This window comes from Hyphomicrobium denitrificans ATCC 51888 (assembly GCF_000143145.1).
In the GTDB taxonomy this organism is placed as follows: domain Bacteria; phylum Pseudomonadota; class Alphaproteobacteria; order Rhizobiales; family Hyphomicrobiaceae; genus Hyphomicrobium_B; species Hyphomicrobium_B denitrificans.
This window is the reverse complement of the sequence record NC_014313.1, coordinates 168,061-224,839: the sequence shown is the minus strand read 5'-3', so window position 1 is coordinate 224,839 and position 56,779 is coordinate 168,061. Positions and strand designations below refer to the sequence as shown.

Here is a 56,779-nt window from a genome sequence, read left to right as displayed (position 1 = left end):
GAGGCAAGCATCGTCGCCCGCCTGCGTGAGAATGCAGACTACCGCACCGCCTTCGCCGCGCTCTACGGCGATGATGCGCTGGCCAGCACGCCGAAAGCGATCGCCGCGCTCAAAAGCGCCCTCGCAGCATTTCTCGACACGCCCGAATTCGCGCCGTTCACCTCCAAGTACGACCGTTCATTGCGCGGCGAAACTTCGCTTTCGGAAACCGAAGCACGTGGCCGCGACCTGTTCTTCTCCAACGACGGTGCAGGCTGCAATCGCTGCCACGCAAGCGCAGCCGCCGGTGCCCGCGATGAAGTGTTCACCAACTTCGGCTATTTCAACTTGGGCGTGCCGCGAAACGCCGTCACGCGGCGCCTGAACGACAGCAAACCACAGCGCGTTGATCACGGGCTCATGGAGAATCCCGCGGCCACGCACGGCGAGTTCGATGGAAAGTTCAAGGTTCCGATACTTCGCAACGTCGCCATCACCGGACCCTACATGCACAACGGTATTTTTCAGGACCTGAGAACCGCCGTGCTTTTCCACCTGCGCTCATCTGATACCGCCATCGCCAAGACCAATCCCGAAACAGGTTCCGTTTGGGACGATCCCGAAGTTTCCGCGAACATCGCCGATCTCGGATCTCGCTCGCTCAGCTCCTCAGATGTCGACGCTCTCCTAGCGTTCCTGAAAACGCTCACCGATCGCAAATACGAGAACCTGCTCTCGAACTGATCGAGCAGATGCTTCTGAATAGCGCGCCTCTTTCATCGGCCAGCCGCTAGCGATGGACATGGAGATCGCCACACCAATATTTCTTCGCGACACAATCCAAAAAGAATAATTAAGCGTCATCCTCAAAAACTTGTTCTGCAAAGTGCGCTCACCGCTCCGACGGTTCGCTCCTGACTGCGACGCAATGCGGCCGAAACTCTACAAAAGGCACGCGCATCGCAAATCCAAAACGGAAAGAAAAGGAGGAGACGTTATGACGAATTATTCAAAGCCTCAGCGTCAGGTTCCGCTCATCCTGCTCGCAAGCGCTCTCTGCATTTCTTCTGCATTTGCCCATGGCAAGAAAAATGATGACCTCGGCCCCTTCATCGTGGGTGAACAAGGTGTCCTTTACGAAGGCGGCGTTTATGACGTTCAGCCATCGGCTGGCGCTCCGACCACAATGTCCGGTCAGATGCATGTTTTCTATCAGCTTCCGCTGTCGCCAAACAATCACTCGTGGAATTGGAAACGAACCAGCCGGCTTCCGATCATCATGATCCATGGCAGCCAGCAAACTGGCGCAAACTTTCTCGGGACACCTGATGGTCGTGCCGGCTGGGCATCATACTTTGTCGCTCACGGATGGCCTGTCTACGTTATCGACCAGCCGGGCCGTGGCAAATCCGGCTATTTTCCAAATGCCTACGGACCTCAAGCGGCGAACCCAAGTCCAACGACCGTCAAGCAGCAATTCACTGCACCGGAATTGACGTCGCCATTGGGCTGGCCGCAAGCGATCAAACACACCCAGTGGCCGGGCGGCCCGAAAAGCGGCGTTCCTGGAAACTATGCGTTTGATCAATTCTTCGCATCGCAGGTCGCCAACATGCCGAACGGCGATCAGGCACTTGCCCTGACGACGGCCGCCGTCACCGCACTTATCAAGAAGATCGGCCCTGCGATCATCATGACACATTCAATGTCCGGTCCGGAAAGCTGGTTTATTCCGCAGGCAAATCCCGGCATGGTGAAAGCGATCATCGCAGTTGAACCATCAGGTAACTCCAGTCTCACTGGAGATACGGCACCTGCAACGACCTGCGGTTTGTCGAATGTCTGCCTTGCGTTCAATCCGCCGGTCGCAAGTCCCGCCGATCTTGGATTGACCAAAACACCTCCTCCCGCTGCAGGCGTTCAGGGACAACCGGCCGCAAACTTGAAGAGCTGCTGGCTGCAATCGGGCAAGGTCATTCACCAGCCAACGGGCTTGAAAGGCATCCCGATTCTCATTCAAACGGGCGAAGCTTCATATCACGCTGGATATGATTATTGCACCTCGGCGTTCCTCACCCAGGCAGGCATACCGAACACATATTTGTACCTGCCGACCGCAAAGATTTACGGCAACGGGCATATGCAGATGCTGGAGATGAACAACCTGGACATCGCCGCTCTTGACGAGCAATGGCTAAGCAAGGCTCTCAAGGTTCACGACAACGACATAGCTTGGGGAAGATAGAGTCTCCGCGAATACAAAAAAGGCGGCCGCGCTCAGGTTTGCGGCCGCCCACGAATAACGAGCGATCAGACTTTACCAGCAGGCCCCCACGCGATGCGGGCCGCAGTTACATGGAAAATGCCTATCGCGATCCACGTTTCGGACAATCCAAGTCTGAAGAATGTCCGCAAGCTCGAGATTGTTGTTGTCCATCATCAGCATGTGACTGTTGCCCTTGATGCCGAGATCCGGCAGCAGCAGGAACTGCGCATTGCCACCCGCTTGCTTGAACGACGCGACGGTAGCTTGGCATCCTTGCCGCCGATCATCGCCGTTCGCACCCACGGCGCCCACACTGTGGTCGCCCCAGAACGACAAGTACGGCACTTTTGAAAAGGCGTTCTTGATATCTGCGTCGGCGACGGGCGTGCATCCGCCTTCAACCGAAATCAGACCTTTGACAAGGTTAGGACGCTTGACGACGGCGCCGAGACCCAAGACTCCGGATTGCGAGTGCACGATCAAAATCGCCGGCCCGACTTTATCCAACAGCAAAGCAAGTGCATTCGTGGTGTTGGCAGTACCGCCGTTCAACGTCACCTCGGTGTTAGGAACGAGCTGAGATTGATATTGGTCCATCGCCTGCAGCGGAAAACGCTGATCGGGCCATGCCTGACCGTAAGCAGGTCCGAATAGGAAATTCACCCATGCTCCCTCACGCGGGTAAAGTTGAAAACCGGCTGCGGGGATCGACGCCAGATTATTCTGCGCAATCGCCTGATTGACCGCAGTGGGATTGAATCCAGACCGGCCTCGACCTGCTTGATCGACGACGTAAACGGGATAGCCGTGGCGAACGAAATACGTTGCCCATCCTTCCCGCCCATCAGGAGTCGTTTCATAGGTATTGCCGGTATGATTTGACCCATGCACCATAATGATCGGTAGCTTCTTGGAGCCAGTCGCCGGGATGCGGTAATGGACGAACATTTGATTGATGACGTACGTCCCGGGCGCATTCAGGCCCGTTGGCGTGGAACTCGGAAAGTCGCTATGGGCTTGCTCTCCGCCGATGAAAAACGTGCCCTCGTCAAGCAACGTCATGGGCTTGGCCAACGTATAATGGGGTCGACTCTGATTCCTTTTGTCGTTGTCACGCGACGAAGACGACGCCGCGCCGGCCGTCATGCTCAGTAGCGCCGAGCACACCACTGCTGCTCCCACAGCAAATCTTCTATCAAAATGTTTCTTTGTCATCTGTCTCTCCGAGTTGCGTAAGCTCTTATTCTGCGGGATCGCAACGGAGCGTCTTGGGGGCTTGTGAACTCCACTTGGCGCCAAGTGTATTCGGCGATTGAGCACGCCAAGCCTGCAACGACGTGAAGCGGAAGATGAGACCTATTTTCGGAAATCCCTTCGCAGGAACTCCAACAGCACCTATTGCATTGCAGCGAAGAATGCCGTCAGCATGGGGACGATTGGCGCGCTAATAACCTTGTAAAATCTCGCGAACATGAAATCTTCTGCGATACGAAAAATCAGACTGCCCGCATCCCGAAAGCGAACATGATCAAGGTCGAGATTGATCCGATATGGCGTTTCCAGCACGACGGCGACGCCCAATCCATGAAGATCATGCTCGAATTCCTCACCGAAATTCGCGCGACCGGTAAGATTACGGCAGCGGCCGACAGAGCCGGCGTTTCTTACCGGCACGCTTGGAATTTGATTGAGAAGTGGTCTGATTTCTTCAAGATGCCGCTCGTTGTCCGCAAGCAAGGAGCGGGAACACAACTGACCGACTTCGGCGAAAAACTTGTGTGGGCCGGACAGAGATTGGAGGCGCGGCTGCGACCGCTGCTGCAGAACCTCTCGCAAGAACTCGAAACCGAAATCAACGAGCTGCTTCCGAACAGTCCTCTGATATTGCGAGTTCATGCCAGTCACGGATTTGCCGTGCCGAAGCTACGCGAGCTATTGGGTCGCGAACCCAAGATCGGCATCGACTTTCGATATGTGAGCAATCAAAACTCGCTCGCTTCTCTCGCGCACGGCGGATGTGATCTCGCCGGAATGCATTTGCCTCAAGGCAAATTACGCCAGCGCGCGATCACCGCGAACAAGGAATGGCTCAACCCGAACACGCACCGCGTCATTTCCCTGGTGACCAGAGAGATGGGCCTGATGGTTCAGCGCGGAAATCCGCTGCAAATTTCCAATCTCGAAAGTCTTCGCAATCCGTCCGTTCGCTTCGTCAATCGCGAGCCTCACTCCGGAACCCGATTGCTGTTTGATCAACTCCTGGCGCAGCATCGCATGGATGCTTCGTCCATCCGAGGCTATGAGCAGTCCGAGTTCACCCACGCCGCCGTGGCTGCATATGTCGCCAGCGGCTTGGCCGATGTCGCCTTTGGCGTTGAATCCGCGGCACGCCAATTCAATCTCGACTTCGTTCCGATCCTGACCGAGGACTACGTTTTTGTCTGCCGCAAACAGATCCTCAAATTACCGGCGATGCAGCGCGTTCTCGAAATCATGCGCGGGAAGGAATTCCACGCCGCCATTGCGGCGTTGCCGGGCTATCGCGTCAAGGATGCCGGAGCCATAAAGACGATCAGCCAAGTCTTCCGCAATTCGGTATAAAGCGGCGCGCGCTCGAAAAATTTCTAACCCCTCTGGCAGGTTCTCATCGATGAAGGGAATGCTCGCACGGCTCGGCTGGTTGGGCTCCGCGATGCTCGTCATCGTGGTCGCTCTCGCAATTTTTTATGGCTCCGGTCATTTCCGCAAACATGCCTTGCGAGCTTCCATTCTTCAATCTGACCCCGCACGTCTGGAGCGCCTAGGCCGACGGTTGATCGTCGGATACAAGGACGTCGCAAAGATCAAAGCGCTCGTCGAAAAGCGCGCAATCGCCGGCATATTCCTCACCACACGTAACGCGCAGGATCGCACTGCCGATCAGATTCGCTCCGAGATCGAGCGCTTGCAGGCGATCCGAAAAGCTCAAGGCTTGCCTCGCCTCATCGTTGCCGCAGATCAGGAAGGCGGTATCGTTTCGCATCTGTCGCCGCCACTGACGGCTCAGCCTTCGCTTGGCGCGACGATCTCCAACCTGAATTCCGATGACGAACGGGAAAAGGCGGTCAAAGCGTATGCCGCAACTCAAGCTCGCGAACTGCAGACGCTGGGCGTAAACATGAACTTCGGACCGGTCGTCGACTTGCAATCGTCAGCCGCTCCCGCCAACGACAGCGGAAGCCGGATCTACTCACGAGCGATTTCCAGCGATCCCGAGATCGTCGCAAAAGTTGCGGTCTGGTACTGCGAGACACTCGCAGAATTCGATGTCACGTGCACGTTGAAACACTTCCCAGGCCTCGGGCGCGTCGCAAACGATACGCACGTCGTAGCCGGCACGCTCGCGACTCCCGAACCGCAACTCGAGCGCGAGGACTGGCTGCCGTTTCAGCGCCTCAAGAACGATCCCCGTTTCGCTATGATGATCGGTCACGTGCGCGTCGACGCGATAGATCCAACGCTCCCTGCCTCATATTCTTCAGAGATGATCGACGGGCTGCTCCGCTCACGCTGGAAGGTCGATGCCTTGCTCGTCACCGATGATTTTGGAATGGGAGCGATCCTCGAGTCGAAAGACGGCATCGGGGAAGCGGCGGTCAAAGCACTCAATGCGGGCGTTGACCTCGTGCTGCTGTCCAACTCTGACAAGCATTTCGATACTGTGATGGCGGCTCTGCTCGCAGCGGATAGCGGGGGCCTTATCCGCAAGGACTTGGAATCAGAGACTTTTCGCAGGCTTGTTCGCGCTTCAGAGCACCCTTAGCCCCACGCCGCGCCGATGTTCCGGCACCAGATCGTCCGTATCCGTTGTTTCTTCCACTTGATCCAAAAATCCCTTTCATAAAGTCACTGTGTTGTGGATCAAACGATCCACCCCCATTCCGAATCACTAATAGTCGCTCCGTGCATTTGCGGAGCGGGGCATGCTGGGCAAATCTCTTTCAGGCGCCACCGAGTACGTCGAACAACGAACAGCTGCTGCGGCGGTCGCAGCTCGTGACGCGCTGCTGCCTGTCGCATTCACGTTCGCTCTGATGTCGCTCGTCGCCCCCAAGTTCAGCCACACCCTATTGCCGGCCGCGTTCGCTTGTCTCGTGCTGTTACAAGGTCGCTCCGCCCGGCAGACGACGACGCAGCCGATGTCCTTCGGCTCCGGTTTCACGCCCATTTATTTTGTTGCTGCGGCCCTGTACTTGTTCGCTCGCGCAGTGACGGCGCCTCAACCAGCAAGCGCTTTGGCGCTACTTGCCGTTTTCGGCGCGTTCCTGGCGATGGCCTGGCAGATGAGCCGGACGCTCACCGGACTCAATCCGATTGATCAGCGAAAACTCACTCAAGGTCTGCTGGCTGGAACATTAGTCGGCGCCGTATATCTCGTTGCCGAGCTCTTGACCTCGCAATCCATCGTCACGTCCGTTCTCAATCATGTGCCCTTGCTGGCCGGCGGACGAAAAGGCCATTTCATATTTGCAGACGATAGGATCCAATCCGTCCGCACGTATGTTCTCAATCGCAACATCGGCGTTTTAAACCTGCTCTTCTGGCCAATGCTGCTCATCGCGGCAAACGAAGCCGAACGCTTGAAGGACCTCAAAAGCAAGCTTTACGTCTATGGCCTGTTTTTCGCGACGTTCTGCGCAACCTTCCTGTCGGTCCATAAGACATCGAAGGTCGCGCTGTTATTGGCCTGCGCCGTTTTTGTTCTGAGCAAACTATCGAAGCGGGCGGCGTTATCGGCAATGACAGTCATTTGGATGCTGGCAACGCTGGCTGTCGTCCCCGCATCTCGCATCGCCTACGACAACGGCCTGCAAAATTCCACGGTGCTCGCCGGATCGGCGCGAGCCCGCATCGTCATCTGGAATTTCGAGGCCCAGCAGATTCCCGAGGCCTGGCTATTCGGCCGGGGCATTCAAAGCGTGATTTACTACGACCAGCTCCAAGCTCCGACCGCGACTGTGGTTCCCGGCGAGCTGAGCGCGCAACGCAATGGCCACCACTCGCACAACATCTACCTGCAAATCTGGTATGAATTCGGTGCTGTCGGCGCGCTACTGTTCTCGATCGCCGGTCTCCTGATTTTGCGGCGAATAGCATCGATGCCCGCCCGATCGTTCCCATTTGCGATCGCAGCGTTCGCATCAGTAACCGCCATCATGGCATTCAGCTGGGGCCTCTGGCAGCATTGGTATTTTGCGGCGGTATGCATGAGCGCAGCTGCTCTGGCGTTGGCCAAGAGCGCAGGCGAGAGAACAGGCGGAATGCGCGGAACCGCAGAAACGCCTTCGCGAACAACCTCACAGGCTTGACGACGAGATACTTCCGGCTGGGCCGCACTCAGGTTCGAATAAACCGGTGCCGCGCCGGATGGCCAAATATGCCGTTGGTGCCTCAGGAGGGACTCGAACCCCCACACCCTTGCGAATAGCAGATTTTGAGTCTGCCGCGTCTACCGTTCCGCCACTGAGGCTTAGCCGCCCGAAACGGGCGAGAAGGGGCGATCTACACCGGCCTGCACGCCTGCGTCAACGCGTGAGACGGGCTATTTCAGCGTATGAGTGACGCGGCCCGTTCCGTGATGGTGCTCCACGACCTGAATTTCGTCGCCAACCTTGATGCCGCGCGACTTGTAAGCCAGCACGCGGATCAGCGGCCCGTGATCGAGTTGAACGATCACGTTTTCTCCTTCGGCCTCGGCCACGCTCGATTTCGTCACCAGCGGCTCGATGTCGGTCACTTTGCCATGGACGTCTTTGTTGTCGACCTTGGTGTCGAGCGTCTCGTAGCCGAAGGCCAGCCCGATCGCCGCGACAATGCCGAGACCAATTCCAAGGTACTTCGCACGATCGAGCCATATGGCTCGATCCAGTCGCCGCCGAACATCTTCGCGCACGGGTCTCTCTCCCTTGAAGCCGAGCCGCCTGTATCAGAACTCACCGCGCCATGTCATCCACTGCATGGGGGTAAATCTATGATCGGCGACGCCGCGTGGCCGCCGGGCCTGCGAACGTCATCGGTCGGCGCGGCAAATCCACGATAAAAATCAAAGCGAGAATAAAGGCGCGTTAGCTCGACCCGATCGGTACGGCCTCAAGCCGCCGCGCTGGTGTGCTGGTCAACCAGCTGCACGATATCCGCCATGATGTCGTTAAGCTGGAAGTCTTTCGGCGTGTAGACGGCCGCAACGCCGAACGCTTTCAAGGCCTTCTCGTCTGCTGGCGGGATGATGCCGCCGACGATCACCGGCACATCGTCGAGGCCTTCCTTGCGCATCCGCTCCATGACGTCCTTGACGAGCGGCACATGCGACCCGGACAGGATCGACAGTCCGACGACGTGCACCGCTTCGTCGACGGCGGCGCGGACGATCTGTGCGGGCGTCAGCCGGATACCCTCGTAGACCACTTCCATACCAACGTCGCGCGCACGAACGGCGATCTGCTCGGCGCCATTCGAATGGCCATCGAGGCCCGGCTTGCCGACAAGAAACTTGATGCGGCGGCCGAGGCGATCGGACACCTCGTTGACGGACTCGCGAACGGTTGCAAGCTGCGCCCCCTCGCGCACGACGGCCGCCTGCGCGACGCCGGTCGGGGCCCGATATTCGCCGAAGACCTTACGCAGGATCGTGCCCCACTCGCCCGTCGTGACACCGGCTTTCGCGGCGGCAATGGACGCATCCATGATGTTGATGTCTTCCTTCGCGGCCCGCTCGACCTCTGCCAGCGCCGCCGCAACCTTCTTGGCGTCGCGATTGGCTTTCCAGGCCTTGAGGCGTCCGATCTGCTCGGCTTCGACAGCCGGATCGACGACCATGATCGCATCCGTTCCGCCCGACAGCGGCGACGGCTCGGTTTCCTTGAACCGGTTGACGCCGACGACAGTCAACTCGCCACTTTCGATCTGCGAAAGCCGGCCCGTGCCGCTTTCGACGAGCCGGCGCTTCATGTAATCGATCGCCGCGACCGCGCCGCCCATCTTGTCGATCGTCGCGAGTTCGGCCTTGGCCTCTTCCTTCAGAGCCGCGACCTTCTTCGCGATCTCGACCGACCCGTCGAAAATATCGCCGTATTCCAGCAGATCCGTCTCATAAGCCACGATCTGCTGCATGCGGAGCGACCATTGCTGGTCCCACGGCCGCGGCAATCCCAGCGCTTCGTTCCAGGCGGGCAACTGAACGGCACGCGCACGCGCGTTTTTCGACAGCGTCACCGCCAGCATTTCTAGCAGAATACGATAGACGTTGTTCTCAGCCTGCGGCTCGGTGAGGCCGAGCGAGTTGACCTGCACGCCGTAGCGGAAGCGCCGGTGCTTGGGGTCTTCGACGCCATAGCGATCGCGCGCAATCTCGTCCCAAAGCTCGTTGAACGCGCGCATCTTGCACATCTCGGTGATGAAGCGCATGCCTGCGTTCACGAAAAACGAAATGCGGCCGACCACGTTGCCGAATTCTTCCGGCGGCACCTCTCCCGATGCCTTGACGGTGTCGAGCACGGCGATGGCCGTCGCCAGCGCGTAAGCGAGCTCCTGCACCGGCGAGGCGCCTGCTTCCTGCAAGTGGTACGAGCAGACGTTCGTCGGATTCCACTTCGGCACGTTCTTCGTCGAGAAGACGATCGTGTCCTTGATCAGCCTGAGCGACGGCTGCGGCGGAAACACGTAGGTGCCGCGCGACAGATATTCCTTGATGATGTCGTTCTGGATCGTGCCGGTAAGCTTCAGCCGCGACGCGCCCGTCTGATCGGCGACGGCGATATAGAGCGACAGCAGCCACGCCGCGGTCGCGTTGATCGTCATCGACGTATTCATCTGATCGAGCGGAATGCCTTCGAGCAGTGTCAGCATGTCGCCGAGATGCGAAACCGGAACGCCGACCTTGCCGACTTCGCCCCGCGCCAGCTCGTGATCGGAATCGTAGCCCGTCTGCGTCGGCAGATCGAAAGCGATCGACAGGCCCGTCTGACCCTTGGCCAAGTTTTTCTTATAAAGCTCATTGGACTTTGCGGCGGTCGAGTGACCGGCATAGGTCCGAAACAGCCAAGGCTTCTCGCGCTCGACCTTGCCGTCTTTAGCTTTGGCTGGACTTACAGTCTTGGATTCGGACATGCGGACGGCGTCTCTCGGCTCAGGAACAGTCGCTAGGATCAGGGGCTGTAAGGTAATAGAATGTCGCGGAAACGCAAAAACGGCAGTTCGCCGCGTTTTGCCGACTTGATAACGCCCGGCTTATACCAAAATCAAGCTATCGGTTCGACGGCAGACGCCGGGCCGGCGAACGGGCGGCAACCGGCTCGATACGCGCGCGGCGCGCCTGATGTTCGAGCAACAGCGCCCAGAGCCAATTAATACTTACGATCACGAGGAGTGCAGCCACCACCCCGACCGCCACCGTCGCGGCGGTATTGGTATCGCGATCATAAGTCAGCGAGACCATCGCCCTCCGAAATCCGATCGGAGCCAGAATTCCTCCGAGCAGCAAAAACGGCACGGACACAATGGCCAGCAACGGCGCGTGCACGATTTCCCGGATGAACCAGAAGACGGCGGCCACGAACGCTGCAGCGATATAGAACGTGAACGCGTCAGTATCTCTGATCTGCCACAGCAGGTCTTGCATGTCGGATCATCCGGTCGAAAGGCGTGCGGCGAATGTGCCGGTGGCAAAAAGTATCAGTTCTTGTACACGCTAAAACCTAGACGTCCCCGGTTAAGGAGTTCTTGATCCTCGGTTAACGTCTGGTTTTAGCCCCCTTCATTGCAGCGCAAAAACGTGCTTCATACTGCGACCCCCTTTACCGGACCGCAGGGGAAGCGCGAAGAAGAAGAGCCAGAACGGACCCTCATCGCGGGGAAAGTCGGGAGAAGCAATATCAATGGCGAGCCAAAACGTGGCAACAAAAAATGAGGCGGCGGCCGCTGCCCATCCGCTAGAGGCAGGAGTCAAAAAAGACCTCTACGAGATCGGTGAGATCCCGCCTCTCGGACACGTACCGAAGAATATGTATGCCTGGACGATCCGCAAGGAGCGGGAAGGCGAACCCGATAAGGCCATGCAGGTCGAGGTCGTTCCGACGTGGCAGCTCGATAGCCACGACGTGCTCGTTCTCGTTATGGCGGCAGGCGTGAACTACAACGGCGTCTGGGCTTCGCTCGGCAAGCCGATTTCGATGTTCGACGTCCACAAGAACCCCTACCATATCGCGGGCTCTGATGCGTCCGGCATCGTCTGGGCCGTCGGCTCCAAGGTGAAGCGCTGGAAGGTCGGCGACGAAGTCGTCATTCACTGCAACCAGGACGACGGCGACGACGAAGAGTGCAACGGCGGCGATCCGATGTTCTCGCCGAGCCAGCGCATCTGGGGCTATGAAACACCGGACGGCTCATTCGCGCAGTTCTGCCGCGTGCAGGACCGCCAGCTTCTCGAGCGTCCGAAGCATCTGACCTGGGAAGAGAGCGCCTGCTACACGCTGACACTCGCAACCGCTTACCGGATGCTGTTCGGCCATCGTCCGCACGTACTGCGTCCCGGCCATAACGTGCTCGTCTGGGGCGCGTCGGGCGGCCTGGGTTCCTTCGCAGTTCAGCTTTGCGCCACCTCCGGCGCCAACGCCATCGGCATCGTGTCCGAAGACGACAAGCGCGATTACGTCCTGCAGCTCGGCGCCAAGGGCGCGATCAACCGCAAGGACTTCAATTGCTGGGGTCAGCTTCCGAAAGTCGGCTCGCCGGAATACGGCGAGTGGCTGAAGGAAATGCGCAAGTTCGGCAAGGCGATCTGGGACATCACCGGCAAGGGCGTGAACGTCGACTGCGTCTTCGAGCACCCGGGTGAATCGACGATCGCCGTCTCGGTGCAGGTCGTGAAGCGTGGCGGCATGGTCGTCATTTGCGCCGGTACGACCGGCTACAATCTGACGATGGACGCACGCTATTTGTGGATGCATCAGAAGCGCGTCCAGGGCTCGCACTTCGCGAACCTTGCGCAGGCTTCGCAGGCCAACAAGCTCGTCGTCGAGCGCCGCATCGATCCCTGCATGTCGGAAGTTCTGTCTTGGGAGCAGATCCCCAAGGCCCACATGCGGATGATGCGCAACGAGCACAAGCCCGGCAACATGGCCGTTCTCGTCTCGGCTCCGACGACTGGACTTCGTACGCTCGAGGACGTCATCGAAGCCGGTCCACGGCAAGGCTAAGGCGTCCGCGCCGGGGCTTGTGCCTCGGCCCAAAACCAATGCTCTATCCCCTCCCCTCGACGGGAGGGGATAGACCCTCAAGCTCTCAGCTCGGCGAACCACCTTGAAAGGCCGCGCGCTCGGCCGCTTCACGCCGCATCCGCTTCATTTCGCTCACGCCGCGATTGAACTCTGCGCCAAGCAAAATCGTGATCGCCGTGAACTGAAAGAAGATCAGCGCGATCATCAGCTGCGAAAGACCGGCGTAAAATAGCGAGTAGTTGGTAATCGCGAGATACCGCGACCAAAGTCCCGCCAGTGCCAGCCAAAGCACGATCGACAGCAGGACGCCTGGCCACACGTCAGCCAGGCGACGCCGCCCCGCCGCAAGCCATAAATGCAACGCGCAGAGCTGCGCCGCGATCACCGCGCCGGCGAGCCCATATCTGACGCCCGGACCCAGCGCCGTCGAGTCGAAGAGGCGCTTGACCCATTCCGACTCGAACTGCGACGCGATCGCCGGGCCGACGACGCTCGGGCCGACGACGACCGCCCACGTCAGAACGAGCGTCGAAATCGCGCTGACGAAAACAAACAGCATGCTGATCAGAAGGCAAAGCGGATACGGCCGCTTTTCGTGCACGCGATAGGCCCCGTTGAGCGCCGCACGCAGCGTCTCGATCGCGCTCGTCGCGAAGAACAGCGCCAGAAATCCGCTGGCCGTCAGAAGATCAATACGCCGCGATCCCATCACCGCTTCGATTTCCGGCGCGATGCCCTTGGCGACCGGCTCAGGCAGAATGGCGAAAAGCTGGTTGATGGCATCCTGCGCCAGTTCCCGCCCGCCGAACACGCCGGACAGCGCGCCCAAGAAGATGCAAAACGGAAAGATCGACACCACGAAGGAAAACGCGACTGCACCCGCCATGGCGAACCCGGAATGCTCGTAGAGCCGATAAATGGCTTCGAACAATCTGCGCGCGCGCTTCATCGTTTCTTTAGTCTCCCGGCCTGCCGTTCGCCGCGGAACCTAGTTGTTGAGGTTCCAGAGGTCCATAATTCTTAAAGCAGCTCTTCCGCTCGGGCTGCATTTCAGACACAGGTTTTTCTACCTGCGTCCGATCCGTTAACCGCCAGCCCTCGGGCTGCCCCGTGAGGCGGCCGCACGAGCCCCGGACCGCCAAGCTGCGGCTCAGTACCGGTTGCGGCGGACGACCAGTTGGCTTATTTCCGGCCGCTAGTAAACTGTTCGCGGCGTGGCGAATGAGCATCGCGGCTCGAGCCAACGCTCCCAGCTATTTTCAGGAGAAATCCATGTCCGTCGCGCCCTTGAAGGCCGGAACCTCTATTCTGCACGCCGGTTCCGAGAAACTGATCGAGCGCTGCGGCGAAGCCGTCACCGGAGCCGATCGTATCCTGCAGGCGGCGAAAGCCGGCGTCCGCGTCAAGATCCAGGAAGCCGGCGGCATCGACAATGCGCAGCACACCGCGCACGGGCTCGCATGGCTCGCGACCGCCGTCGAAGGCCTCCGCCAGATGCACGACTGGGCGAGCCGCCTCTCCGGCGAAGGACGCTTCGGCGAATTCGAACAACTCCTCCTGATCGCCGCCTTCGCGGAATACGGCGCCCAGATCGCGAGCGGCATTCCGATGAGCCAGCTCGAGATCGCCCGTCCCGACGCGCTCGGCGTGCCGAAGGCCGACCTCCGCCGCTTCGAGGATTCGATCGCCGATCTCGTCGCCGAAGGCGGTTCGGAACCGGTGAAGGCGCGCCTCGGCGAATTGATCGCGGCGCAGCCGGAAGCGATGACGTTCGGCGACACCGGCCTCGACGAAACGCACGCGCAGATTCAGGACCTGATGCGCCGCTTCTGCCTCGATGAAGTTTATCCGCACGCGCACGAGTGGCACCTGAAGAACGAATACATTCCGCTCGACGTCATCGCGAAGCTCGCCGAACTCGGCGTCTTCGGATTGTCGCTCCCGGAAGAATTCGGCGGCATGGCGCTCGGCAAGGAATCGATGTGCGTTGCCTCTGAAGAGCTCTCGCGCGGCTACATCGGCGTCGGCTCGCTCGGCACGCGCGCCGAGATCGCCGGCGAGTTGATCCTGCACAACGGCACGCCCGAGCAGAAAGAGAAATACCTCCCGAAGATCGCATCCGGCGAAATCCTGCCGACCGCTGTCTTCACCGAGCCGAACACCGGCTCCGACCTCGCCTCGCTCAAAACGCGCGCTGTGAAAGACGGCGACGTCTACAAGATCACCGGCCAGAAGACGTGGATCACGCACCCGGTCCGCGCTGACATCATGACCGTGCTGACGCGCACCAATCCGAACGAGCCGGGCTACAAGGGCCTGTCGATGTTCATCGCCGAAAAGCCGCGCGGCTCCGACAAGGACCCGTTCCCGGCCGAAGGCATGACCGGCGGCGAGATCGAGGTTCTCGGTTATCGCGGCATGAAGGAATACGACATTTCCTTCGACAATTTCGAAGTCCCGGCAGCCAATCTTCTCGGCGCCGCCGAAGGCCAGGGCTTCAAGCAGCTGATGAACACGTTTGAAGGCGCGCGCATCCAGACCGCAGCCCGCGCCGTCGGCGTCGCTCAGTGCGCGATGGATCTCGGCCTCAAGTACGCGCTGGAACGCAACCAGTTCGGCAAGGCGATCTACGCCTTCCCGCGCGTCCGCAACAAAGTCGTGATGATGGCCGTCGAGACGATGATCGCGCGCCAGCTCACCTACTTCTCGGCACGCCAGAAGGACGCCGGACGCCGCTGCGATCTCGAAGCGGGCATGGCGAAGCTGCTCGGTGCTCGCGTCGCGTGGGCCAACGCCGACAACGCGTTGCAGATCCACGGCGGCAACGGCTTCGCACTCGAATATCCGGTGAGCCGCGTGCTCTGCGATGCGCGTATTCTCAACATCTTCGAGGGCGCCGCCGAAATTCAGGCGCAGGTCATCGCGCGCCGCTTGCTCGAAAACGCCAACTGAGTGAACAGCTTTACCAAGGGAATGAGGAGCCGAGACCGATGAAATTCACAACGGCAATCCTCATGGCGGCGCTGACCTTTGCAGCCAGCGCCCCCACCCTCGCCGAAGATGACGAAGGCGCGCCGGCAGCCAGCTGGACCGCCGTCGAGCTCAACGGCAAAGCCGTCGATGGACTGACGCTCGACTTTACGTCGGACAAAGCCTCCGGAACCGGCGGTTGCAATCGCTTCACCGGTCCGATCAGCATCGAGGACGACGCGATCCAGATCGGACCGTTGGCCTCGACGAAGATATTCTGCGAAGGCAAATCCGAAACGGAAGCGCAATACTTCGCCGCTCTCGAGGCCGCCCGGTCGTTCACGACCGACGGCGCTCTCGTCAGCCTCAAGGACGAGAGCGGCAAGGTGATCCTGAAGTTCAAGAAGTGACCTTCGCGCCTAAAGCCGTTCCGACCCCGCAGAATTTTTGCGGCTTTGCAGTTGCGTCCGTGAGCCTATACACGAGGACGAACACCGTCCTCGATTCACGTTGCTAACCGGGCTTTCATGGCACGCTCAATTCTCATCACCGGATGCTCGTCCGGCATCGGCCTCGACGCCGCCCGAACGATGAAACAGCGCGGCTGGCGCGTAATCGCGACGGCCCGGAACGCCGAAGACCTCACCCGCCTCAACACGTACGAAGGCCTCGAAGTTCTGCGACTCGAATTGGCCGATCCGCAATCGATCGCAACCTGCGCCATTCGCGCCCTGGAACTGACGCACGGACACCTGGATGCGTTGTTCAACAACGCGGCGTACGGTCAACCGGGTGCCGTCGAGGATTTGACCCCAGCGCTCCTGCGCGAACAGCTCGAAGTCAATCTCGTCGGAACGCACGATCTGACGCGACGCCTCATTCCGTCCATGCGCAAGAACGGCGCCGGACGCATCGTCAATTGCTCTTCGGTCTTGGGAATGGTCGTTGCGCCGTATCGCGGGGCCTACTGCGCGTCGAAGTTCGCACTCGAAGCGCTGACGACGTCATTGCGGCTCGAACTCGAAGGCTCCGGCATCGGCGTGTCGCTGATCGAGCCCGGCCCGATCCGCTCGCGCTTCGTCGAGCATTCCGTCGCGCGGCTGCTCGCGACGATCGACATCGACAATTCTCCGCACCGGGACGTCTATCGAACGCGGCTGGAGCAGATGAAGGCCGGCGGCCAGATATCGTTCAAGCTCGAGCCCGAGGCCGTGAGCAAACGCCTGATCCATGCTGTCGAAAGCAGCCGTCCGAAAGCGCATTACTATGTGACCACGCCGACGCTGATCGCAGCCGCGATGCGCCGCCTGCTGCCGCAGTTCGGCATCGACTATTTCGCCCGGCGCTTCTGAGCCGCCAGCGATTCCGCCAATTTAGCCCGCCAAATGCCGAGCTTCTCCTCGAGCGATTTCGTGTAGAGCGGGCTCGACGACGGCAGATCGATCATCGTGCAAACCTGCTCCGGCACATGCCCCGGCTTCACGACATGGCGATGGAACAAGTCGCGCGCCTTCTGACCATTGAACGCGATCGTCCGGATGTTCGGATAGTCGGCGAGAAATGCCGCGAACGGATTGACGGTCGCATTCCGAATGGCGGCGTCCGAGCTTCCGATGCGCTCCGCGCTTTCCAGCACATCCCAAAGCGCGCAACCGTGACGCTTCAGAAGAGCGATCCGCGCAGAATAGTCGGATGGCACGGCCTCGCCGAAAATCGCGGCGATCAGCGGCCAGAAATGATTGCGCGGATGCCCGTAGTATTGCTGCAGTCGCAGCGATTCCTCACCCGGCAGCGTGCCAAGAATAAGCAGATGCGCGTCCGCCGTGACGATCGGCGGAAAGCTGTATTTCGCCTTCGCTCCCGGCATAACGCGTCACGCCCGATGATAAGGATGCCCGGAGAGGATCGTCGCCGCGCGGTACAGCTGCTCGAGCAGCACGACGCGCGCGAGACCATGTGGCAGCGTCAGCGCACCGAGCGATAGCGTCATTCCAGCTGACTTCAAAACCTGCGCACCATGCCCATCCGGACCGCCGATCAGGAACGCGCACGTTTTCACCGCGCCGTCGCGCTTTTCGCCGAGCGTGCGCGCGAAAGCTTCGCTGCTGACGGACTTGCCTGCTGGATCGAGCGCGACGATGAACGTGTCGGCCGCCAGATCCTTCAAAAGCCGCGCGGCTTCATCTTGCTTGCGCTCGTCGGCGCTCGCCTGGCGGCTTTCGTTCAGCTCGCGAATATCGATCGGACCCAATCCGATTGACCGGCCCGCGCCGTTGAAGCGTTTGGCGTAGCGATCAGAAATCGCCCGCTCCTCGGCGTCTTTCAGCTTGCCGACGGCGAGGAGCGAAATGCGCATGAAAACCGCCCGCGGTCACCAAGCGAACCGCGCAAAACAACGAATAGGAGCGCGCCGCGACGCCTGGAGTGCTTCCGGAAAAGTGGGAACCGGTTTTCCGAGAAGAAGCACGACAAAACAAAAACCTAGAGCCGATCCGCGATTCAACGAAAAGCGGAAAGGCTCAGTGCTGCGAGCTGTCGCCGCGCGAGGCATCGGCGGGGATATCCGCCTGCCACATCTTCTCGAGGTTATAGAACTCGCGCACCTCGGGCCGGAAGACGTGGACGATGATATCGCCCGTGTCGATCAGGACCCAATCGCAGGAGTTCAATCCCTCGACCCTCACGCGAGCCTCGCCGCGCGCTTTGAGCTTGTCGCGCAGCTGCTCGGCGATTGCGCCGACATGCCGGTCGTTACGGCCGGACGCGACAACCATGAAGTCGCCGAGTGAAGACTTGCCTTTGAGAGGGATCGAAACGATTTCCTCGGCTTTCGCGTCGTCAAGCCAGTGGACGACGTCTTCGAGGAGAGCGGCCGCATCCGGCGCCTTGGCGGCGGACTGGGCTTGAGAGCTGCCCTTGCGGGCGGCCTCGGCTGTGGTTCGGATCAAGCGGTAAGCATCCTTTGCTGATTGGTCCCGCATGTCAGACGGCCCGGCCGATTCCGGGTTAGCGATATATTAAACGGCGTCGCCTCGGCCCGCAAATGAATTCCGGAAGCCGTCTGTTGTGAAAACGTCATAAATTTTAATGGCTTAACTGACGTGCTCTGACGCAGAGCGCGCGGCGCTGCGCAGCGCGGTCGACGAAAGGTCGGAAAGGCGGATCGTCAACAGCGTCCAGGCCGGCGGCTTTCTGGCAGCCAGTCCACGCGCCTCGGATTCAGGAATGCGCCAGCGCGAAAGCGCGAGAGCGGCTGGCGACGACAGGCCTCGTAACCGCCAGCCGGGCCGGTCCACCACTGCGATCGGCATCAGATCGGCGATGCTCCGCCAATGCTGCCATCGGTCGAAGAACGCGAGATTGTCGGCACCCATCACCCACACGAAGCGCACGCCAGGATGCCGCCGCTTCAAATACGCCAGTGTCGCGGCCGTGAAACTCGTGCCGAGTTCGCGCTCGAAGCTCGTTACTTTCATTTTCGGACCGACGGCGAACTGCCGGACCGATGCCATGCGCCCATCCAGCGCCGACAGACCATTGCGCGACTTGAGAGGATTGCCTGGCGTGATCAGCCACCACAGCTGATCGAGCCCCAGACGCTTCATCGCGGCTTCGGCGGCGATGCGATGCCCAGCATGCGGCGGATTGAAAGAGCCACCCATGATCCCGATCCGTTGACCGGGAAGGCACATCGGCGGATGGACGCGAAGCGATCCAAAACTCTGCTGCGGAATCTTTCGCGTCAAATCAGACGTGCCTCATCCGTAGCGCTACTTCGGCCGCGTCTGGCCGGTGCCTCGCACCTTGTACTTAAAGCTCGTCAGCTGCTCGACGCCGACCGGCCCACGCGCATGCATCTTGCCCGTCGCGATGCCGATCTCGCCGCCGAAGCCGAACTCGCCGCCGTCGGCGAACTGCGTCGATGCGTTGACGAGAACGATCGCGGAGTCGACGCGGTTCAGGAACCGTTCGGCCGTCGCTTCGCATTCCGTGATGATCGCGTCGGTGTGCTGCGAACCATAGCGCGCGATGTGCTCGATGGCGCCGTCGACTCCGTCGACGGTTTTCACCGCGATAACGGCATCGAGAAATTCCTTGCCGTAGTCATCGGCCTGAGCCGCCTTCACGCGAGGATCGACCTTTTGCGTCGCCTCGTCGCCACGCACTTCGCAACCATCGTCGAGCAGGGCTTTGACGATCGGCGACAAGAGATCGGTACGCGCATTCTTGTCGACGAGCAGGCACTCGGTCGCGCCGCAAATTCCCGTGCGCCGCATCTTGGCGTTGACGACCAGCGGCACGGCGATCTTCATGTCCGCGCCCTGATCGACATAGGTGTGACAGATGCCTTCGAGATGCGCGAAGACCGGAACGCGGGCCTCGCTCTGCACGCGCTCTACCAGCCCTTTGCCGCCGCGCGGTACAATGACATCGACCGACCCATCCAGGCCGCGCAGCATCGCGCCGACCGCTTCGCGATCCGTCGTCGGAACGAGCTGGATCGCGGCTTCGGGCAATCCCGCAGCGCGCAGGCCTTCAACCAGGCAGGCATGGATCGCGACGCTCGAATGATGGCTTTCCGAACCGCCGCGCAGGATCGCCGCGTTCCCGGCCTTCAGCGCCAGCGCGCCTGCATCGGCCGTTACGTTCGGACGGCTTTCGTAGATGATGCCGATCGTTCCGAGCGGCACGCGCACGCGCTGAAATTTGAGACCATTGGGCCGCGTCCATTCCGCCAGCACGGTTCCGACGGGATCGGGAAGTGCCGCGATCTCTTCAAGACCGACAGCGATGCCGTCGATGCGCTTCTCGTTGAGCAGCAGCCGATCGACGAACGCAGCCGGTCGACCAGCAGCTTTCGCAGCTTCGATGTCCTGCGCGTTCGCCGCAAGGATTTTGGGCGTCGCCGCGCGCAGAGCTTTCGCCGCAGCGATAAGCGCCGCGTTCTTTTCCTCCGGCGTCGCGATCGCAAGCCTGCGGCTCGCAGCCTTAGCTGCTTGTCCGATGCCGCGCATCAGCTCGGCGGTCTCGTTTTCGATGCGCTCCGGTTTGTTCATACTCATTTCCTCGTCAGCGCCATATCGTCCCGATGGATCAGCGTCGCGCGCCCCTTGAACCCGAGGATCGCGGCGATCTCGCTCGAACGCTTGCCCATAATACGTCGCGCATCGTCCGCCGCATAGGCGACAAGGCCCCGGCCCAGTTCCCGGCCGTCCGCCGATCTTATCGTAACCGCATCGCCGCGGTCGAAGTTGCCGTCGATGCGGGTGACACCCGCCGGCAGAAGGCTTTTTCCCGATGTGAGAGCCTTCTCGGCGCCTGCATCGAGGTAAACGTGGCCGCTCGGCTCGAGCTGCCCGGAAATCCAACGCTTTCGCGCCGTCACCGGATCCGAATTGGCGACGAACCACGTGACCCGCGCGCCGTCCGAGATCGCCTTGAGCGGATGAAGAACCTTGCCGGTCGTGATGACCATATCGGTACCGGCCGAGAGCGCGATCTTGCCCGCCTCGATTTTCGTCTTCATGCCGCCTTTGGAAAGCTCGGTCCCGGCATCGCCGGCCATCGCCTCGATCTCCGGCGTGATCTCTGTCACGAGCGGGATGTGCCTGGCGTTCTGATCGTCAGCCGGAGGCGCGGTATAGAGGCCGTCGACATCCGACAGCAGCACGAGACAATCCGCCGACACCATCGACGCGACGCGCGCCGACAGCCTGTCGTTATCGCCGTAGCGGATTTCCGCCGTCGCGACCGTGTCGTTTTCATTGACGACCGGAATGGCCTTCAGCGCCAGCAGAACTTCAATGGTGTTACGCGCGTTGAGATACCGCCGCCGCTCTTCCGTATCACCGAGCGTTAGAAGAATCTGCGCCGCCGTCAGACCGCGCGCGGCCGCGAGTTCCTGATAGGCATGCGCGAGACTGATCTGCCCGACAGATGCCGCCGCCTGACTCTGCTCGAGTTCGAGCGGACCCTTCGGCAGCTTCAGCACATGCCGGCCCAGCGCGATGGAGCCCGACGACACAAGCACGATGTCCTTGCCGGCGCGTGCAAGCTCGGCGACATCGTCCATGAACGAATTGAGCCAGTCCGCCTTGATGCGGCCGGTGCTTTTGTCCGCCAGCAGCGCCGAACCGATTTTCACGACGATGCGCCGCGCCTTTGCCCATTCAGGGCGCGCGGTAGCGATCGTAGCGGCGGACTGCGGAGCGCGGATCATGACAATCCCGGATTGAAATTCGAACCCCGATGCGCGAGGCACCGGAGCATCGCGTGCTTATCTGTAAATGCGCGCATTCGGGCAAGAGGCCGATGCCGCATATCAGCCCGCCACGTCAATTTTTACCTAATTAACTGCCCGCAAGCCCGCCTTAGGGGACCACGGCGAAGAACAGGAACGTGCCGAACAGCACCAGATGCAGGAAGCCGAAAAGCACATTCGTCCGGCCGGTGCCGAATGTCAGGATGCTGGCGCCAAGCGTCATCACGACGAGCGCCATGTCCCGCGGATCGAGTCCGAGAATGAGGGGCTTTTGCAGAATGATGTTGGCCGCAGCGATTGCCGGGATCGTCAACCCGATCGTCGCCAATGACGACCCCAGCGCCAGATTGATGCTTTTCTGCAGATTATCGCGGCTTGCCGCCCGGATCGCCGCGATCGACTCCGGCAACAGCACGATAAACGCGATCACGACGCCGCTAAACGCCGGTGGGGCGCCGACAGCCGAGACGGCGGCGTTCACTTCAATTGCGAACAGCTTAGCGAGCACAACGACGGCAACGAGCGCGACGCAGAGAAAGAGGATCGAACGGATCAGTTTCCCGCCCGTCTCCGCATTGGGATCGGGCGGATCGTAATCTCCGGCAAAATAATCCCGGTGCCGAACCGTCTGCGTAAAGACGAAGACAGCATAGAGCGCGATGATCGCGAAGCTCATGAACGCCAGCTGGCTTGTCGAGTACAGGCGGCCCGGAGCCGAGCTGGTATAATTCGGCAGGATGATCGACAGCGTCGTCAAGACGAGCAGCATGGCTAGATAGATCTTAGCCGAGGTCACGTCGAACGACTGCTCGCGATATCGAATGCCGCCGACGAGAAGACACGCGCCCACGAGCCCTGTCGTAATGATCATGACCACGGAGAACACGGTATCGCGCACCAGCGTCGGCGCCGCCTTACCGGTCAGCATGAGGGACACGATCAAAGCGAGTTCGATCACCGTCACGGCCATCGTCAGAACCAGGGTTCCAATAGGCTCACCGGTGAGGTGTGCAACCTCTTCCGCATGATAGACCGCCGAAAATACAGCGCCCATAAGAAGAGGGATCAGGATGATCGCTATAGCGATACCGAGGGGATCCGACGCAAAATCATCGCCAAAACCGACCCATGTCGCGAACGCGAAAAGCGCTACCCCAACAATCGGCAGTGCCCACGACCAAGCCGGCGTTCGCGTCGAATGAACCATTGATGCTCTTTTGATGAGGATTAAAGGCGGATGAGTGATTGTGCGCGACTTGCGTGCATCTCGCAAGACAAAGCGTAAAGTTGTTTACGGCTGCCACGCCCCGCTTGCGTCGCGATCCTCATCATCCTCCGCCGCATCTTTGCGCGAGATTTCACGCGTCAGCGCGAACAGCGCTTCCTTGATGCCCGCACCGGACACCGCAGACAGTAGCAGAGGCGTCTTGCGCGCCGCCTTCTTCAAAGCTTCGCGCCGTTCCGCAAGCGTCTCCTCATCCAGCGCATCGATCTTTGAAAGAGCGACGATCTCTTTCTTCTTCTCAAGAGCCCCGCCGTAGGCTTTGAGTTCCCGGCGCACGGTCTTGTAGTCGCCCGCCACATCCGCCGAAGTTGCATCGACGAGATGAAGAAGAACGCGGCAGCGTTCGATATGCCCAAGGAACCGGTCGCCAAGACCCGCGCCTTCGCTCGCACCCTCGATCAGCCCCGGAATGTCGGCGAGGACGAAGTCGACGTCCCCTGCGCGCACGACTCCGAGGTTCGGGTGAAGCGTCGTGAACGGATAATCTGCGATCTTCGGCTTCGCGGCGCTGACGGTCGCGAGAAACGTCGATTTTCCGGCGTTCGGCAAACCGACGAGCGCAGCATCCGCAATCAGCTTCAACCGCAGCCAGATCGTCAGCTCTTCGCCCGGCTGTCCGGGATTGGCATGACGCGGCGCCTGGTTCGTCGAGCTTTTGAAATGCGCGTTGCCGAAACCGCCGTTGCCGCCCTTGGCGAGACGAACGCGCGCGCCGGGCTCCGTCAGATCCGCAAGCAACGTCTCGCCGTCTTCCGCGAACACCTGCGTACCCGGTGGAACCTTGACGGTGCAGTCGCGCCCGTTCGGACCCGCTCGATTCTGCCCCATGCCGGGCGTACCACTCTGCGCCGAGAAATGCTGCTGATAACGGTAGTCGATGAGCGTGTTGAGGTTCTGCACGCACTCGACCCAGACGTCGCCGCCATTACCGCCGTCGCCGCCGTTCGGCCCGCCGAACTCGATGAACTTCTCACGCCGAAACGCGACGCAGCCGTTGCCGCCAGCGCCGGACTTTATGTAAATCTTGGCTTGATCGAGAAATTTCATGACGCCAAAGCTCGAATGGCCATCGTCCACGGCCTGCGCAGTTCATAGCTCAGCGCTGGAAGCTCGCACTGGCGAGCTTCGCACCAGCCGGTGGAATCTCCAACGTACTTGAAGCCGAGCTTCTGGATCACGCGCGCCGAGCCGGGATTGCCGGCGAGATGCCTGCAAACGAACCGCCTGACGCCCGCCTTGGTGAATCCATAAGCCATCACGGCGCTCGCCGCTTCGGTCGCATACCCATGTCCCCAATACGGCTTGCCGATCCAATAGCCAAGCTCGGCGTCGCCGTTGGCATCGATCGTGAAGCCGCAAATACCGATGAACTCTGCGTCGCGTTCGATCCCGAAAACCTGTTCGCCCTCTTCCACGCCGCTGATCCAATGCTGCGCGGCATCCGCCGAGTAGGGATAGGGAATGCGCCCAGTCATGCTCGCGACATCCCAGTCACCCGCGAGATCGGCGATCCGGGCGGCATCACTGTCGACAACGGCTCTGAGGCGAAGGCGGGCGGTCTGCATTTCTGACAACTAAACGAACGTGTGTGGCGAAAAGGGATACGAGGCCGCCGCCAGAAAAGCAAAAGGGGACGGCAGCGCCATCCCCGAATTCGCAGCAATCTGGTCTCGCGGCTTACTCGGCCGCGACAACCTTCGCCGGCTTGACCGAGATATAGATGCGGCCGTTGCGCTTGGTATCGAACTCGACCGTACCTTCTTCGACTGCGAAGATCGTGTGGTCGGTTCCCATGCCGACACCCGAACCCGGATGCCACTGCGTGCCGCGCTGACGGCAAAGGATGTTGCCGGGAATGACGTACTCGCCGCCGTAGCGTTTGATGCCGAGACGTTTGCTCTCGGAATCGCGGCCGTTACGCGTCGAGCCGCCTGCTTTTTTCTGTGCCATTTCAGAATCCTCGAATGAAGCGGCGGCTCGTTACGCGCCGGTGATATCGGTAATACGCACGATCGAAAGGTCCTGACGGTGTCCCTTCTTGCGGCGTGAATTTTTGCGGCGGCGCTTTTTGAATGCGATGAGCTTCGGCCCGCGCGACTGCTCGACAAGCTCTGCAACGACCTTCGCGCCTGAAATGATCGGTGCACCGATCTTAACGTCGGCGCCCGAGCCGACCATTAGCACTTGGTCGAATTCAACGGTGGCTCCGGCGTCGCCGGCAACCCGTTCGATCGTGACGACATCGTCCTTGGAGACGCGGTATTGCTTGCCGCCCGTCTTGATGACAGCGTACATGTTCAATCCTTCCGGCCTTCTTGGCCTGTTTCCGCGCCCTGTGGCGCCATCGAAAAACGATGGACTTTCAGAGTGATGCCGAATTTATCAGCATGAGCCTCGGGCAGCGCATTGAAGGCGGAACTTTTATCCCGCCTGCGAGTGGCGGTTTATTGTCGAACTGAGGCACCTTGTCAATCGCCATGCGGCGTTTCGCTTTTTGTTTGAGCGGCCTCGCTGCTCCTCGCAAAAGCGCCACCCAGTAACCATTTTCACTCGCGATAGGCAAAGCCGGCCGCCAGACTGCCGGACCATTCAAGAGGAAAGCCGGGAAACGCGATGCAGGCACAGCTTCAACACGATGCAGCTGCAATTCGCGCGCGTGGACCCAGCCTCAACGAAATTCCCGTTCTCGATACCGGACGCGATTTCCCGCTCGCAACGCTCCGCGCCTTCGAAGACCGAACGCATGCCCTGCTCGATGCCGCATCGCGGCGCTATCCGCGCAGCGCGCTGACGGCCCTCGACAAGGTGTCCCGTGCCTGGCTCGCGCGCTGGAACAACCGCCATCTTCCCGAAATCGATGAGATCGCCCGCACGCTCGGCCGCCCTGGAGCCTACTTTTTCTCCGTCAATTACGAATGGGCCTGCACCTGCCGCGCAGCACCCTCTCCTGATGGCCGGTCGGCGCGCCTCGTCAGGGTTCTGGACTGGAAGGCGCCGGGCCTCGGTGCCAACCTCGTCTGCGCGAAAGTGACTGGCGCCGACGCTGGACCATTCTCGCTGCTGACCTGGCCCGGATACACGGGTGTTCTGCAGGTCATGGCTCCCGGCCGCTTTTCAGCGGCGATCAATCAACCTCCGATGCGCAAGGCGACGGGCCTCTTTTATCTCGACTGGGCCGCCAATCGCCGCCGCGTCTGGCATATGCCGCACCCGACGCCCGCCCACCTGCTGCGCAAAGTTGCGGAAGAGGCGCGCGATTTCGCCGAAGCCCGCCGCATGCTGATCGATGAACCGATTTCCACACCGGCCATCTTCACGCTCGCGGGGCTCGCCCCCTCTGAGACGACCGTGATTGAGCGCACCGAGAATGACGCTCGTGCCAGGGACGGCGCGCACGTCGCCGCCAATCATTGGGAAACGCCGGATTGGCACGGACATCCGCGCGGCGATCAAAGCACTGATCGCGCCTGCCTCATGCGCGACGTGGACACGTCCTTTGATCCGGAATTCCGCTGGCTCACACCACCCATCCTGAACGACAAGACGCGGCTCGCGATGGTTGCCGATGCCAGCGAAGGCCGCATGATCGCGCGCGGCTACGAGGCGGCCGGCCCCGCGACGACAACGCTCGATTTGACTTGGCGTCCAGCAGCCTGACCGCTTGCCTGACGCGCAAAGTAGAGGCGGCAAAGATATCGGTCGCGCCGCACTCTGAGCGACCGCTTGCTAGCTCATTATTCTTCAGCTGCCGCTGCGTCGAACGTCCGAAGCACGCCTGTCGCTTCACACAACGCGCACCTCATCTCAGGCGACAGCGCCACTTGCAAATGACTATTAAGTGCACTTAAGTATTTGATGTAATTTGACTTTATTGGTTGCTTATCTTATCTCAAGCGCATCGGGGAGTAGCCACCGCTTCATCTGCGGGATCGCGTCAACAAGCTCGCGCAAGTGCGCGTGGCGCAATCAGCCGAATTAGTCGGCCCGGCAAGACCGTGGTGAAAACTCGTTCCATACGGACGAACGAGGGAGCACCCGGTCGATTGTCCGTAGGCTGATTCCTCATGTCCCCTTTCGCAATCATCGTGCTTGCTTTGAGCATGTCCGTAGACGCATTCGCTGTCTCGGTTGGCCGCGGTGCCGCGCTCAATCGACCACGGTTCTCGGAGGCTTTGCGCACCGGCGCTGTCTTCGGTGTCGTCGAGGCGATAACACCTGTTATCGGCTGGGCAGCTGGGGTCGCAGCTAGCAACTTGGTCACTGCCATTGACCATTGGATCGCGTTCGGACTGCTTTCCGCCGTCGGCGTTCACATGCTTTTTGCGGCCTTCTCAAAAAAGCCGGAGGAAGAAGAACCCGGAAGCTCCTTCTTGGTGTTGATGGCAACAGCAATCGGCACGAGCCTTGACGCAATGGCCGTTGGAGTTTCACTTGCATTTCTGGACGTGAATATTCTTGTGATCGCCGTTGCGATTGGTTTGGCGACGTTTGTCATGTCGTCTGGTGGGATGATTATCGGTCGCTTTATCGGCGTACGGCTTGGCCGCATTGCGGAGGCCGTGGCCGGCATCGCACTTTTTGGCCTTGGATTGTCAATCTTGATTGATCATTTGGGGGCTTAGGAAACGACATACGGCTCAAGCGGAAGAGCCCAAGTGTTGTGGGAAAAGGCACACTACGGGACCGTCACCGCGAGCACCTGACGCGCTTGATTTGCCTGGATCGAAAAGGCGCGCTTGCCAGCACCGGCAGCATGTCATATGAGGGCCGCTCGCCGCTGCGAATTACAGCCTTCGATGACCACTTCGACTGCGCTGGAAACGTGGGGTTTGCAGATACTGATAGTCAGCTGATAGTCATTGGCAAAATACTGCCAGACCTTCGAATGCTGAAACAATCATTGCAAATCAAAGGCTTGGAGAGGTGGCAGAGTGGTCGATCGCGCCGCACTCGAAATGCGGAGTACTCGCAAGGGTACCGGGGGTTCGAATCCCTCCCTCTCCGCCAAACACCGCTGATTGCCATCTATAGTGCGATATTGCCGCCGATCACCACATCCCGCCGGGTGAGAAGTACACCGCCCATTCTACGCTACAGCCCGATATATCTTGAGAGTGGAGATGACGGCTTTCGACTTGACCGGGGTTGATGGCAGACCACCGGATTTTGAGCGACCATCGTAGAGACCTGACGTTCACACTTCGACTTTCTTTAGGATCCGGCCTGCGGCTGAGGTAAAGCAACCGCCGCACGAGGCGAGCATCAGACGCCGAGAGATTGACAAAAGCTGCAGCCTTCATCATGGTTACTGCGCCTCTGGATAGAGGCTGAAAAGAAGCCTGAGATGGTTTCGGCAATCGTGCTGCTGCAAAGCAGCTAGTCAATCGGCTGTGCCAATTTCATTGGCGCATGCACGTGCGCCCGATGGTCCGAGACCAGTCTCTTCTATGATGAAGGACTGGAAATGACTGATACTCCCAAATTGATCATTCGTTTCGCGCTGGTCGCGGAGCAACCGGACTCGCGTGACGAAGAGCGGCTGAGTTCCGTCTCGAGTGAGAATTCGATTGCAGGCATCAAGCGCTACACGGGTTTCGTCCGGGGGCGCGACCTCTTCGGCCTGTTCGATCACGTCTCTCTCGAAGCAAACCCCCGTGCGGCCAAGGTCGGGAGCGTGACCACCGCCATTCTGGAATCGCTGGAGACGACGCCCGAGCTGTTCCCGTTTAAATCCAAGGGGATCTTGATCGGCACATCCACCTACGAGGCATTGCAGCGTAACCGCTTTGAACTCGCATTCAAGGATCCCGCTTCCGAGGGCATCCTTGATGGTGGTCACAACATGCTGGCCATCGGCCTGCACATGCTCTCGGCGGTCGCCGAAGAGAAGGAAATTGCCCGCATCGCTCTGTGGGAAGAAATGAAAGAACTCTGGACCGGATACCGTAAGGAGCTTGAGAAGGAAAAGGAGAGCTTCGACTTTTTGGTGCCGGTTGAGCTTCTCGTGCCTTCTGACATTGAAGATGTGCGTGCCGTCCAGCAGTTTGAAATGTCCGTGCTGGAGATCTGCGCCGCTCGTAATAACAACGCCCAGCTGACGCAAGAAACTAAGTCGAACAAGCTCGGCTTCTACACCGAGATCAGGGACCGCCTAGATCCCAAGATTGCGGCCCGCGTCGAGTGGAAGAGCAACGAATGGGAGAGTAGTGAAACGCGCCCAATCAAAGTTCGCGACCTCCTTGCCCTGTCGTGGATCCCGTTGAACAAGGCAAATGAGGCGGATCTGCTGCCGCTGAACATCAGCGTCACCCCGCAGAACATCTATCGCAACAAGGGGGAGTGTTCGAAGCAATTCGATAAGCTCATGCGCGATCCCGGAGTGTCGGCGCCGATTGCGGGGGAAGGGCCTACACACGATCTGCACAATGACACGGTGAAAAGCTGCTTCGATATTCTCGCGGATCTGCCGACGCTGTATGACCAGATCTATGAGGATTTCCCGGAAGCTTATAACTCGAACAACTATCGTTTCGGTTCGAGCGCGATCGTAAAAATGTATGACCCGGTCAAACGCGAGACGGCCAAGGACAAGGCGGCGTATGTGGCCACACAACCGATGACCCACTATCTCAACCGCCCAGTCTACTACCGTTATCCCGACGGCCTGATCATGCCGCTTGTTTACGGCCTAAAAGGCTTGATGGAGATTGAGGACGGCCGCGTGGTGTGGGCCACGGAACCGAAGGCCTTCCTCAAGAAGTATCTCCGCGATATCGCTGGCGCTTACCGCTTGGTGCTGGACATGGCGCGCTTCGACCCACAGAAGCTCGCGAAGAACCAAGCCAGCCACGAGTTTGCGGTGGGCGAGTTCGAGAAGGCGTTGCTCAAGCATCGGGCAAAGAAGGCAGTGGCCTGATTATCGTATGAATGGTCGTCGGCGGCACGGCGGCGGCCATTCGCATATATTGCGTCAATCGACGTATCTCTAATAACCTGCTCGGCGTTGAGAGCCGGAGACCGCACCAACCGTATATCTTCTTTCGGGAGCGACCCATCCTATCCCTGAGCGGCGAAAATTGAGGCACGATGCGGTCGAAGTGTTGTAGCCACCTAAATTGCGGCTTCCCAAATCCGCTGCCCAGAAGCGGTCATTCCAGGTTCCACCGCATAATGGCCGTTCCGTCATCAATTTTGGAGGGCTATAGCGTAGATGTAGTTCTCTGTTTCATCGGCTTCGGCCCGCCAAACACCGCTGATTGAATTATTCGGCGCGCGTCGCCGCTGAGCGGCACCGACGATGCTTTCTTCGCCATGCTCGCCGACGACCGCAGAGCTTAAGGCGCTCCCAGAACGCTTTTTATTCTCGCCCGATCAACTCAGAGCGTCCGTCGGAGCTGGAAGAAGCTTGTGAAGTGAAGACAGAATGCGATTCACCGCCGCTGCTCCGAAAAGCACCGGGATCTCATATCCAAAAATTCGCTTATGCCGGAGACTCAATTCCCTGGCCGCCGGCAACCTTCATCGTGCCGTGATCAGTTGAATTGTGCTTCGAGCTCCTTTGCGAATTCGAAGATGTCCATGCAGACGCCGTACGTTGCGACGTTGAAGATCGGCGCTTCTGGATCGGTGTTGACGGCGATGATGGTGTCGACGTGCTTCATGCCGTAGAGGTGCTGCACGGCGCCCGAGATGCCGAGCGCGACGTAGACTTTGCAGGCGCTCGCGACCTTGCCGGATTGCCCGACCTGGTGCGGCTTCGGCAGCCATCCGGAATCGACGATCGGGCGCGAGCAGCCGAACGTGAAGCCGAGCCGGTCGGCGAGCCCTTCGAAGCGCGGCAGGTTGTCTTTTTCCTGGATGCCGCGGCCGACGGAGAGAATGTATTCGGCTTTCGCGATATCGATGTTCGACTGCGGCGCTTCGATATAGCCCGTGTGCTGCATGCTCTCGGAGGCCTGGATGAGATTGGGCTCGATCGCCGTGCGCTTGGCGCTGCCTTTGGCGTCGGGCACCGGATACGTCGCGCCGCGGAGTGCCAGCACGACGATCTTGCGTTCCGGGAACGCCACCTCGAGGTTGACCTTGTTGCCGTAGGCGCCGCGCGTCGCGGTCAGGCCGGTGGCATCGGCCGAGAGCGCCAGCACGTCGCTCGCAAAGCCCGCGCCGAGCCGCGCCGCGATGGCCCCGGCGAGCGCCATGCCGTTGACGGTATGGCCGAGCAGGATCAGCTCGGGCTGATACGTCTTGCCGAGTTCCAGAACGCACTCTTCATAGACGTGCGGATCGAAGTGATCGGCCGGCGCCTTGACCGACACGATCTCGTCGACGCCCGCGAGGTCGAGCGAGTCGGCGATCGCGCCGATGTCGTTGCCGATGACGGCGACGACGACCGGACCGCCGAGGCCCGCTTTCACCTGCTGCGCCGCCCCGATCGCTTCCCGGGTGATGTCGCGAACCACGCCGTTCAGATGTTCGGCGACGATGAGAATGCCGGCCATGATCAGCCCTTCTTTTCACGAATGAGGTTGGCGATGAACTTCGCGATCTCCGCCGGCGTGCCGGTCAGCATCTCGGCTTTCGACTGCTCGGGGATGTACATGCGCTTGACGACGTAGCCGCCGCTGCCGTCGACGACGCCCGCGCCGCTGACGACGACGAGCGGCTTCTGCTTCGCCTGCTTGACCATCTTCATGGTCGCGAAGCGCGGCGTGTTGATGCCGGTCTGGATGGCGACGACGGCCGGCGCCTTGAGATCGAAGTTGTGCCGGAGGCCGCCTTCGAGTTCGCGCGCGAGCTTCAGCGGTCCCTTGCCGTCCCACTCGAAGCCGACGACGACGGCGGCGTGCGGCAGGTCGAGGATGCGTGCGAGCGCGGTGCCGGTGGCGCCATGCGCCTGGTCGCCCGACTGCACGCCGGAGAACACGAGATCGGGATCTTCCGCCTTCGCGACGCCGGCGATGGCGCGCGCGATGGTGATCGGATCGGCGTTGGCGAGCGAGTCGTCCCAGATCCGCACCGCCCGGTGCGCGCCTTTGGCCAGCGCCTTGAGCAGCGACGCATCGGCATCACCGTCGCCGACCGTGACGGCCACGACTTCGCCGCCGCCCTGCTTCTCAACGCAGCGGAGCGCTTCCTCGAGCGCCGCGTCGTCCCACTCGTTCAAGGAGAACTCCATGAACTCGCGGCGCACGTCGCGGCCGTCGGCGGTGAAGCCGTATTCGTCACCGAGCTTGGCGACGTTCTTGATGGTGACGAGAATGCGCAGGCCGGTCTTCGGCGGCGCCTGATAGTCGGCGAACGTCGCCGGCGTGACGGGCTTCAGTCCATCCCACGAAACCGGCGTCAGCTTCTGTTCGACGGCCGGTGCTGCGGGGGCAGCCGCAGGAGCAGCATCCGGAGCCTTCGCTTCGGGTGCAGGCGCGGCTTCGGCGGGCGCTTGCGTGGGTGTCGCCGCCGGAGCCTGGTCCGCAACGGCTGCCGCAGTTGCAGCCGGCGCCGCAGCGAGCGCCACGGGGGCGGCCGCCACCGGCAGGCTCGCGAGCCGCGCCGAGATCACGGCGTCGAGCTTCGTCGCCACCGCATCCGAGATGTGCGTTGCGATCGCGGCGACGAGACGGTCGGCGAGCGGCGGCAGATCCTTGAGGTTAAGCGACTTCAGCTCGATGGCTTCCGCGACCAGCTCGGCCAGATCCTGGACGACGAAATCCTTCTCGTGCCCGCCGGTCTTTCGAGCATCCTCAAACATGGTCAGGTCCTTTGGACAGCAAGTGACGAAGATATCGATGTTGAGCGCCGCCGCTTCATGCACGCGGTTCTCGGAGGGCTTCTGCGTGCCCTGCGTATCGGGGATCCAGATGCGTCCGCCGCCGGCGCCGCAGCAGAACGAGTTGTCGCGATTGCGCGGCATCTCGATCAGCTCGCAGCCGATCAGCTCCAGCACCTTGCGCGGCGCGTCGTAGCCGCCGTTCAGGCGCCCGAGATGGCACGGGTCATGGAACGTGACGCGCTTGTTGAGCGGCTTTTTGACTTTGAGCCGGCCGCTGGTCAGAAGGTCGGCGAGCACGCTCGAATAGTGCTCGATCGGCGCGACCTCGCCGAAGGCCGGGTACTCGTTCTTGATCGTGTTGTAGCTGTGCGGGTCGGTGGTGATGATGCGCTGGAACGGCTTGGCGCCCTGCATCTGCTCGATGTTGTGGCTCGCGAGTTCCTCGTAAAGGCCCTCTTCGCCGACGCGGCGCACGTCGTTGCCCGCCGTCTTCTCGCCCTCGTGCAGCAGCGCGAAGTCTTCGCGTGCGGCCTTGAGGAGCCGCGCCACCGTCTGGCTGACCTTCTGGTTGCGCGGATCGAAGGAGGCGAAGTCGCCGACGAACCACAGCGTCGGAGCGGCATCCTCGCGGATGTCCTTGACGCGGAACTCGAGCGCCTTCGTCCATTGCGAGCGCTTGCGCGAGTTCTCGCCGAAGCTGTTGCCGGTGTCGCCGATCTGCACGATCGTGTTGCGCAGCAAGGGGTCCATCGTGCCCTGCTCGACGAGATGCCGGCGCATGCGCACGATGAGGGACGGGTGTTCGATGCCGACCGGGCAGATCTCCTGGCAGGCGCCGCAGGTGCGGCAGGCCCACAGCGTCTCGGGCGCGATGACGCCGCCGACGAGATCGAGCGCCGGTGACGAGCAGCCCTTGGCCTCGTCGTTGTAGGCGCGCAGATCGAGAATGAAGTCGCGCGGGCTGAGCGGATATCCGGCCGTCCGCGCCGGACAGGCTTCATGGCAACGGCCGCACTTGGTGCAGGCGTCGAGATGCAGCATGTCCTTCCAGGTGAAGTCCTCGATCGCGGAAATGCCCGCCTTCTCGGCGTCCTTGGGCTCGCCCGGCAACAGCGCCAGCGGCTGCTTGTTGCGGAAGATCAGCGATCCGACGGCGGAGATGATGTGCTTCGCCTTGTACCACGGGATCGCGGCCGTGAACGTCAGCGCCAGGATGCCGTGCATCCACCAGTTCGCCTGCCGGATGGAGATCGCGGTGGCTTCCGTCATGCCGGCGCCGGTCAGCACCTTCGATAGCGCGAGGCCCACCGGCGACCACGCCGCCCATGCCGGCTTGTCGATGATGAGGCCGCAGGCTTCCTGCAGGAAGCCCGAGCATTCGATGAGCAGCAGCGAAACGACGAAGACCCAGTCCTCGATGCGCCAGCCTTCGGCGACGGAGCGCAGTTCCGTCTCGCCGCGATAGTTGCGCACGTAGTCGAGCTTCTTCGGCTTGATCAGCGCCCGGCGCACGATCATGTAGATGAGGCCGATCATCAGGCACAGATGTCCGAGATCGAGCAGCAGGCTCATGATCAGATAGAACTTGCCCTTGACGAACGTGATGCCCGTCAGCGGCTTCAGAAGATCGACCTCGATGAAATAGAGCGTCGTGGCGATGGCGCCGAACAGATAGCCGTAGAAGATGCCTTTGTGCGCGAGGCCCGCCCAGCGATCGCGCCGCCTGAGCGTGCGATGCGAGAAGATGTCCTTCAGCCCACGGACGACGCGGTCGTAAAGCTCAAGCGGCTCGACCAGCGACTTGCCACGCGCGTACTTCGCGATATGCGCATACGCCCCGTACAGGAACACCGCCATCGACAGCGTGCCGAGCATGTAGAACATGATCAGCTGCTGCGTGTTGATGCCCCAAAATAGCTCGCGCGATTCCACCGATTTATCCTCTTTGGCCTGGCGCCGTCAGCGGCTCATCTCTGGCTGCGCCGCACGCCATCGGCCCTTGCGATATCGCTATCGCGCCGCCGGACTTCCTCCGATCAGGGCGCAAACGACACCTGCCGGCAAATGGCGCGGATGCCCGCGCCACGCCAATCGTCGTGATTTTTCTTTGTTGTTTGTTCGGAAACGAAAGGCCGCTCCACCTCGCGATGGAGCGGCACAGCACATCACGCGATGCGGATGGCGAAGATCTTTCGGATCGTTGCTTCCGTCTTCCAGGTGCCGACGAAACCGGCGTCGATCTGGAAGCTGTCACCGGCCGAGAACTGCGCGGTCTTACCGGTGCCGTCTTCCGTCAGCGTGACCTTGCCTTCGAACAGATGGATCAATTCGTCGGCCTTATAGGTGACGTGATAGGTGCCGGGCTGTGCTTCCCAGAAGCCGGTCAAAAACTTGCCGTCGGCGGTCTTGTTTTCGATCCACGTCTTCATCGAGGGCGTGCCGGCGATCGGCTTCCAACCGTCGAGGTCGGCGGTGATCGGCGTTGATTTCGGTGCTGAGTATTTTCCGAATGCTGTGATGGTCATTGGCTTATTCCTAATGTGTTGACACGATGGAGTATGCACCAAGAAAGGAGTGGCGCTAGACGCGCCACACCAGATCCGGATTCTCGTCCGGGTTGTACGCCGTGCCCCAGGCGCGCTGCTCGCGCTTGTACGGTTTCTGGTGCTGCGGATCGGCATCTTCGATCTCGCGTGCCAGGCGATGCCCGTCGAACGTCGCGTCCGCGATGATACGGGGCGACTCGGCATCGCCGATGACGAAGACATTCGTGATGCCGTTTGCTTCCCACTCGCCCTTCCGCGCCTTGAGTTCACGATAGAGCGTATCCTCGGAGCGTCGCGACGTGACGAGGATCACGGTATCGCACTCATGCCATTCGTGGCTGGTGTTCTCGTTGCGCGGCAGCTGCCCGGCACCCTTGTAAGAGCGCTTGTAGCCTTCACCCCAGATGTTGAAGAGTTCGACGCGGCCCTGTTCGACGCGCGAGCAACCCGTCTCGCCCAGAACCTTGATGCCGAGCTCGTGGATGAGGCGCTGCATGTTCGCACCCTCGAGGGTGTACTCCATGTAGGCGCCGAGACCGCACACCGTCGCAACCGTTACGTCGTGACCGGCGCGAGCGAACTTCTCCGCAAGGCTGGGCGCTGTGTAGTACGCATCGTAGTTGATGATCATCACGCGCTTGCCGACGGCCTTCTTGCCCTCGTACACCTGTTCGGGTGTCAGAACGTGCGGCAGGCTCGCATCGGCGCCGGGGATCGGCTCGTGCGTGCGGTGATTGACGCCCGTGGTGCTCCACTTCGCGCCCGTCGCAATAACGACGCGCGACGCGCCATACTGCAGAATATCATCGGCAGTCATCGGCTTCTGCTTGAGCGCGATCTGGCACTCAGGGTTCTTCTTGAGGAGCTTTTCGAGCTGCGTCTGGCGATAGTCGCGATGGAAGCTCCACTCGCCGAGACCCGGCAGCGTGGCGACATCGTTGACATAACCGCCGGTCTTTTCACGCGTATCGACGAGATGCACGGTGTAGCCGCGCTCCATGAGCACGCGGGCGCATTCCGACCCGGCAGGACCGGCGCCAACAATCAGGACGTCGTGATCTGACTTCTTCGGCTCGAACTTCTCCGGATGCCAGCCGCGGCGATACTCTTCGCCGGCCGTTGCGTTCTGCGTGCAGATGAACGGCACGCCGCCCATTTCCCAGCGCGAGATGCAGACGTTGCAGCCGATGCAGGTGCGGATATCGTCGACGCGACCCTCGTCGATCTTGCGTGGCAGCCACGGATCGGCAATCGACGGACGCGCCGCGCCGATGATGTCGATGATGCCCGCCTTGATGACCTGCAGCATCTTTTCCGGATCATAGTAGCGGCCGACGCCGACGACCGGCTTGTTGGTCGCCTGCTTGATATGGCGGATCCAGTCGTTTTCGTGCGCGATCGGATAGAAGCGCGAGGGACCCGCGTCCTCACCCCACTCGGCGATGTCGCCGATGTTGACGTCCCAGAGGTCGAGATACGGCGAAGCAAGCTCGATGAAGCGCAGGCCGTCCTCGGTCAGCTCGACGCCCTTCGTTCCGTAAAGGGTGTCGGTCGCGCAGCGCGTGACAAGGGCCACGTCATCGTTGACGGCCCGGCGGATCTTCTCAAGCGTCTCGATCCAGAAGCGAGCGCGATTATCGAAGCTGCCGCCGTACTTGTCTGTGCGCCGGTTGTAGTAAGGGTTGAGCCACTGCATCGGGCCATAGGCGTGAGCGCCGTAGACGTTCACGAGGTCGAAGCCGGTATCGCGGGCGCGCAGTGCCGCGTCCACATACTGCTGCTGCAGGCGCTCGAGTTCGTCGATGTCGGCTTCATGATTGTAGGTGAAGCCGGGGCAGCCGGGAACAGTCGCGAATTCGGAGTTGTACTGGCTCGGACCGCGCGAAATCGTGCGCGATTCGATGGCCGGCGCGTGCGGTCCGCCGTAGAAAAGTTCGCAGCCTGCGAGCGAGCCGTGGCTGTGTACGTGGTCGACCATGGCGCGCAGGTTGCGCATGTCGCCCTGGTCCCAGATACGGGCCGTGATGCGCAGCGTGTCGTCGCATTCCGGATGGATCGAGCACTGCTCAGTGTTGACGGCGCCCCAGCCGCCTTCGGCCTTGATGCCGCGATGGGCCATGTTCATGCCGGGCGAGTTCGTTCCCGCGCCGTTGCAGTGAGGCACCTGATAGAAGCGATTACGTATCGTTTTAGAGCCGAGCTTCAGTGGCGTGAAGAGGATGTCGAAGCGAGGATCTCTTGCCATTTTTTAGGACTCCTTGGTTCTCCCGAGAACCAAGGATTGGCTATGGCGCGATGCCTCGCGTCTATTGTCACGACCGATTACTCCTTAGGAGGTAGATTCCTGCTGCACATGCAAAGTGCGGCAGTTTCGGTCAACTCAAAGGATAACCGTTGCTCTGGGCCTAAACAAGCTCTCGAGCAGTGCGTCAAGCAGCCCGATGAAACGGTTCGTCATGACGTGTGTACGCTGCGGTCACAGGCAGGTCATGAGCGCGCTCGCCGCACAACATATCGCATTGCGATATATTATTAGTACAATACGGATATTCCGCATAATGAATTGCATGAATATGCCATATAAAACGGGACCTTTTATGAGCTCCCGTGCGTTTGACCTAAAAACCTCGATAGCAAAAGCAATTTGATATACAATGCGCCAGGATTTAGCTGGAAGTTTCTGAAAGCGCCCATTTGAGCGTTCTGAGATAAAGGCCGCTAGCCGCGACCAGCAGAAAATCGAGAGATAATAAAGCTGGCCAAGCGCCCTACTCTTTCCAGACATCTTGACTGGCGACGCGATGAAATGCACATCGAGCCGAGACGGATGGCGTTCAACCACCCGGGGGGAGGGGAGATTTCGCCTGATATGTCCAGACTGCCTATATCGTGCTTCATCATTGCTCAAAACGAGGCCGATCGCATTGCCAGAACAATTCGGTCGGTTGAACCGTGGGTTGATGAAGTCGTGGTCGTCGACAGCGGCAGCACCGACGATACAGTGTCCGTTGCCCAAGGAGCCCACGCACGCGTAATTTCACAGACGTGGCTTGGCTTTGGCAGGCAAAAAAGATTTGCCGAAGAGCAGTGCCACCGCGACTGGGTCTTGAACCTGGACGCCGACGAAGTCGTCTCGCCAGAACTTCGGACGAAAATTACGGAACTATTCCGTTCGGGCGCGCCAAAGCATGCGGCATACGGCATGCCGATCCACGTCATCTACCCGCAGCGGATCAAGCCCCGCATCTGGGCTCGGGACCATTGGTGCGTCAGGCTCTACGACCGCCGGATCGTGCGTTTCCGGGACTCGCACGTTCATGACACCGTCGTGACAGACGGCCATGCCGTAGGACGCCTCAATGCGCCCATCCACCATTTTTCGATCCGCTCGTTCGAGCACATGAGGGCCAAACTGGACAGGCGCATGTCGCTTGCGGCCGAACACGCCTCAATCACCAGTCCGGCACTCACATTGGCGCGCCTGACGATCGAATTCCCGCTGAACTTTTATAAGTACTACATCGTCAGGCGACACATCACCGGCGGCTTCATGGGCTTGCGCTACGCGGCGCTGCAAGCCCGCTTCAGAGCAGCGAAAGTCTATCGTCTCTGGCGCCGTCAACGATTGTCCATACTAAACGACGCACCCGTAAATGAACACGCTATGGCCTCGAGCTTAGTCTCACAGCGAGACGGAAAAGACCAAGCAAAATAGTACTCACCGACGCGTTGGATCTCAATCCGACTACCTAAAGCGCCCACGCTTGACGTCAGGACGGTTCTGCTCGTGACCTTGTCCCCAAGGTGCTCACTCATAACTGGAGTCCGTTCTGGTTATCGCCCGTGAAGGACCTACTTACAAACTCGTTCGGCGTGAGCGCATTGTCAGCTCACGAGCGACGTGATGGCCCGGCAACGAGGTGTCCGCCGCGAGAGCCAAGCACTCGCGTGTGAAGTACTCGACAATCACAAGAATGCAAAAGCGGCGCCCGTCAGCGAGCGACAGGCCTTCGCCGCGAGCCCGATCAGGGCACACGCCGAAACAGAAAAGCTCTAGGCTGCGGCACGCTGCATGACGTCGCTCAGCACATCGCACGTTCGATCGATGTGTTCTGGCGCGAGCGTTGGGTGGACTAGAAACGCGAGGCTTGTCTCGCCCAATTCCCGAGCAATCGGCAAACGCTCCTTTGGACGCCACGGCGTTCCGTCAAAAGCCTTCTCAAGATAAATTTCGCTGCAGGAACCGACGAAGCAGGGCACGTCCTCAGCACGAATTTCGTGAATGATCCGATCGCGAGTCCAGCCACCAGCCAGCGCCTCGGCATCTACGAATGCATAACATCGGTATGCAGCAGGCTCGGCCCAGTTCGGAATATCGCAAACTCGCAGCCCTTTAAGGCCCCGCGCCGTTTGACGAATTTGCTCCGCATAGCGCCCGCGGATCTTAGTCCATTCGTCCATCTTCTTGAGCTGCAAACGCCCAATTACGGCCTGCATCTCGAGCATTCGCCCATTACCGCCGAAAGCCTCATGCACCCAGCGAAACGTCGCCTGCGGTTCGGACGCTTGCATCGTTGCGTAGCCCTTGCCGTGGTCCTTGAGCGACCACATGCGGCTCCACAGCTCGGCATCGTCCGTCGTGATCATGCCACCTTCACCGCCGGTCGTCATGATCTTGTCCTGGCAGAACGACCAGGCTCCAAGATGACCGATGGTGCCGACAGATCTTCCTTTGTAACGTGCGCCGTGCGCCTGCGCACAATCCTCGATGACCGTGAACCCGTGTGCGCGCGCCAGGGCCATGATCGGATCCATGTCAGCCGGCATTCCGCCCAGGTGGACTACGATGACCGCCTTCGTACGAGCTGAGATCAGAGGCGCGATCGTTTCAGCCGACAGTGCCTGCGTATTGCGGTCGACGTCGGCAAACACGGGAGTCGCGCCAGCCATTGCAACGCAGGAAACCGATGCGATAAACGAGCGTGGCGTGACGATCACCTCGTCACCGGCGCCGATTCCAAGCCCCTTTAGAGCAATCTCCAGCGCAACCGTACCGTTAGCGAGCGCAATCGCGTGACGGGCGCCTGTCCATGCAGCAAATTCCTGCTCGAATGCACGCCCCTCACTACCGGTCCAGTAGTTGACCTTGTTCGAGCTCAGCACTGCGGCAACAGCCTCAACCTCTTCAGGCGAGAAGCTCGGCCAGGGGGAGAAGGGAGTTTTCGGCATTGGATGATCAGCGGCGTATCTGGCGGGCAGGATTACCGACGACTTTGAGTCCAGCGTCGATCGAAGCAACGACGACAGCACCAGCTCCGACAAACGCACCCTCGCCGACGAATGTATATTCGCGCACCACCGCTCCTACCCCAATCCAGCTTTCCTTTCCAACCCTAACGCCGCCAGCTAAATGAGCACCGGGTGCAACATGAACACCATCCTCCAACACGCAATCATGATCAACCGTCGCACCCGTGTTGACAATAACTCCCTGCCCGACGCGGGCACCAATATTGACGACAGCACCCGCAATGACTACCGAACCAGGACCGATAACGGATCTACCGCTGACGGTTGCACGCGGGTGAATGAGAGTCGCGAGCCGCGCGCCTACACTCCTAAGGGCCAGCAACAATTCAAGCCGCATTCTATTGTTACCGACGGCAACAACTACCGCGTCGAATGCGCTCGCCTGAGCCATCAAGTCCTCCCCTGAGCCCGCTACACTCCACGGCGTCTCCAAAGCTACGTCGTGTCTATCATCAAAGAAGACAATCCGCTGCCATCCCAGCGCGTCGGCACAGTCAGCAACGACGCGTCCATGTCCGCCCGCGCCAAGAATCGCCAGTCCACCGCTCATCTGATGTCCATTTGTCGAGAAGCACGCTCAATATGGCGTTTCTGATCGAGAAACCTGTCGCCCCCACCCCCGGTAAACCGTTCCATCGTCGCTGACCCCTCTGCAGAAATTCCGTCACGTCTGATGATTTTCAGAAACGTCAAAGCCAGAATTCTGAGGTCCAACCGCAAACTATGGTTGTCGACATACCAAGCATCGAGTTCGAATTTTTGCTCCCAGCTTATGGCATTGCGACCGTTGACCTGGGCCCAACCCGTGACGCCGGGCTGAACGTCGTGGCGCCGCGCTTGCTCGGATGAATAGAGCGGCAAATATTCCATCAGCAATGGCCGCGGACCAACCAGGCTCATCTCGCCTTTCAGAACGTTCCAAAGTTCCGGCAATTCATCGAGACTGGTCGAGCGCAAAAAACGGCCAAACCGCGTGAGGCGCTCGGCATCCGGAAGAAGCGCGCCGTCCTTGTCGACACGGTTCGTCATGGTGCGAAATTTCACCAGGTGAAATGGCTTGCCGAGCAGGCCGGGACGCCGTTGGATAAAAAATACCGGAGTACCTATATTTACGCGCACCAATAGCGCGATAAGCACCGCGATGGGGACCGCGACAATTGCCCCTAAGAGGACGGCGGCGATATCGAACGCACGCTTGACCGTCATATCGCCACGGGCCTCACGATAGGATCTCTGGAAATATCCGACACATCAGTCGAACCTATATTGGGTCAACCATACGGCATCAAGCGCGCGAATTGAGCTTCAGCGTCTGACACATCCAACGCATATCACAATACCAAATGACATCCGCACGATCGCCGCTCAACACGCTAAATTCTGACGACGAGCATTGAGCTTGTGAAATGGAGGCGCCGGATAATCCGCTTCGCTTCCTATCTCGCGCTCACGCGCAATCTGTCCGTCCTCCCTACGCGCGAAAACGCTCAACTGCCAGTTCCATCGCCGAGACTATCGAGTCGACGCCAACCTTCGCGCTCAAACGCATGTCATAAAACGCCTTCCCGCGCCGTCCCATCGCGTCGCGCGACTCCGGACTCATAGATGCGAGCCGCGTCACAGCTTCAGCCAACGACGGCGGATCTTCCTGCTCAACAACGAAACCGGCGTCGGCCTCTTCGATCAAAGCCGCTGCATCACCCTGCACGGCCATGATAACGGGCTTACCCGCCAGCAAATAGGCCTGTGTCTTCGACGGGATGGTGATATTAAACAACGGATCACGGCGAAGATGCACGAGTAGCGCATCGGCGGACTGCAGAACGCCTCCGATCTCCGACATCGGCACCGGTGGATGGAAAACCACGTTTGTCAGCCCAAGCGCCTGCGCACGGGCTTTCAATTGCGGAACGTCGATCCCGCCACCGATGCAAAGCAAACTTACCTGCGGTGCCCGCTCCTTAAGCAATACCATCGCATCGAGGACATTCTCAATCTTCTGGGCCATGCCCATCGTCCCTGCGAAGACCAGAAGGAACTTGCCAGCGAGATCGGCGGGCCGCGCCCACGTGGCGACCGCGCCCTCTTTCATCGACGTTTCATCGGCCCAGTTGTACACCACGCGGATCTTCTCCGGCGAGACCCCGACAGCCTTCAGCCGCTCCGCAAATCCAGGTGATTGCGGTAGAAGCAGACTCGCTCGGCGATAAACGAAACGAGCAAAGCGCCCAATGACCGATAGTACGCGATCGTTGCCGATCATCCCCGTTGCTTTCAGCGTATCGGGCCACAGATCCTGGATGTCATAGACGAACGGAATCCGCCGCAAAAACCCGATGAGGGCAGCGGCGACACCCACGGTCAAAGGCGGATGATAGACGTACATGACATCAGGTCGCCATCGACTGAATACTCCCGCAATGGATGCCGATGCCGCAAAGCTGATGTAATTCGCACTCCGCCCGATGCGCGATCTGTCATGGCTGCAGTAGAGTGGAACCCGGGTGACGTGTATTCCGTCGACGACCTCGCGCTGCACGAAACGAACACGGTATCCGTCGTAGACCTTGCCACCCGGATAATTCGGAAATCCCGTGAGCACGCGAACGTCATGCCCGGCATCTGCCATCGCCTTGGCAAAATCAATGTTCTTGATCGTCGGTTCAGGCGTGAAGAACTGCGATAGGATCAGGATGCGCATGCGCAGACCGCGTCAGATCAATATTGTTTCCAAACGACGCGCCGCACATATCCGCTATAGCTGTGCAGAATACGGACAACCTTATCTGAGACGTTCGGCATCGCGTAATCTGCGACGTGCCTGAGCAAGCGCTCCTCGCCGCGCGGTTGCCGAAGTACAATCTCCAAAGCGCGCAGCACATTCTCGCGCTCGAGCCCGACCATCATGACCGTGCCTTCCTCCATCGCTTCCGGGCGCTCATGCGCTTCGCGGATATTCAACGCTGGAAAATTCAGGATCGAAGACTCTTCCGAAATTGTGCCGGAGTCCGAAAGCACGGCAGACGCCGATTGCTGAAGCTTCACATAATCATGAAATCCGAGCGGCTTTAACAGTCGAACGTTTGTGTGAAAATACGCACCACTTGCTGTAATTCGCTTTTGCGTACGCGGATGAGTACTGACGATCACCGGCTTTTCATAATGCTCGCTGATCGCATTGAGCGTTGCGACGAGGCGCGTGAAGCTTTGCTCCGACTCGATGTTTTCTTCTCGGTGCGCGCTGACGGCGAAATAAGCTTGCGGAGTAAGCTTCAACCGATGGAGGACGTCGGAAGCCGCAATCTGAGATCGGTAATACGCAAGCACCTCGCACATTGGGCTGCCGGTCTTGATAATGCGATCGGCCGGAAGGCCTTCGCTGATCAGATATTCGCGCGCAATGTCGCTGTAGGTCAGATTGATATCCGCCGTATGGTCGAAGATACGGCGATTGATCTCTTCGGGAACGCGCTGATCGAAGCAACGATTCCCAGCTTCCATATGGAATACAGGAATTTTGCGCCGTTTCGCCGGCAGCATCGAGAATCCAGAATTGGTATCGCCTAAAATCAGGATTGCTTCGGGCTTGACCAGCTCCAGCACACGGTCGGTCTCGATGATAACCTTGCCGATCGTCTCCGCCGCGTTAGTTCCCGCTGCATTCAGAAAATGATCCGGCTTGCGGATGCCAAGATCTGCAAAGAAAACTTCATTGAGCTCGTAATCGTAATTCTGACCCGTATGAACGATGGTATGTGCACAGTCGCGATCGAGCGCCGCCATCACCCGAGACAAGCGGATGATTTCCGGCCGCGTACCTACAATGGTCATAACGCTGAGTTTAGACGGGTTCTGCATAGGTATCCGGCTTGTCGCGATCAAAGATTTCATTTGCCCAAAGCATCACGACCATTTCGGTCGTCCCGATATTGGTAATATCGTGTGTCCATCCCGGAACCGTTTCAACGATTTCGGCGCGTTCACCCGAGGTTTCAATTTCGTAACGCTCGCCGGTCACCATATGACGAAAACCGAAGCGCGCGCGTCCCGAAATAACGAGAAACTTTTCAGTTTTGGTATGATGGTAATGGCTGCCGCGCGTAATGCCCGGATGCGCAGTAAAGAATGAGAACTGCCCGCAGTCTGGTGTTCTCAACATCTCCACGAACTTGCCACGCGGATCGCAATGTTCGGTGACACCATAGCGGAACGCATCCGGAGGCAATGCACTCACATACGTCGCATAAAGCGCTCGTGTCAGCCCCGTGCCGACGCGCTCGATCAGCAGACTGCCGCCACGGCAGTTACGAAATGCCTTTATCTGCTCTGCGACTTCGCCGACCGTTGTGGCGTAGATCGGATCGATTTCAACCAGTCCCGGAGAAAGCTTGCCATCGAGCGCCGCCAAAAACGAACTGACCACATCATCGATGTACACCAGCGTGAGCGCAGCACTTGGATCATGAATCGTAATGGGAAGGTCGCGCGCGATGTTATGACAGAACGTTGCAACCGCAGAATTGTAGTTGGGGCGCGCAAACTTGCCGAACACATTGGGCAGACGATAAAGATACAGCGGACAACCCGTCGCTCTCAGCGCATCTTCCGCTCCGAGCTTGCTGTTGCCGTACTCGTTACCCCGCGTCACTTGGGTGCTCGAGGTATAAATAACCGGAACTGAACGCCCGCTCAGCAACCTCGCCAGCTTCTGGGTGATCGTAGTGTTGTCGCTATAGCTTTCGCCTTCCTTCGGGCGGTTGATCCCCGCGAGATGCACGACAGCATCCGCCTCGGCCAAGGCATTTGAGATATCTGCATCCGAAGAACTGCGCGTTATCGGCAGGCAGGTGACGTCGGTCCGCGGCTTCAATGCAAGAAGAAGGTTTTTTCCGATGAAGCCGTCTGCACCCGTCACGACAAGTTTCATCTCAGACACCCGGATACCAGGGTTTTCCAGCGAGCAATTCCTGAACGAACCCGACTTTCTTCAGCAGGGCTTTCATGCCGGCGACGTCCAGCCGCTGCGTATTGTGTGAGTTGTAGTCTTGCGCTTCCGTAATGCGGCGTTCGCCGTGCTCTACGAACTTCTCATAATTGAGATCACGTGAATCCGGCGGCACACGATAATAGTCGCCGAGATCATGAGCGACGGCCACTTCCTCGCGTGACAGCAGCGCCTCATAAGCCTTCTCGCCGTGACGTGTGCCGATTTCCTGCACCGGATGGGATTGCTTATCGAACAGCCCGAGCAATGCCTCGGCAAGCACATCGATCGTCGCCGCCGGCGCCTTCTGAACGAAGATCTCACCGTTCTTTCCATGCTCGAACGCGTAAAGCACAAGATCGACGGCATCTTCGAGAGTCATCATGAAGCGCGTCATGTTCGGGTCGGTGATGGTGATCGGGCGCCCCGTGAACATCTGCTCCAAAAACAGCGGTATGACCGATCCACGCGAGCCCATGACGTTGCCATAGCGCGTACCGCAAACGATGGTGTTCGTCCCCTCGCATGTGCGCGATTTTGCGACCATCACTTTTTCCATCATCGCCTTGGAGATACCCATGGCGTTGATGGGATAAACGGCTTTGTCGGTGGAGAGGCAGATGACGCGCGACACCCCGCACTGGATGGCGGCCTCTATGACGTTGTCGGTTCCGCCGACATTGGTCTTCACCGCTTCCATCGGATGGAATTCGCAGCTCGGGACTTGCTTGAGCGCGGCCGCGTGGAACACGAAATCGACTCCACGCATGGCGCCGAGCACGCTCCGGTAGTCCCGGACATCTCCGATATAGAATTTCAGCTTCTCGCTCTGGAGACGCTTGCGCATATCATCTTGCTTCTTCTCGTCACGCGAGAGAATGCGGATTTCCCGGATCGAACTATCGAGAAATCGTCGAAGAACGGCATTTCCAAACGAGCCCGTGCCACCCGTGATAAGGAGCGTTTTATTGTTGAACATGGCGCGCGCTATCATTTGTCCGATGAGATATCACAGTCCAGCCCAACAGAACTATCCAAAACAAAACAGTCACTCCTGAATCAGCTGTCATAAAGAGTTGATTATTCGCCGGCAGATAGAAAAACAAGAACATGCAAAGCACCAACACAATGGCAGATGCATCCCGATGCTGCTCTGTCGCTTCTCGCCAGCAAAATGCTGTTAGCAAGCCCAACGCCGCAAAGATAAAAGGAACGCCATAAAAGCTGACATCGTTTGCCCACCATGTCATGGCCGTAGACCATTTAGCCTTGGCATCCCATCTATCTGATATTTTATTTGTATAAGCTCGCTTTTCGAAATCATCTCCGAGAACGCGCTTACTGAAATGCAGCAGTAGCGGAGAATGACCAATACCGAATGTGCTCGAAAAATCCTCGGTCATAGCTATGGACATACCGAGATATCCCTGGCTGAGATAGCCCGTCGCCATGACGGCAAGAAAATTTCCGTGCTTCGCTTCGGTTCGCAGCACCTGATCTGCAACAGTTTGATTTGACACCGCAACGTCAGAGGTCGCCTTGTCAGCCTTATCCGCCGCCCCCACGTCCGGCGGTGCGGAGTTCGGCACGGGCTGACCTGCACTTCCAACACAATCTGTGGTGCAAGTCTCTTGCTGCAGTTTAGCTGCTAATGAAGATGCGTCCTTTAAACTACTCTCCGCATCACATGCGCAGCGCCAGTCGCCAGCGGAACAAATATGCCCTTTATTAAATTCAGCAACAGCAGGAATTGAGCGGAAAAGCCGAGCGTCCTTACGTTCCATAAACATATAAGCGCCTGCGAAAATAACAACTGCTATAGTCGAAAGCAAACCGAGCAAACGAGAGAACGGAAGATCACGCGAAATAAGCGCCCGGAAAGTTACAATCGGCAAAGTCGCCAAGAGCATAATAACAATATCGGCAATTTCCTTATCCGTACCCCGCAGAAGCGACATACATAGCGCTGACAGCAAGTAAACTGCTAATAGCGCATATTCCTTCCATCGCATCTCGTCCCAGTGCAAAATGCATAAAGGCAGCACAGAAAAAGTGAACGGAGCGAGAAACGCCCGCGCCAAAACATAGATATAGCGATTCCCAGTGGAGTCATCACGAATTCCATTGATCATATCCATATACGCAACGTTCTGACATTGCGCGAGATGAAGCGCGTCCCACGGATTTTTATTCATATAAATCCACGCTGAAGGAAAGAGCAAAACACCACTAGCGATTGCTCCCACCCAAAAGAACGGTCGCCAGGGTATTTGGCGCGTCGAAATGGATATGGACCGCATGCCTACAGAATAGCCCAAAACAAGCATAATTAGGCAGATGCTCATAAAAATAGTAACATAGGATATGTTGGGAGCATCCCACCTAATAGGGCCAAAAAGAAACAGGCCATAGCTCAGTGAGATATAGCTGACCACCAATAGCAGAGGCGCAAAGCGGGCAAGCTGATTTAGTAGCCTCAATAGCATGTCTCGTCCCCCGCGACACGCAGAACCACATTCGAAGCACTCATATGATTCAAATAATAGTCGGCGCCACGTCGGCCGCATTCAGTCCTATACGCTGCATCAGACACAAGGACGCGTAAGTTTTTTTCCAATTGCGCGGCATCTTCAACCGAACAGGAAAGTCCAGCCTTGATTTCCTCATTGATGATCGACGTGTAATCTCCGAACGTCTCCACAGCGCCCAGAATAGGAAGTTGAGCGCGGAAGTAATCAACCGTTTTTGAGGGAAAGTTCGGAACTTTGAAATCGGCCGAAGTAAGAACAATACCTATATCGGCAGCCGCCAATAACTCGCAATATCGACTTCGACTAAGTTTTCCCAGAAATGTTAGATTTGGCAAATTTGCAGCCTGTTGCTCGATCAAGCCAGCAAGAGGACCGCTTCCCGCTATGGCAAAACGCACAGTCGGCAATGTTTCCGAAACACGCTGCGCGAGTTCACCAATACGCTCAATTTCTCTTCCCGGGATCAGCTGTCCACCAAATACGCAAACCACATCACCCGCGCTAAAAGCAAACCGGTTTCGGATTTCATCACGATGGGACAGGTCAATAAGACCGGCAGGCCCCCATGGAAGTACCTGCATCATGCGACCAGAATATTTCGGAAAATATGACCTAAATAACCGGATGTTAGCCGGTGTCATACAGCCCACTTGCGAGTATCGTCCTACTGCCTTCGACTCAAAACTATGAGCCACCACTGCTGCGATTTTTCCCCCTGGCAGTAACCCGAGCTGATACTGAGCAAGAGGGAAAAAATCCCAATACAAAAGTAACGTCTTTTTCGCCTGCTGCTGATAGCACTTCACCAGTCCATCAGTCACGACAGCCGGAGAAAATCCGACGACTAGGTCATAAGCCTGAGGTGGAATAAATTTCTGCGCTGCGCGAGCGGCAAGATAAGAAGCTATTAGCCATTTTGCGCCCTTTCGAACAATATTTGGAAGCCAACTCGGAAAGAACGACAAGGCAGACAATCGCAGCAACCGAGCACCATTTGCCATCGTAACAAACTCGACCGAGTGCTCCTCCTGCCACTCCAGATGAATAACATCGACAGAGTGGCCCGCTCGCACGAATGCGTCGACGAGATCATTCGTCAGCCACCCGTTTGCCGCGTCGGTAGAGAACTTCACGCACACCAGCAGAATTCGACTCATGCGACGCTTTCTAATTTAGCTTTCCAATGCGATCGGCGCACGGCGCGCACGGCAACCATCACAATAAAGCCCCCGAAACCCGCAAAAAGAGTGGCATAGGCGGGCGCCATTCCTTCATAGACAGGCAAAAGCAGAATAGCGACGGCGACTAAAAGAATAGCCTGAGTGAGATCGAATAGAATTGGCATCAGACGCGCCCCTTGGGATATGCCGTAAAAAACAAAAAACACTCCCGCAATACGAAAAAAATCGCCAACAATGCAAGGCAGGACAAACTGCTGAGCGGGCAAGAATGCTTCTGAGAAAAGAACGCGCAATACGAATTCGCGCAGGAGGTAAAACAGGCAAAGCCCCCCAACCATGAGTCCAAGAATCGGATACATGACATGGCGCCAGCGTTTGTCTAAGTCCGCCAGCGAAGTCGCTGCCGAATAATAAGGAAGCGCCTGGTATATCATAAGCATGCCGAAGAACTGCATGTAGACATCGGATATTTTCAATACGGTTTGCCAATAGCCGACGACCTCCCAGCCAAATCGGCCGCCGACAATATCGCGCACGTAAATCTGAGCGAGCGGAACTGCCGCGAGCGAAATGACGACCACGCCCGAATAGGACAATAGGTTCGTGATGTCGTCGCGCGTCGTGGCCCATACGGGACGACGCCAGCTGAGCGGGATGGTCTTAGCTGCAAACCACAGCCCTATGACCGCACCGACCACCGGATAGAGAACAATACCAAGCGCGGCCCCTGCATAATTCCCCGGCCAGACACAAGCGATGAATACAAATGCTCCAACACATGTCCCGATCATATTTGATAATATGATGACACGGCTGCGCTGCATGGCTGTCAGCATGGCTTGCGAGAGATTATTAGCGCCGACGACCCATTGCGTAGCGGCAAGCAGCAGAAACAGCCATGATAGAGTGTTATCCTGAAGCAAAAATCGGGCGAACAGAGCGTTCCCCGCAATGAGCGCAACCGATACGATGATCGATTGCGCGAGATAAATTTTGAATGCAGCAGTCAGACGCCGTTGGCGGTCTTGCTCCGAGACCGCGCTGACAAGGCTCTGGATGAGTGCGTTGGTAGTTCCTCCACCAGCCAACATGCTGACGATGGCGACAACCGTCATCAGCTGCGCCAATTGCCCGAATGCCTCGGGGCCAAATCCAGCAGATATGACCTTGACGATAAGTAGGCCTGCACCAGCCTTCACCACGGTGACCGCAGCAAAGCCTGCCGTCGATATCGGCAGAAACCGTAAAACCGCCGCCCAACGCTTCACGAGAAATGTCATCAACCTGCAACTGCCCCACTACGAAAAACAGGCCGATTCTTAAGAGGACGTTTCGTCTCAAGAAACGAGTAGACGTGACAAATTCGAGGCTCTCTTTTACCGCGCAAAGTCTCGACCAGAGACGGCCTGAGATAACGGCAATCAATCTTCGATGACAACACTTGACTGCTGGGTCAAACGCCGCACGAGCTTGAGTTTAGCGCGAACATTTCTATCCGCTATTGGCGGGTAACTGCAGATTTGGATGAACGTCCCAGATACGCCCGAACCGAATTCGCCAGCCCAAGATTTCGCACGCCGTTAATGCGCCCCTTGAGATAACGCAACGGATGCGACCGCCAATAGAATCTCCGCCGCACACTCTTCGGGATCGACGACTCGAATTTCTCGCTCGGCCCGGCAGGCGGAGGCAGAATGCCATAACCGTTGAGTCCCATTTCCCAACCGTACCGAATATCGACGTCCACCGGACGCGTCCTTGGACGCGACGCCAGCAACTTCCGACAACCCGACTGACTGAGAACGTAGGCGGTCGTTGTCTTCGGAAAATGCGCGTACCGTACCAGCCAGCGCTCGCCGCTCAATTGCGAAAGGCGGCAGTGCGGAAGGCTCTTGACGTCAGACAAGGCGACGATGTCCCACCCTGCTGGCAAATGCTTGACGCAAGTCTCCACGACCTCATGAAAGTCGCTCGCCAGGATAGCATCGTCCTCGAGCACAACGGCGTAAGGCAATCCGCGCGCGACAATGTTTTCAGCGGCGATGAGATGACTGGCGTAACAGCCGATCTCACCCGGCAGCAGCGATACTGTTCCGCTGAAATTTGCCTTCAGTCGCTCCGGCACCGCTTCGCCACGAACCGCTTCGATGCGTTCGAACGGACCACCAATCTGACCGCTGATATAGGCGAGGCGATCTGTAGCTGATGCGAGGTTGATGACGAAGACTTGCATGCGCGCGGGACAGGAATTATCCAGTTGAACCATCCCAGTGCAATGCGTCGCGATTCGCCGTCAAAGTCGGACGAGACGGCAAACGACAACGTGGCTCATATGCTTTCAGCAGCATCCGTCTACTCCATCGCGGAAAAGCTTAGCCAAAAAATCCGTGACAATCCAGCACGCGCACTCTTCATTGCGTTTCTAGTCTCGATCTTTTTTCTCAAAGGAGGCGTATCCCAAGTCGTTGCCGTCGCGTGTTTCGCCGTCAGTTGGATTTTGATCTTTCGCAAACCGCGCAGCTCCGAATTGCCGACGCCGCTGATGGCGCCCATCGTCGTTGCGTTTCTCATCGCGAGCGAGATGCGCCTGCTATTGCCTCCCTACGGGAGTGTCAAAAACGCCAAAGATCAATGACTTAATTGATGGTGGGACGCAAAATGTGCCATCGGTGTTTCTTTGCGTCGCAAGCCGTAGTGTCCCACCTAAACCACCACTATGAACGTCGCTATGGCGAGGCAGACACAAAACACCCACGTCCCGGGGCAGAGGGCAGCCTTCATCGTCCGCCATAGAGCTTGACCAGGGAAGCTGCGAGGGTTGTCCACCCGATCTTGTCCGCGATCGCTGCCAGAACCATCGCTATACCAGCTCCCGCCGCCATGTAATCGCGAGGCTGCCAGGTTGGGCGTCCTTCGGCCCTCTCCGTAGTCTTGGCTCCAAGGTGCCGAAGTTGACCCTGGATGTTCCCTAAGCGGCTTTCCACGCCCAGCATCCAGTTCATAAGCCAGGGCGGAAGCGACCCGGGAGAGTCCTGCATTTGACATGTTCTTTCGTTCCGGTTGTTGGAACGCGGGCACTAGTAGTTCAGGAGAGCGTTACGGGGTTCGTCTTGAGAGGGTGCAAGAGCGTTGCCCCAGATCGACGGAAGGCCGTCTGAGTAGAGGGTTTCGCCCGTCGTGGCGCTGCGGATGCTCCCAGGTTGAAAAACGTTCGTGACAGGCGCCGGATGGCCATAGCTCCCAAGGTCGCCAGAAACGCCCGTGTAGCCCTGTTGTCCAAGCGACTGCTGTGCTGCGACTGGATCTCTCCCATTGCCATGGAGCGCAGTCAGGTAATCATCCACGGATGCAAACGGACCTTGCGCATCGACCGGGAACACGCGTGATCCGGTATCTGTAAGAGCCCGCTCTGAGGCGACGGCGGGGCTTTCAGAGAGATAGACACCGGGGCCGAATGAGCCTTCGGAGCTCGGCTTAAAATTCCGGAAGTCCTCTGCCGCCGCGGTCCCGTGATACATGCGCTGCGGCGCCTCGCGAAGGGCGCCAGATGAAAGCGCTCCTTTTGGTATAGCCGCTGCCGGGTTCATCGCATTCCCGCCGTACATCGACATCAGGAGGGTGCGCATATCGTCGGCATTGCCCGGTGCATCTGGGCCTTGTCCGAAGGTTCCTGGATTGGAAGGCGTGCCGAAGAGACGAGAAAGTGCGTTGATCGGCTCTTGGATCATTCCAGGAATTGCAAGCCCGAGAGATTCCGTTCCGTCCGGGTTTGCGTAGGTCCCGAACGGCAAAAACGACATCCGATATGTTAATTCGGAGTCCTTCTTATTCTGTGGAGGAACGTAATCGGGCATTTCTCGCGATTCCTCGAATTAGATACTCTTCCGATATGGATCAGAAAACACTGAGAGAACTTCTCGACTACGATCCGAACACCGGCGTGTTCTTGTGGAAGATTTCGAGAAGCAATAGAGTCAAGGTCGGAGATGTCGCCGGAAGAACAAACAATACCGGCTACAAAGACATAAGTATTGATAGCAGACGCTATCTCCAACATCGGCTTGCTTGGCTTTACGAGACTGGAGCGTGGCCCGTTGCTGAGATCGACCATATCAATGGCCAGAAAGGCGACAATCGGCTTGCCAATCTTCGCGAGGCCACACGATCCGAAAACCTATATAACCGTAAAAAGCCCCCGAGAAATACATCTGGACTCAAAGGCGTTTGTTGGCGCGCCGATAGAAAGAAGTGGTTTGCGCAGCTACGAGTCAACGGTAATCAGATCAACATCGGTTGCTATGACACGAGAGAAGAGGCGTATTCGGCTTATTTGACAGTCGCCAACCAATACCATCGCGAGTTCGCAAACTTTTAGTTCTTGGCGAGAGCCTCACGAGTTCGGGCAAATGGCGTCGAAGACTTTGTTGTGAGCGACGACCGCGCGCTTCGTCGGCTCGGTGTCGGCCTTGCTCCAGCCTATGGGCTTAAAGGAACGGCAGCCGGAATCGACGGGCACGCTCGAGCAGCCGCTAATCCCTACGGTAGCGATCAGTAAGCCTGTCAGCAGGAAGGGTTTCGACCGAGCGGCGAGCGGCTTGAGCTTTTTCGACATTGGCTTGTGTCCGTTGTTCTATCTTCGCGACTGTCTTTGCCGCTCCGATGCTTCTTTGTTCGTACGCAAACCATGTGATGAGACTGGCGATCAGAGCTCCACCAAGAATGAGTTTGCCGCCAACCTTGTCGAAGAAGAATTCGAGAATGTTTTCGATCACGACCATCAGACCGCTCCCTCCATCTCAGTGACGGGAACCGGCAGCGGCTGCACGCCAGTCGCAGCGTCTTCGTGCCGCCACTTCCTGATCCAATTCGAATTCCAGGCGATGCGCAGCACCCAGTAGGCGCTGAGCGCCGCAACGACGAACCAGATTTTTGAATATGAGAAAGTCGCGAAATCGAACCCTGTCTGAAGGGACGATTTCAATGCGCTTGCCGAATGCGCTAACTGCTCATGCGGTGGCAAAGCATCTGGCAGAGACGGCAAGAGTTGATTGGTTGTATTCGAAATCCCCGTCTTGGCTATGTCGGCTTGAATTGTCTTGGCCGTCGCCGCGATATCCGACACCTGATCGACTTGCTTCTGCGTCACGATCTCAGGCCAGATAAACACCATGTCAGCGGTTCGCTTGAACGTCGCCTCGCAAACCTTGTTCGACTGGTTCCCGCCGACACCGGTTATCGTCGTCTTCGTCCACTTGGTGACGAACGTAACGTGATGGCCTCCGGTCCGCTTCATAATGCAACCGCAGCCGACGCGAGGTTCTGGTATCCGTGTGCCGAACCTTGTCGCCGAGTACGCGAGCAATCGTTCCGCCTTCGGGATAGGCGTCAGATCGGCGCCCGCGCGTTTCAGACACCAGAAATAAAAGGCTGCGCACCAGGCGATCTCATCGGATTTAACGTCGGGCCGATCCACGCCCGCGAAGTAGTTGATGATCGTCGCATTTGCGGCCGGCCCAGCGATCTCTTCGACGTCCGACTGCTCTTGTTCCCATGCGATATCGAGCCATTTAGTCATTCCATCTTCTCCCCCGTGAGGCCCGCCGTCATGTCGTTGACAGCGCCTTCAACGCGTTCAACCTGACTGGTGATGGCTTCGAGCTTTTCCGTGTGAGCGATTGACTCTTCGCTGAGAGCGTCGAGGCGCGCGTTAATTCCGGAGAGGTCGACTTCGGCCGCCGGAGCGGTCGGCGCCGGATCGTCCCCGCGCTCGAGCCGGAGCGCCTCCGATATCGCCCGCGCTTCCTGCTCACTGATCCGCCGTGCGTGTTCCGGAGCGCGAGCAACAGCCGCGTGCATCACCCGTTCCGATCCATCCTCTATCGTGACGGCGTACCAGCCCATCTCTTCAGGCTCTCGCATCGAAGTCTCTCCACATGCGCTCTTCATCGATTTGCTGGGCGCGGTCCTCGTCAACCCAGACAGGCCCGCCGTTTCGGCTTCTTCGCCAGGCGGCGCGGTAGGTCCGGTCTTTCGGAAGGTCGTCGATGTCGACAATCTCGATCGCCGTTCCCAAATGTCCGCAGTCCCGTTCCGCGATGATCTCGATCGCCTGCCGCCGGCTGCATCCGCCGGTCATCATCATCCGGGCGTATCGATAAGCGGCTCCGGGCTTCACGCCGCGGGCAAGCATCCGGTTGAACTGGACGATCCAGAACCACCACGCCCGTCCGTGCCAGGGATGAAACGGATCGGCGGCCCCGCGCATCAAATAGCTGATGCCGCTCTCCGCCGGGCAGGTGACGGCGACCGTTCCACCCGTTCTGGTGTCGAGGATCCTCTCCCGCGTCATTGATCGCCGAGCCCCGAGAGATACCAAGCCGTTGGGTCTGTATTCGAGGGCGATGAACTACCGAGGGTGTAGCAGAGACCGGTAATTGCTCCTGCGGACTGCGACGAGTCGTACACCCATCCAGCACGCCCTTGCGTGGTGTCCGGCCCCCGGCAGGTAACGTGACATGCCCAGTTCGCACTGGAAAAATCCGTCGCGATCGTTGCTGTCAAAACGCCCACGTTCGCATCGGTTATTGACGTGTTGTTGTATGAGGCCACGACGGTCGGGGTGCCGCCCGATACTGTGGCTTCCAGCCACCATTTCGGAGAACTCGGATGGAACTGCTGAGTTGCGGGCGTGACTGCGGTATCGGTTGCCGTTGAGGTTTCCTGCACCGCCTGACTTGCCGTCTTGACCGTTCCGGCAACTGAATTGGTTGCGCTCTCTGGCACCCAAGCCGAGTCTCGGAACTGATAGTTCAGATTTTCATCCGCGACGTACGCGAACCATCCGCAATCCGTGTACGGGGTGAAGTTCACCCAGGCTGCAGATCCACCGTGATACTGCACGATGTCGTGCTGGGAGAAGGTCGACCATGCGCCGGATGGAGATGACGTGAGGAGATAGAACGCCCCATGCTGCGGAGAGACCGGCGGGGCCGAAAGCCTATCCGTGATCGGAATGATGCCCTGAGCGACTTTGATGAAAGGCGAGGTGTGGGAAACGACGCTCCAGTTTCCACCATCCGACCTGAGTTCGATGTCTTCGCCGTTGAGCGCCAGCGCATATCCGGTCGAAAACGATTTCGAGCCTTCGGAAATGAGCTGCGAGGATACAGTTGCCAGGATCGCCTGATTTGCCGATCCGGCGTGCTGGACCCGAATGCACCAGCCGTTCCCCATTGCGACCGCAGACGGCAGGGTGAGCGTCACGTCGCCTGATGAGCAATTGATTTTGAACAGGCTGTTCTGATCGTCTTTGACGACCGTGTAGTTCAGGGATTTCGTGACGACGGGAAACGATGCGGTGACGGCAACATCGCTGGACGATGCAGAAACGACGGCGCCGGGGATATTATCGTGCGTCGCAATGGTGTTGGAGCTGCTGTCCTTGAT

The 56,779-nt window shown here is 58.9% G+C and carries 53 protein-coding genes, 2 tRNA genes, 1 pseudogene and 1 riboswitch (2 of these 57 running past the window's edge); of the genes and pseudogenes, 16 read left to right on the top strand and 40 right to left on the bottom strand.

What is annotated here, in order from left to right; all coding sequences use genetic code 11:
- Window positions 1–723: the 3' portion of a cytochrome-c peroxidase gene (locus HDEN_RS01080; RefSeq protein WP_013214269.1), read on the top strand. 471 nt of this gene lie to the left of the window's left edge; the window shows 723 of its 1,194 coding nt (coding positions 472–1,194); the start codon falls outside the window, past its left edge; it ends in the stop codon at window positions 721–723.
- 184 nt (window positions 724–907) lie between these two features.
- Window positions 908–2,224: an alpha/beta hydrolase gene (locus HDEN_RS01075; protein ID WP_049775120.1), complete on the top strand. Its 1,317-nt coding sequence runs from the start codon at window positions 908–910 to the stop codon at window positions 2,222–2,224.
- 72 nt (window positions 2,225–2,296) lie between these two features.
- On the opposite strand, the gene HDEN_RS01070 is transcribed toward HDEN_RS01075, so the two are convergent.
- Window positions 2,297–3,565, bottom strand: coding sequence for an alpha/beta hydrolase family protein (locus tag HDEN_RS01070; RefSeq protein WP_245256689.1), 1,269 nt, complete (start codon window positions 3,563–3,565; stop codon window positions 2,297–2,299).
- Window positions 3,566–3,769: 204 nt separating this feature from the next.
- Between HDEN_RS01070 and HDEN_RS01065 the strand changes: the two genes are divergently transcribed.
- From HDEN_RS01065 to HDEN_RS01055, 3 genes are all read left to right on the top strand, one after another.
- Window positions 3,770–4,846: a substrate-binding domain-containing protein gene (locus tag HDEN_RS01065; protein ID WP_013214266.1), complete on the top strand. Its 1,077-nt coding sequence runs from the start codon at window positions 3,770–3,772 to the stop codon at window positions 4,844–4,846.
- Between the two features lie 58 nt (window positions 4,847–4,904).
- Window positions 4,905–6,047: a glycoside hydrolase family 3 N-terminal domain-containing protein gene (locus HDEN_RS01060; protein ID WP_245256688.1), complete on the top strand. Its 1,143-nt coding sequence runs from the start codon at window positions 4,905–4,907 to the stop codon at window positions 6,045–6,047.
- Between the two features lie 160 nt (window positions 6,048–6,207).
- Entirely contained in the window at window positions 6,208–7,593 is a 1,386-nt protein-coding gene (locus HDEN_RS01055) for an O-antigen ligase family protein (protein WP_013214264.1), read from the top strand.
- A 75-nt stretch (window positions 7,594–7,668) separates the two neighbouring features.
- On the opposite strand, the gene HDEN_RS01050 is transcribed toward HDEN_RS01055, so the two are convergent.
- The 4 genes from HDEN_RS01050 to HDEN_RS01035 all read right to left on the bottom strand — a co-directional run bounded on the left by HDEN_RS01050 (window position 7,669) and on the right by HDEN_RS01035 (window position 10,901).
- Window positions 7,669–7,754: transfer RNA gene (locus HDEN_RS01050), tRNA-Leu, on the bottom strand.
- A 72-nt stretch (window positions 7,755–7,826) separates the two neighbouring features.
- Window positions 7,827–8,177: a YveK family protein gene (locus HDEN_RS01045; RefSeq protein ID WP_013214263.1), complete on the bottom strand. Its 351-nt coding sequence runs from the start codon at window positions 8,175–8,177 to the stop codon at window positions 7,827–7,829.
- 197 nt (window positions 8,178–8,374) lie between these two features.
- Complete coding sequence (locus HDEN_RS01040; protein ID WP_013214262.1) at window positions 8,375–10,390, bottom strand: protein meaA; 2,016 nt, start codon at window positions 10,388–10,390, stop codon at window positions 8,375–8,377.
- Window positions 10,391–10,526: 136 nt separating this feature from the next.
- Complete coding sequence (locus tag HDEN_RS01035) at window positions 10,527–10,901, bottom strand: hypothetical protein (protein ID WP_013214261.1); 375 nt, start codon at window positions 10,899–10,901, stop codon at window positions 10,527–10,529.
- A 256-nt stretch (window positions 10,902–11,157) separates the two neighbouring features.
- Between HDEN_RS01035 and ccrA the strand changes: the two genes are divergently transcribed.
- Complete coding sequence (gene ccrA, locus HDEN_RS01030) at window positions 11,158–12,477, top strand: crotonyl-CoA carboxylase/reductase (protein ID WP_013214260.1); 1,320 nt, start codon at window positions 11,158–11,160, stop codon at window positions 12,475–12,477.
- An 85-nt stretch (window positions 12,478–12,562) separates the two neighbouring features.
- Here ccrA and HDEN_RS01025 read toward each other — a convergent pair whose 3' ends face one another.
- The gene (locus tag HDEN_RS01025; RefSeq protein ID WP_013214259.1) at window positions 12,563–13,447 is read right to left on the bottom strand and encodes a YihY/virulence factor BrkB family protein; all 885 of its coding nucleotides are present in this window, start codon (window positions 13,445–13,447) and stop codon (window positions 12,563–12,565) included.
- Window positions 13,448–13,770: 323 nt separating this feature from the next.
- Here HDEN_RS01025 and HDEN_RS01020 point away from each other — a divergent pair, with 323 nt between their 5' ends.
- The 3 genes from HDEN_RS01020 to HDEN_RS01010 all read left to right on the top strand — a co-directional run bounded on the left by HDEN_RS01020 (window position 13,771) and on the right by HDEN_RS01010 (window position 16,820).
- Window positions 13,771–15,450, top strand: a complete 1,680-nt coding sequence (locus HDEN_RS01020) for an acyl-CoA dehydrogenase family protein (RefSeq protein WP_013214258.1) — start codon at window positions 13,771–13,773, stop codon at window positions 15,448–15,450.
- Between the two features lie 38 nt (window positions 15,451–15,488).
- Window positions 15,489–15,878 carry an META domain-containing protein gene (locus HDEN_RS01015; RefSeq protein WP_013214257.1) on the top strand — a complete coding sequence of 130 codons (390 nt, stop codon included), beginning with the start codon at window positions 15,489–15,491 and terminating at the stop codon, window positions 15,876–15,878.
- Between the two features lie 117 nt (window positions 15,879–15,995).
- Entirely contained in the window at window positions 15,996–16,820 is an 825-nt protein-coding gene (locus tag HDEN_RS01010) for an SDR family NAD(P)-dependent oxidoreductase (RefSeq protein WP_013214256.1), read from the top strand.
- Here the strand turns inward: HDEN_RS01010 and HDEN_RS01005 are convergent.
- The 11 genes from HDEN_RS01005 to rplU form a co-directional block, all read right to left on the bottom strand.
- A complete protein-coding gene (locus tag HDEN_RS01005) occupies window positions 16,799–17,335 on the bottom strand; it encodes a DNA-deoxyinosine glycosylase (RefSeq protein WP_013214255.1) in 537 nt (178 codons plus the stop codon). The two genes, HDEN_RS01010 and HDEN_RS01005, sit on opposite strands and share 22 nt — an antisense overlap.
- 6 nt (window positions 17,336–17,341) lie before the next feature.
- Window positions 17,342–17,824, bottom strand: coding sequence for a 23S rRNA (pseudouridine(1915)-N(3))-methyltransferase RlmH (gene rlmH / locus HDEN_RS01000; protein WP_013214254.1), 483 nt, complete (start codon window positions 17,822–17,824; stop codon window positions 17,342–17,344).
- Window positions 17,825–17,987: 163 nt separating this feature from the next.
- Window positions 17,988–18,449: a ribosome silencing factor gene (gene rsfS / locus HDEN_RS00995; protein ID WP_041921480.1), complete on the bottom strand. Its 462-nt coding sequence runs from the start codon at window positions 18,447–18,449 to the stop codon at window positions 17,988–17,990.
- A 111-nt stretch (window positions 18,450–18,560) separates the two neighbouring features.
- Window positions 18,561–19,160, bottom strand: a complete 600-nt coding sequence (locus tag HDEN_RS00990; RefSeq protein ID WP_013214252.1) for a nicotinate-nucleotide adenylyltransferase — start codon at window positions 19,158–19,160, stop codon at window positions 18,561–18,563.
- Between the two features lie 78 nt (window positions 19,161–19,238).
- Window positions 19,239–20,525: a glutamate-5-semialdehyde dehydrogenase gene (locus tag HDEN_RS00985; RefSeq protein ID WP_013214251.1), complete on the bottom strand. Its 1,287-nt coding sequence runs from the start codon at window positions 20,523–20,525 to the stop codon at window positions 19,239–19,241.
- Window positions 20,526–20,527: 2 nt separating this feature from the next.
- Window positions 20,528–21,688: a glutamate 5-kinase gene (proB, locus tag HDEN_RS00980; RefSeq protein WP_013214250.1), complete on the bottom strand. Its 1,161-nt coding sequence runs from the start codon at window positions 21,686–21,688 to the stop codon at window positions 20,528–20,530.
- Between the two features lie 151 nt (window positions 21,689–21,839).
- Window positions 21,840–22,937, bottom strand: coding sequence for a calcium:cation antiporter (locus HDEN_RS00975; RefSeq protein ID WP_013214249.1), 1,098 nt, complete (start codon window positions 22,935–22,937; stop codon window positions 21,840–21,842).
- 84 nt (window positions 22,938–23,021) lie between these two features.
- Window positions 23,022–24,062, bottom strand: coding sequence for a GTPase ObgE (obgE, locus tag HDEN_RS00970; protein WP_013214248.1), 1,041 nt, complete (start codon window positions 24,060–24,062; stop codon window positions 23,022–23,024).
- Window positions 24,059–24,580, bottom strand: coding sequence for a GNAT family N-acetyltransferase (locus tag HDEN_RS00965; protein WP_013214247.1), 522 nt, complete (start codon window positions 24,578–24,580; stop codon window positions 24,059–24,061). Before HDEN_RS00965 ends, obgE begins: the two co-directional genes overlap by 4 nt.
- A 112-nt stretch (window positions 24,581–24,692) precedes the next feature.
- Window positions 24,693–24,965 (bottom strand): 50S ribosomal protein L27, encoded by a 273-nt coding sequence (rpmA, locus tag HDEN_RS00960; protein WP_013214246.1) that lies wholly within the window; start codon window positions 24,963–24,965, stop codon window positions 24,693–24,695.
- 30 nt (window positions 24,966–24,995) lie between these two features.
- Window positions 24,996–25,310: a 50S ribosomal protein L21 gene (rplU, locus tag HDEN_RS00955; protein WP_013214245.1), complete on the bottom strand. Its 315-nt coding sequence runs from the start codon at window positions 25,308–25,310 to the stop codon at window positions 24,996–24,998.
- 318 nt (window positions 25,311–25,628) lie between these two features.
- Here rplU and HDEN_RS00950 point away from each other — a divergent pair, with 318 nt between their 5' ends.
- The 4 genes from HDEN_RS00950 to HDEN_RS00935 all read left to right on the top strand — a co-directional run bounded on the left by HDEN_RS00950 (window position 25,629) and on the right by HDEN_RS00935 (window position 29,931).
- Window positions 25,629–26,672, top strand: coding sequence for an Ntn hydrolase family protein (locus tag HDEN_RS00950; protein ID WP_013214244.1), 1,044 nt, complete (start codon window positions 25,629–25,631; stop codon window positions 26,670–26,672).
- A gap of 231 nt (window positions 26,673–26,903) precedes the next feature.
- Window positions 26,904–27,001: riboswitch (yybP-ykoY riboswitch) on the top strand.
- A gap of 78 nt (window positions 27,002–27,079) precedes the next feature.
- Window positions 27,080–27,637, top strand: coding sequence for a manganese efflux pump MntP (locus HDEN_RS00945; RefSeq protein ID WP_013214243.1), 558 nt, complete (start codon window positions 27,080–27,082; stop codon window positions 27,635–27,637).
- A gap of 295 nt (window positions 27,638–27,932) precedes the next feature.
- Window positions 27,933–28,022 (top strand) — tRNA-Ser (locus tag HDEN_RS00940).
- 457 nt (window positions 28,023–28,479) lie between these two features.
- Window positions 28,480–29,931 (top strand): hypothetical protein, encoded by a 1,452-nt coding sequence (locus tag HDEN_RS00935; RefSeq protein WP_013214242.1) that lies wholly within the window; start codon window positions 28,480–28,482, stop codon window positions 29,929–29,931.
- Window positions 29,932–30,547: 616 nt separating this feature from the next.
- On the opposite strand, the gene HDEN_RS00930 is transcribed toward HDEN_RS00935, so the two are convergent.
- The 4 genes from HDEN_RS00930 to HDEN_RS00915 all read right to left on the bottom strand — a co-directional run bounded on the left by HDEN_RS00930 (window position 30,548) and on the right by HDEN_RS00915 (window position 37,572).
- Window positions 30,548–31,513: an electron transfer flavoprotein subunit alpha/FixB family protein gene (locus tag HDEN_RS00930; RefSeq protein WP_013214241.1), complete on the bottom strand. Its 966-nt coding sequence runs from the start codon at window positions 31,511–31,513 to the stop codon at window positions 30,548–30,550.
- 2 nt (window positions 31,514–31,515) lie between these two features.
- Entirely contained in the window at window positions 31,516–34,713 is a 3,198-nt protein-coding gene (locus HDEN_RS00925; protein WP_013214240.1) for a heterodisulfide reductase-related iron-sulfur binding cluster, read from the bottom strand.
- Window positions 34,714–34,946: 233 nt separating this feature from the next.
- Window positions 34,947–35,306, bottom strand: a complete 360-nt coding sequence (locus HDEN_RS00920; protein ID WP_013214239.1) for a cupin domain-containing protein — start codon at window positions 35,304–35,306, stop codon at window positions 34,947–34,949.
- A gap of 55 nt (window positions 35,307–35,361) precedes the next feature.
- Window positions 35,362–37,572, bottom strand: a complete 2,211-nt coding sequence (locus HDEN_RS00915) for an oxidoreductase (protein WP_013214238.1) — start codon at window positions 37,570–37,572, stop codon at window positions 35,362–35,364.
- A 624-nt stretch (window positions 37,573–38,196) separates the two neighbouring features.
- Here HDEN_RS00915 and HDEN_RS00910 point away from each other — a divergent pair.
- A complete protein-coding gene (locus HDEN_RS00910; RefSeq protein WP_041921749.1) occupies window positions 38,197–39,042 on the top strand; it encodes a glycosyltransferase family 2 protein in 846 nt (281 codons plus the stop codon).
- A 171-nt stretch (window positions 39,043–39,213) separates the two neighbouring features.
- Here HDEN_RS00910 and HDEN_RS18595 read toward each other — a convergent pair.
- The 12 genes and pseudogenes from HDEN_RS18595 to HDEN_RS00855 form a co-directional block, all read right to left on the bottom strand.
- Window positions 39,214–39,327 (bottom strand): annotated as a pseudogene (locus HDEN_RS18595) (IS3 family transposase); the annotation flags it as partial.
- A 53-nt stretch (window positions 39,328–39,380) separates the two neighbouring features.
- A complete protein-coding gene (locus HDEN_RS00905) occupies window positions 39,381–40,556 on the bottom strand; it encodes a DegT/DnrJ/EryC1/StrS family aminotransferase (protein WP_013214236.1) in 1,176 nt (391 codons plus the stop codon).
- 7 nt (window positions 40,557–40,563) lie between these two features.
- On the bottom strand, window positions 40,564–41,187 hold the full coding sequence (locus HDEN_RS00900) for an acetyltransferase (protein ID WP_013214235.1): 624 nt from the start codon (window positions 41,185–41,187) through the stop codon (window positions 40,564–40,566).
- The gene (locus HDEN_RS00895) at window positions 41,184–41,843 is read right to left on the bottom strand and encodes a sugar transferase (RefSeq protein WP_013214234.1); all 660 of its coding nucleotides are present in this window, start codon (window positions 41,841–41,843) and stop codon (window positions 41,184–41,186) included. The genes HDEN_RS00900 and HDEN_RS00895 overlap by 4 nt, the downstream gene beginning before the upstream one ends.
- 265 nt (window positions 41,844–42,108) lie before the next feature.
- Window positions 42,109–43,338: a glycosyltransferase family 4 protein gene (locus HDEN_RS00890; RefSeq protein ID WP_013214233.1), complete on the bottom strand. Its 1,230-nt coding sequence runs from the start codon at window positions 43,336–43,338 to the stop codon at window positions 42,109–42,111.
- 17 nt (window positions 43,339–43,355) lie between these two features.
- On the bottom strand, window positions 43,356–44,495 hold the full coding sequence (gene wecB / locus HDEN_RS00885) for a non-hydrolyzing UDP-N-acetylglucosamine 2-epimerase (protein ID WP_013214232.1): 1,140 nt from the start codon (window positions 44,493–44,495) through the stop codon (window positions 43,356–43,358).
- On the bottom strand, window positions 44,479–45,564 hold the full coding sequence (gene wbjC, locus HDEN_RS00880; protein WP_013214231.1) for a UDP-2-acetamido-2,6-beta-L-arabino-hexul-4-ose reductase: 1,086 nt from the start codon (window positions 45,562–45,564) through the stop codon (window positions 44,479–44,481). Before wbjC ends, wecB begins: the two co-directional genes overlap by 17 nt.
- 1 nt (window position 45,565) lies before the next feature.
- On the bottom strand, window positions 45,566–46,600 hold the full coding sequence (locus HDEN_RS00875) for a polysaccharide biosynthesis protein (protein ID WP_013214230.1): 1,035 nt from the start codon (window positions 46,598–46,600) through the stop codon (window positions 45,566–45,568).
- The gene (locus tag HDEN_RS00870) at window positions 46,587–48,107 is read right to left on the bottom strand and encodes a hypothetical protein (RefSeq protein WP_013214229.1); all 1,521 of its coding nucleotides are present in this window, start codon (window positions 48,105–48,107) and stop codon (window positions 46,587–46,589) included. The genes HDEN_RS00875 and HDEN_RS00870 overlap by 14 nt, the downstream gene beginning before the upstream one ends.
- On the bottom strand, window positions 48,098–49,309 hold the full coding sequence (locus HDEN_RS00865) for a glycosyltransferase (protein ID WP_013214228.1): 1,212 nt from the start codon (window positions 49,307–49,309) through the stop codon (window positions 48,098–48,100). The genes HDEN_RS00870 and HDEN_RS00865 overlap by 10 nt, the downstream gene beginning before the upstream one ends.
- On the bottom strand, window positions 49,306–50,613 hold the full coding sequence (locus tag HDEN_RS00860) for an O-antigen translocase (protein WP_013214227.1): 1,308 nt from the start codon (window positions 50,611–50,613) through the stop codon (window positions 49,306–49,308). The genes HDEN_RS00865 and HDEN_RS00860 overlap by 4 nt, the downstream gene beginning before the upstream one ends.
- 218 nt (window positions 50,614–50,831) lie before the next feature.
- Window positions 50,832–51,566, bottom strand: coding sequence for a glycosyltransferase family 25 protein (locus tag HDEN_RS00855; protein ID WP_013214226.1), 735 nt, complete (start codon window positions 51,564–51,566; stop codon window positions 50,832–50,834).
- Here HDEN_RS00855 and HDEN_RS00850 point away from each other — a divergent pair.
- Complete coding sequence (locus tag HDEN_RS00850; protein ID WP_150103160.1) at window positions 51,561–51,968, top strand: hypothetical protein; 408 nt, start codon at window positions 51,561–51,563, stop codon at window positions 51,966–51,968. The two genes, HDEN_RS00855 and HDEN_RS00850, sit on opposite strands and share 6 nt — an antisense overlap.
- A gap of 142 nt (window positions 51,969–52,110) precedes the next feature.
- Here HDEN_RS00850 and HDEN_RS00845 read toward each other — a convergent pair whose 3' ends face one another.
- Both HDEN_RS00845 and HDEN_RS00840 read right to left on the bottom strand, forming a co-directional pair.
- Window positions 52,111–52,371: a hypothetical protein gene (locus HDEN_RS00845; protein ID WP_013214224.1), complete on the bottom strand. Its 261-nt coding sequence runs from the start codon at window positions 52,369–52,371 to the stop codon at window positions 52,111–52,113.
- Window positions 52,372–52,410: 39 nt separating this feature from the next.
- The gene (locus HDEN_RS00840) at window positions 52,411–53,133 is read right to left on the bottom strand and encodes a hypothetical protein (RefSeq protein WP_150103159.1); all 723 of its coding nucleotides are present in this window, start codon (window positions 53,131–53,133) and stop codon (window positions 52,411–52,413) included.
- A gap of 89 nt (window positions 53,134–53,222) precedes the next feature.
- Here HDEN_RS00840 and HDEN_RS00835 point away from each other — a divergent pair, with 89 nt between their 5' ends.
- Window positions 53,223–53,708, top strand: coding sequence for an HNH endonuclease (locus tag HDEN_RS00835; protein ID WP_013214222.1), 486 nt, complete (start codon window positions 53,223–53,225; stop codon window positions 53,706–53,708).
- Window positions 53,709–53,862: 154 nt separating this feature from the next.
- Here HDEN_RS00835 and HDEN_RS00830 read toward each other — a convergent pair whose 3' ends face one another.
- The 5 genes in view from HDEN_RS00830 to HDEN_RS00810 are tightly spaced (each overlapping or abutting the next) and all read right to left on the bottom strand, a layout consistent with a single transcriptional unit that may run on beyond the window.
- Complete coding sequence (locus tag HDEN_RS00830) at window positions 53,863–54,111, bottom strand: hypothetical protein (protein WP_013214221.1); 249 nt, start codon at window positions 54,109–54,111, stop codon at window positions 53,863–53,865.
- The gene (locus HDEN_RS17640; RefSeq protein WP_013214220.1) at window positions 54,111–54,908 is read right to left on the bottom strand and encodes a TIGR02594 family protein; all 798 of its coding nucleotides are present in this window, start codon (window positions 54,906–54,908) and stop codon (window positions 54,111–54,113) included. Before HDEN_RS17640 ends, HDEN_RS00830 begins: the two co-directional genes overlap by 1 nt.
- Entirely contained in the window at window positions 54,905–55,252 is a 348-nt protein-coding gene (locus HDEN_RS00820; protein WP_013214219.1) for a hypothetical protein, read from the bottom strand. Before HDEN_RS00820 ends, HDEN_RS17640 begins: the two co-directional genes overlap by 4 nt.
- Complete coding sequence (locus tag HDEN_RS00815) at window positions 55,239–55,682, bottom strand: hypothetical protein (RefSeq protein WP_013214218.1); 444 nt, start codon at window positions 55,680–55,682, stop codon at window positions 55,239–55,241. The genes HDEN_RS00820 and HDEN_RS00815 overlap by 14 nt, the downstream gene beginning before the upstream one ends.
- Window positions 55,679–56,779: the 3' portion of a DUF2793 domain-containing protein gene (locus HDEN_RS00810; RefSeq protein WP_013214217.1), read on the bottom strand. Its footprint extends 249 nt past the window's final position; only the last 1,101 of its 1,350 coding nucleotides appear in the window; its start codon lies beyond the right edge, outside the window; it ends in the stop codon at window positions 55,679–55,681. The genes HDEN_RS00815 and HDEN_RS00810 overlap by 4 nt, the downstream gene beginning before the upstream one ends.

Coding starts and splice junctions, on each gene's coding strand:
- HDEN_RS00875 (WP_013214230.1), bottom strand. CDS start 46,600: ATGTTCAACAATAAAACGCTCCTTATCACGGGTGGCACGGGCTCGTTT.
- HDEN_RS00920 (WP_013214239.1), bottom strand. CDS start 35,306: ATGACCATCACAGCATTCGGAAAATACTCAGCACCGAAATCAACGCCG.
- rplU (WP_013214245.1), bottom strand. CDS start 25,310: ATGTACGCTGTCATCAAGACGGGCGGCAAGCAATACCGCGTCTCCAAG.
- proB (WP_013214250.1), bottom strand. CDS start 21,688: ATGATCCGCGCTCCGCAGTCCGCCGCTACGATCGCTACCGCGCGCCCT.
- HDEN_RS01060 (WP_245256688.1), top strand. CDS start 4,905: ATGCTCGCACGGCTCGGCTGGTTGGGCTCCGCGATGCTCGTCATCGTG.
- HDEN_RS01010 (WP_013214256.1), top strand. CDS start 15,996: ATGGCACGCTCAATTCTCATCACCGGATGCTCGTCCGGCATCGGCCTC.
- HDEN_RS00830 (WP_013214221.1), bottom strand. CDS start 54,111: ATGGTCGTGATCGAAAACATTCTCGAATTCTTCTTCGACAAGGTTGGC.
- HDEN_RS00870 (WP_013214229.1), bottom strand. CDS start 48,107: ATGCTATTGAGGCTACTAAATCAGCTTGCCCGCTTTGCGCCTCTGCTA.
- HDEN_RS00975 (WP_013214249.1), bottom strand. CDS start 22,937: ATGGTTCATTCGACGCGAACGCCGGCTTGGTCGTGGGCACTGCCGATT.
- HDEN_RS00865 (WP_013214228.1), bottom strand. CDS start 49,309: ATGAGTCGAATTCTGCTGGTGTGCGTGAAGTTCTCTACCGACGCGGCA.
- wecB (WP_013214232.1), bottom strand. CDS start 44,495: ATGCAGAACCCGTCTAAACTCAGCGTTATGACCATTGTAGGTACGCGG.
- obgE (WP_013214248.1), bottom strand. CDS start 24,062: ATGAAATTTCTCGATCAAGCCAAGATTTACATAAAGTCCGGCGCTGGC.
- rpmA (WP_013214246.1), bottom strand. CDS start 24,965: ATGGCACAGAAAAAAGCAGGCGGCTCGACGCGTAACGGCCGCGATTCC.
- HDEN_RS00855 (WP_013214226.1), bottom strand. CDS start 51,566: ATGCAAGTCTTCGTCATCAACCTCGCATCAGCTACAGATCGCCTCGCC.
- ccrA (WP_013214260.1), top strand. CDS start 11,158: ATGGCGAGCCAAAACGTGGCAACAAAAAATGAGGCGGCGGCCGCTGCC.
- HDEN_RS01005 (WP_013214255.1), bottom strand. CDS start 17,335: ATGCCGGGAGCGAAGGCGAAATACAGCTTTCCGCCGATCGTCACGGCG.
- HDEN_RS01035 (WP_013214261.1), bottom strand. CDS start 10,901: ATGCAAGACCTGCTGTGGCAGATCAGAGATACTGACGCGTTCACGTTC.
- HDEN_RS17640 (WP_013214220.1), bottom strand. CDS start 54,908: ATGACTAAATGGCTCGATATCGCATGGGAACAAGAGCAGTCGGACGTC.
- HDEN_RS00950 (WP_013214244.1), top strand. CDS start 25,629: ATGCAGGCACAGCTTCAACACGATGCAGCTGCAATTCGCGCGCGTGGA.
- HDEN_RS00840 (WP_150103159.1), bottom strand. CDS start 53,133: ATGTCGTTTTTGCCGTTCGGGACCTACGCAAACCCGGACGGAACGGAA.
- wbjC (WP_013214231.1), bottom strand. CDS start 45,564: ATGAAACTTGTCGTGACGGGTGCAGACGGCTTCATCGGAAAAAACCTT.
- HDEN_RS01065 (WP_013214266.1), top strand. CDS start 3,770: ATGATCAAGGTCGAGATTGATCCGATATGGCGTTTCCAGCACGACGGC.
- HDEN_RS00890 (WP_013214233.1), bottom strand. CDS start 43,338: ATGCGCATCCTGATCCTATCGCAGTTCTTCACGCCTGAACCGACGATC.
- HDEN_RS00965 (WP_013214247.1), bottom strand. CDS start 24,580: ATGCAGACCGCCCGCCTTCGCCTCAGAGCCGTTGTCGACAGTGATGCC.
- HDEN_RS01075 (WP_049775120.1), top strand. CDS start 908: ATGCGGCCGAAACTCTACAAAAGGCACGCGCATCGCAAATCCAAAACG.
- HDEN_RS00905 (WP_013214236.1), bottom strand. CDS start 40,556: ATGCCGAAAACTCCCTTCTCCCCCTGGCCGAGCTTCTCGCCTGAAGAG.
- HDEN_RS00935 (WP_013214242.1), top strand. CDS start 28,480: ATGACTGATACTCCCAAATTGATCATTCGTTTCGCGCTGGTCGCGGAG.
- HDEN_RS00910 (WP_041921749.1), top strand. CDS start 38,197: ATGTCCAGACTGCCTATATCGTGCTTCATCATTGCTCAAAACGAGGCC.
- HDEN_RS00815 (WP_013214218.1), bottom strand. CDS start 55,682: ATGACGCGGGAGAGGATCCTCGACACCAGAACGGGTGGAACGGTCGCC.
- HDEN_RS00845 (WP_013214224.1), bottom strand. CDS start 52,371: ATGCAGGACTCTCCCGGGTCGCTTCCGCCCTGGCTTATGAACTGGATG.
- HDEN_RS00945 (WP_013214243.1), top strand. CDS start 27,080: ATGTCCCCTTTCGCAATCATCGTGCTTGCTTTGAGCATGTCCGTAGAC.
- HDEN_RS00835 (WP_013214222.1), top strand. CDS start 53,223: ATGGATCAGAAAACACTGAGAGAACTTCTCGACTACGATCCGAACACC.
- HDEN_RS00895 (WP_013214234.1), bottom strand. CDS start 41,843: ATGACGGTCAAGCGTGCGTTCGATATCGCCGCCGTCCTCTTAGGGGCA.
- HDEN_RS01055 (WP_013214264.1), top strand. CDS start 6,208: ATGCTGGGCAAATCTCTTTCAGGCGCCACCGAGTACGTCGAACAACGA.
- HDEN_RS01015 (WP_013214257.1), top strand. CDS start 15,489: ATGAAATTCACAACGGCAATCCTCATGGCGGCGCTGACCTTTGCAGCC.
- HDEN_RS00930 (WP_013214241.1), bottom strand. CDS start 31,513: ATGGCCGGCATTCTCATCGTCGCCGAACATCTGAACGGCGTGGTTCGC.
- HDEN_RS00860 (WP_013214227.1), bottom strand. CDS start 50,613: ATGACATTTCTCGTGAAGCGTTGGGCGGCGGTTTTACGGTTTCTGCCG.
- HDEN_RS00985 (WP_013214251.1), bottom strand. CDS start 20,525: ATGAACAAACCGGAGCGCATCGAAAACGAGACCGCCGAGCTGATGCGC.
- HDEN_RS01020 (WP_013214258.1), top strand. CDS start 13,771: ATGTCCGTCGCGCCCTTGAAGGCCGGAACCTCTATTCTGCACGCCGGT.
- HDEN_RS00900 (WP_013214235.1), bottom strand. CDS start 41,187: ATGAGCGGTGGACTGGCGATTCTTGGCGCGGGCGGACATGGACGCGTC.
- HDEN_RS01040 (WP_013214262.1), bottom strand. CDS start 10,390: ATGTCCGAATCCAAGACTGTAAGTCCAGCCAAAGCTAAAGACGGCAAG.
- HDEN_RS01025 (WP_013214259.1), bottom strand. CDS start 13,447: ATGAAGCGCGCGCGCAGATTGTTCGAAGCCATTTATCGGCTCTACGAG.
- HDEN_RS00990 (WP_013214252.1), bottom strand. CDS start 19,160: ATGTGCCTTCCCGGTCAACGGATCGGGATCATGGGTGGCTCTTTCAAT.
- HDEN_RS00820 (WP_013214219.1), bottom strand. CDS start 55,252: ATGCGAGAGCCTGAAGAGATGGGCTGGTACGCCGTCACGATAGAGGAT.
- rsfS (WP_041921480.1), bottom strand. CDS start 18,449: ATGCGGGACCAATCAGCAAAGGATGCTTACCGCTTGATCCGAACCACA.
- HDEN_RS00915 (WP_013214238.1), bottom strand. CDS start 37,572: ATGGCAAGAGATCCTCGCTTCGACATCCTCTTCACGCCACTGAAGCTC.
- rlmH (WP_013214254.1), bottom strand. CDS start 17,824: ATGCGCATTTCGCTCCTCGCCGTCGGCAAGCTGAAAGACGCCGAGGAG.